This is a genomic window from Ignatzschineria sp. LJL83, from assembly GCF_054871845.1.
The window spans coordinates 173,015-223,136 of sequence record NZ_JBTXLY010000002.1 but is presented as its reverse complement, the minus strand read 5'-3'; the positions used below and the strand labels follow the sequence as shown (position 1 = coordinate 223,136).

40 protein-coding genes, 5 tRNA genes and 3 pseudogenes (1 of these 48 only partly in view) are annotated in these 50,122 nt (G+C 37.7%); 13 read left to right on the top strand and 35 right to left on the bottom strand.

Annotated features, from left to right (window positions below; all coding sequences use genetic code 11):
- Positions 1-112 (top strand): annotated as a pseudogene (locus ACYSN2_RS02830) (IS5/IS1182 family transposase); the annotation flags it as partial.
- 141 nt (positions 113-253) lie between these two features.
- Here ACYSN2_RS02830 and ACYSN2_RS02825 read toward each other — a convergent pair.
- The 16 genes and pseudogenes from ACYSN2_RS02825 to ACYSN2_RS02750 all read right to left on the bottom strand — a co-directional run bounded on the left by ACYSN2_RS02825 (position 254) and on the right by ACYSN2_RS02750 (position 18,007).
- Positions 254-742: a hypothetical protein gene (locus ACYSN2_RS02825; RefSeq protein WP_461748742.1), complete on the bottom strand. Its 489-nt coding sequence runs from the start codon at positions 740-742 to the stop codon at positions 254-256.
- A gap of 89 nt (positions 743-831) precedes the next feature.
- On the bottom strand, positions 832-1,245 hold the full coding sequence (locus tag ACYSN2_RS02820; protein WP_461748741.1) for a MarR family winged helix-turn-helix transcriptional regulator: 414 nt from the start codon (positions 1,243-1,245) through the stop codon (positions 832-834).
- A gap of 177 nt (positions 1,246-1,422) precedes the next feature.
- Positions 1,423-1,771: pseudogene (locus ACYSN2_RS02815) on the bottom strand (GNAT family protein).
- 71 nt (positions 1,772-1,842) lie between these two features.
- A complete protein-coding gene (locus ACYSN2_RS02810) occupies positions 1,843-2,697 on the bottom strand; it encodes a DMT family transporter (RefSeq protein WP_461748740.1) in 855 nt (284 codons plus the stop codon).
- 458 nt (positions 2,698-3,155) lie between these two features.
- On the bottom strand, positions 3,156-5,951 hold the full coding sequence (locus tag ACYSN2_RS02805; RefSeq protein ID WP_461748739.1) for a DEAD/DEAH box helicase: 2,796 nt from the start codon (positions 5,949-5,951) through the stop codon (positions 3,156-3,158).
- Positions 5,948-7,627 (bottom strand): site-specific DNA-methyltransferase, encoded by a 1,680-nt coding sequence (locus ACYSN2_RS02800; RefSeq protein ID WP_461748738.1) that lies wholly within the window; start codon positions 7,625-7,627, stop codon positions 5,948-5,950. The genes ACYSN2_RS02805 and ACYSN2_RS02800 overlap by 4 nt, the downstream gene beginning before the upstream one ends.
- Positions 7,628-9,400, bottom strand: coding sequence for an AIPR family protein (locus tag ACYSN2_RS02795; RefSeq protein ID WP_461748737.1), 1,773 nt, complete (start codon positions 9,398-9,400; stop codon positions 7,628-7,630).
- Positions 9,401-12,250, bottom strand: a complete 2,850-nt coding sequence (locus ACYSN2_RS02790; RefSeq protein ID WP_461748736.1) for an SNF2-related protein — start codon at positions 12,248-12,250, stop codon at positions 9,401-9,403.
- 539 nt (positions 12,251-12,789) lie between these two features.
- Positions 12,790-12,866, bottom strand: a tRNA-Met gene (locus ACYSN2_RS02785).
- A gap of 33 nt (positions 12,867-12,899) precedes the next feature.
- Positions 12,900-12,976: transfer RNA gene (locus tag ACYSN2_RS02780), tRNA-Met, on the bottom strand.
- Positions 12,977-13,009: 33 nt separating this feature from the next.
- Positions 13,010-13,086, bottom strand: a tRNA-Met gene (locus tag ACYSN2_RS02775).
- 33 nt (positions 13,087-13,119) lie between these two features.
- Positions 13,120-13,196, bottom strand: a tRNA-Met gene (locus ACYSN2_RS02770).
- A 135-nt stretch (positions 13,197-13,331) separates the two neighbouring features.
- The gene (locus ACYSN2_RS02765) at positions 13,332-13,457 is read right to left on the bottom strand and encodes a DUF2474 domain-containing protein (protein ID WP_461748735.1); all 126 of its coding nucleotides are present in this window, start codon (positions 13,455-13,457) and stop codon (positions 13,332-13,334) included.
- 73 nt (positions 13,458-13,530) lie between these two features.
- Positions 13,531-14,535: a cytochrome d ubiquinol oxidase subunit II gene (gene cydB / locus ACYSN2_RS02760; protein ID WP_461748734.1), complete on the bottom strand. Its 1,005-nt coding sequence runs from the start codon at positions 14,533-14,535 to the stop codon at positions 13,531-13,533.
- Between the two features lie 79 nt (positions 14,536-14,614).
- Positions 14,615-15,958 (bottom strand): cytochrome ubiquinol oxidase subunit I, encoded by a 1,344-nt coding sequence (locus tag ACYSN2_RS02755; RefSeq protein WP_461748733.1) that lies wholly within the window; start codon positions 15,956-15,958, stop codon positions 14,615-14,617.
- A 426-nt stretch (positions 15,959-16,384) separates the two neighbouring features.
- A complete protein-coding gene (locus ACYSN2_RS02750; protein WP_461748732.1) occupies positions 16,385-18,007 on the bottom strand; it encodes an aminotransferase-like domain-containing protein in 1,623 nt (540 codons plus the stop codon).
- Positions 18,008-18,346: 339 nt separating this feature from the next.
- Between ACYSN2_RS02750 and ACYSN2_RS02745 the strand changes: the two genes are divergently transcribed.
- Both ACYSN2_RS02745 and ACYSN2_RS02740 read left to right on the top strand, forming a co-directional pair.
- Entirely contained in the window at positions 18,347-19,105 is a 759-nt protein-coding gene (locus ACYSN2_RS02745; RefSeq protein ID WP_461748731.1) for a sulfite exporter TauE/SafE family protein, read from the top strand.
- 391 nt (positions 19,106-19,496) lie between these two features.
- Entirely contained in the window at positions 19,497-20,336 is an 840-nt protein-coding gene (locus tag ACYSN2_RS02740; RefSeq protein ID WP_461748730.1) for a restriction endonuclease, read from the top strand.
- A gap of 87 nt (positions 20,337-20,423) precedes the next feature.
- Here ACYSN2_RS02740 and ACYSN2_RS02735 read toward each other — a convergent pair whose 3' ends face one another.
- Positions 20,424-21,005 carry a HutD/Ves family protein gene (locus ACYSN2_RS02735; protein WP_461748729.1) on the bottom strand — a complete coding sequence of 194 codons (582 nt, stop codon included), beginning with the start codon at positions 21,003-21,005 and terminating at the stop codon, positions 20,424-20,426.
- A 434-nt stretch (positions 21,006-21,439) separates the two neighbouring features.
- Here ACYSN2_RS02735 and ACYSN2_RS02730 point away from each other — a divergent pair, with 434 nt between their 5' ends.
- From ACYSN2_RS02730 to ACYSN2_RS02715, 4 genes are all read left to right on the top strand, one after another.
- A complete protein-coding gene (locus ACYSN2_RS02730; RefSeq protein WP_461748728.1) occupies positions 21,440-22,339 on the top strand; it encodes a DMT family transporter in 900 nt (299 codons plus the stop codon).
- Positions 22,340-22,523: 184 nt separating this feature from the next.
- Positions 22,524-23,468, top strand: a complete 945-nt coding sequence (locus tag ACYSN2_RS02725) for an NUDIX hydrolase (protein ID WP_461748727.1) — start codon at positions 22,524-22,526, stop codon at positions 23,466-23,468.
- 107 nt (positions 23,469-23,575) lie between these two features.
- Positions 23,576-24,631 (top strand): HNH endonuclease, encoded by a 1,056-nt coding sequence (locus ACYSN2_RS02720; protein ID WP_461748726.1) that lies wholly within the window; start codon positions 23,576-23,578, stop codon positions 24,629-24,631.
- Between the two features lie 19 nt (positions 24,632-24,650).
- Positions 24,651-25,238 (top strand): class I SAM-dependent methyltransferase, encoded by a 588-nt coding sequence (locus ACYSN2_RS02715; protein ID WP_461748725.1) that lies wholly within the window; start codon positions 24,651-24,653, stop codon positions 25,236-25,238.
- Between the two features lie 106 nt (positions 25,239-25,344).
- Here ACYSN2_RS02715 and nadA read toward each other — a convergent pair whose 3' ends face one another.
- Positions 25,345-26,451 (bottom strand): quinolinate synthase NadA, encoded by a 1,107-nt coding sequence (nadA, locus tag ACYSN2_RS02710; RefSeq protein WP_461748724.1) that lies wholly within the window; start codon positions 26,449-26,451, stop codon positions 25,345-25,347.
- A gap of 398 nt (positions 26,452-26,849) precedes the next feature.
- Between nadA and nadC the strand changes: the two genes are divergently transcribed.
- The gene (gene nadC / locus ACYSN2_RS02705; protein ID WP_461748723.1) at positions 26,850-27,704 is read left to right on the top strand and encodes a carboxylating nicotinate-nucleotide diphosphorylase; all 855 of its coding nucleotides are present in this window, start codon (positions 26,850-26,852) and stop codon (positions 27,702-27,704) included.
- Positions 27,705-27,796: 92 nt separating this feature from the next.
- Here the strand turns inward: nadC and ACYSN2_RS02700 are convergent, their stop codons facing one another.
- Complete coding sequence (locus tag ACYSN2_RS02700) at positions 27,797-29,041, bottom strand: hypothetical protein (protein WP_461748722.1); 1,245 nt, start codon at positions 29,039-29,041, stop codon at positions 27,797-27,799.
- A gap of 682 nt (positions 29,042-29,723) precedes the next feature.
- Here ACYSN2_RS02700 and ACYSN2_RS02695 point away from each other — a divergent pair.
- The 3 genes from ACYSN2_RS02695 to ACYSN2_RS02685 all read left to right on the top strand — a co-directional run bounded on the left by ACYSN2_RS02695 (position 29,724) and on the right by ACYSN2_RS02685 (position 31,701).
- A tRNA-Lys gene (locus tag ACYSN2_RS02695) sits at positions 29,724-29,797 on the top strand.
- Positions 29,798-29,848: 51 nt separating this feature from the next.
- Positions 29,849-29,995: a hypothetical protein gene (locus ACYSN2_RS02690; RefSeq protein WP_461748721.1), complete on the top strand. Its 147-nt coding sequence runs from the start codon at positions 29,849-29,851 to the stop codon at positions 29,993-29,995.
- Positions 29,996-30,108: 113 nt separating this feature from the next.
- Positions 30,109-31,701, top strand: coding sequence for a slipin family protein (locus ACYSN2_RS02685; protein ID WP_461748720.1), 1,593 nt, complete (start codon positions 30,109-30,111; stop codon positions 31,699-31,701).
- Positions 31,702-31,902: 201 nt separating this feature from the next.
- Here the strand turns inward: ACYSN2_RS02685 and hisIE are convergent, their stop codons facing one another.
- The 10 genes and pseudogenes from hisIE to ACYSN2_RS02635 form a co-directional block, all read right to left on the bottom strand.
- A complete protein-coding gene (gene hisIE / locus ACYSN2_RS02680; protein WP_461748746.1) occupies positions 31,903-32,562 on the bottom strand; it encodes a bifunctional phosphoribosyl-AMP cyclohydrolase/phosphoribosyl-ATP diphosphatase HisIE in 660 nt (219 codons plus the stop codon).
- A pseudogene (gene hisF, locus ACYSN2_RS02675) lies at positions 32,563-33,324 on the bottom strand (imidazole glycerol phosphate synthase subunit HisF); the annotation flags it as partial. It lies immediately after the preceding gene.
- Positions 33,309-34,040 carry a 1-(5-phosphoribosyl)-5-[(5-phosphoribosylamino)methylideneamino]imidazole-4-carboxamide isomerase gene (gene hisA / locus ACYSN2_RS02670; protein ID WP_461748719.1) on the bottom strand — a complete coding sequence of 244 codons (732 nt, stop codon included), beginning with the start codon at positions 34,038-34,040 and terminating at the stop codon, positions 33,309-33,311. The gene hisA and the pseudogene hisF, both read right to left, overlap by 16 nt.
- Positions 34,041-34,233: 193 nt before the next feature.
- A complete protein-coding gene (hisB, locus tag ACYSN2_RS02665; RefSeq protein WP_461748718.1) occupies positions 34,234-35,337 on the bottom strand; it encodes a bifunctional histidinol-phosphatase/imidazoleglycerol-phosphate dehydratase HisB in 1,104 nt (367 codons plus the stop codon).
- Positions 35,338-35,420: 83 nt separating this feature from the next.
- A complete protein-coding gene (hisC, locus tag ACYSN2_RS02660) occupies positions 35,421-36,485 on the bottom strand; it encodes a histidinol-phosphate transaminase (RefSeq protein WP_461748717.1) in 1,065 nt (354 codons plus the stop codon).
- Between the two features lie 94 nt (positions 36,486-36,579).
- Entirely contained in the window at positions 36,580-37,875 is a 1,296-nt protein-coding gene (hisD, locus tag ACYSN2_RS02655) for a histidinol dehydrogenase (RefSeq protein ID WP_461748716.1), read from the bottom strand.
- A gap of 18 nt (positions 37,876-37,893) precedes the next feature.
- Complete coding sequence (hisG, locus tag ACYSN2_RS02650; protein WP_461748715.1) at positions 37,894-38,787, bottom strand: ATP phosphoribosyltransferase; 894 nt, start codon at positions 38,785-38,787, stop codon at positions 37,894-37,896.
- 326 nt (positions 38,788-39,113) lie between these two features.
- On the bottom strand, positions 39,114-39,953 hold the full coding sequence (locus tag ACYSN2_RS02645; protein ID WP_461748714.1) for a MetQ/NlpA family ABC transporter substrate-binding protein: 840 nt from the start codon (positions 39,951-39,953) through the stop codon (positions 39,114-39,116).
- A 185-nt stretch (positions 39,954-40,138) separates the two neighbouring features.
- Positions 40,139-40,933: a MetQ/NlpA family ABC transporter substrate-binding protein gene (locus tag ACYSN2_RS02640; protein ID WP_461748745.1), complete on the bottom strand. Its 795-nt coding sequence runs from the start codon at positions 40,931-40,933 to the stop codon at positions 40,139-40,141.
- Positions 40,934-41,455: 522 nt separating this feature from the next.
- Positions 41,456-42,160 (bottom strand): TIGR04211 family SH3 domain-containing protein, encoded by a 705-nt coding sequence (locus ACYSN2_RS02635; protein ID WP_461748713.1) that lies wholly within the window; start codon positions 42,158-42,160, stop codon positions 41,456-41,458.
- A 303-nt stretch (positions 42,161-42,463) separates the two neighbouring features.
- On the opposite strand from ACYSN2_RS02635, the gene ACYSN2_RS02630 reads away from it, so the two are divergent.
- Positions 42,464-43,183 (top strand): SDR family NAD(P)-dependent oxidoreductase, encoded by a 720-nt coding sequence (locus ACYSN2_RS02630; protein ID WP_461748712.1) that lies wholly within the window; start codon positions 42,464-42,466, stop codon positions 43,181-43,183.
- Between the two features lie 238 nt (positions 43,184-43,421).
- Here ACYSN2_RS02630 and ACYSN2_RS02625 read toward each other — a convergent pair whose 3' ends face one another.
- Positions 43,422-44,390: an NAD(P)-dependent oxidoreductase gene (locus ACYSN2_RS02625; protein WP_461748711.1), complete on the bottom strand. Its 969-nt coding sequence runs from the start codon at positions 44,388-44,390 to the stop codon at positions 43,422-43,424.
- A gap of 243 nt (positions 44,391-44,633) precedes the next feature.
- On the opposite strand from ACYSN2_RS02625, the gene ACYSN2_RS02620 reads away from it, so the two are divergent.
- Positions 44,634-44,945: a cupin domain-containing protein gene (locus ACYSN2_RS02620; RefSeq protein ID WP_461748710.1), complete on the top strand. Its 312-nt coding sequence runs from the start codon at positions 44,634-44,636 to the stop codon at positions 44,943-44,945.
- 116 nt (positions 44,946-45,061) lie between these two features.
- Here ACYSN2_RS02620 and ACYSN2_RS02615 read toward each other — a convergent pair whose 3' ends face one another.
- The 5 genes from ACYSN2_RS02615 to pstC form a co-directional block, all read right to left on the bottom strand.
- Positions 45,062-46,420: an APC family permease gene (locus ACYSN2_RS02615; RefSeq protein ID WP_461748709.1), complete on the bottom strand. Its 1,359-nt coding sequence runs from the start codon at positions 46,418-46,420 to the stop codon at positions 45,062-45,064.
- A 208-nt stretch (positions 46,421-46,628) separates the two neighbouring features.
- Positions 46,629-47,357: a phosphate signaling complex protein PhoU gene (gene phoU, locus ACYSN2_RS02610; protein WP_461748708.1), complete on the bottom strand. Its 729-nt coding sequence runs from the start codon at positions 47,355-47,357 to the stop codon at positions 46,629-46,631.
- 92 nt (positions 47,358-47,449) lie between these two features.
- Positions 47,450-48,289, bottom strand: coding sequence for a phosphate ABC transporter ATP-binding protein PstB (gene pstB / locus ACYSN2_RS02605; RefSeq protein WP_461748707.1), 840 nt, complete (start codon positions 48,287-48,289; stop codon positions 47,450-47,452).
- A gap of 262 nt (positions 48,290-48,551) precedes the next feature.
- Positions 48,552-49,433: a phosphate ABC transporter permease PstA gene (gene pstA, locus ACYSN2_RS02600; protein ID WP_461748744.1), complete on the bottom strand. Its 882-nt coding sequence runs from the start codon at positions 49,431-49,433 to the stop codon at positions 48,552-48,554.
- 35 nt (positions 49,434-49,468) lie between these two features.
- A protein-coding gene (pstC, locus tag ACYSN2_RS02595) for a phosphate ABC transporter permease PstC (RefSeq protein WP_461748706.1) crosses the window boundary here: on the bottom strand, positions 49,469-50,122 show its 3' portion. 282 nt of this gene lie beyond the right edge of the window; only the last 654 of its 936 coding nucleotides appear in the window; its start codon lies beyond the right edge, outside the window — the gene reads right to left on this strand; its stop codon occupies positions 49,469-49,471.

Genomic DNA, 50,122 nt, shown 5'->3' with positions numbered 1-50,122 from the left:
GTTTGCAACTTTAAAGCATTTCAGAGGTTTAGCAACACGATATGATAAGTTGAAAAATAGCTATATCAGTAATGTTGCTTTAGCCTGTGCTTATATTTGGTTGAAATTATGAATGTTCAACAGACCCAACTATAACTTTTTATATTTGCATTTGCTTACATTTGATATCGATAAGTTAGAAGTAAAACCACTAATGCTATTTTCTATCTCTATTATTCAATGGATTATTTCGTTTTTATATGCCTACTTCCTTTCATAACTCATCAGAATTCACTTCTAAATTAGAATAATCACATTCAGAAAACTGAATTCGAAATGAATGCAAAAGTTCTCCATTTTCATCCTGATAGCTATAGATATAACCCTTAAAATAATCTTTAGTTAAATCAGCTGCATCTTCTTCACAGAGAGAAAATTTAGCTTCCTCTCTCATTTGCTCTCCTACTTCACCAGAAAGCTCATCTTTAGTTGTATCCATGATTTTATAAATTAGCACTAAATGATTATCTCTAATTTTTGCATCTAGCAGAGTAGTAAATTCATCAACTTCTAGAGGAGTTACTTGTTTAAATTGCCTTAAAATATTACGCCTAACAAGTATATTTCCCACATCAATATTTTGAGCAGTATTTTCTTTAGGCTCTCTAGACATTGCAGAGCCGTTGTCTATCAGCATAAAAATGACAATTCCAAAAAAGGAAATAAACAATAACAAAATAAAGGCTTTAAAAAAATTAAGCATAAAAGCTCCTTTCGATAACATCATGTCGGTATATGCATCAATCCTAATAATTAAGAATATTTCAACAAAACCTACTTAAACCCTCCTCCCTAAAGTTTAAGTTTGCCCAACAAAGAAGATAACGTTGAAATCTCTTCATCTGTCAGAAATGCAAAAATCTCTCCTGAAACATGCTCAATAGTCTTTGTTGCTTCTTTTGTTAGCTCTTCGCCATTTTCTGTTAAAACAATCAAACTTTGTCTTGCATCTCGTGGATTTATATCCCTTTTAACTATTCCAGTTTTTTCTAAAGGCAATAATAAACGAGTAATACCCGACGGACTTAGCCCGACTTTATTGCCTAATGCGATACGACTAAGTTTATTTTCAGAGGCTTCTCTCAGATAATGCAGTACTATAAATTCAGTAAAGCTCACGCCATGCACGCTTAAAGCCAAATCTAGCTGTTTATTTATTTGAGTTTCAATATAGTTTTGTTGCAATAAAAATTTGACTGCATTCATATTCCACCTACTAATAAGTATATAAATTAATTGAGTAGTCAATGATCATACAAATACTAAGCAATCAATAAAACCTATATTACAATCATTTACACATACTTCAGTCGCTCTTTAAAACATCCTTTTCTCTTTACTCAAAGACAATGAATACATATTATTTATAAGATAATTTTTGGCTTATTGACCATATCTCATCGTCAAAATAGGATACGGATTTCCTTCTCCATCAGTTTCTGAACGCCCAACGATACTAAAGCCCATAGATTGATAGAAACCGATGGCTTGCGGATTCTGCTCATTCACATCTACTTCATCAATTTGTAGTTCATTTAAAGCCAAGAAGGATATCATTATCATCCATAGCCACCAATAGGTTTACATCCGGCATATATTGCTCTTTAATCAGTGGTTTTAAACGTTCAATATCCGATTCTGGTAAAAAATCATGTGTTGCACGTGCAGAGGATTCCCAAATTATAATAAGAGCATCATATTCCGATGGAGTAGCTGATTGAATTTTAATCATATTTTAACCTATGAGACTCTATGAGACTCTATGAGACTATTGGTCACTATGAGCGCTATATTTAGCAGTCATTATTTATTTTTAAACACTACTATTAAGCCTAATAAGATTGCACCCATCCCTATCAACCCCGCAAAAGGTAATTTATTACCTAGTAGTACATAATCGAGTATAGCTGTCACAATCGGTACTAAATAAAAAAGACTGGTTACATTTACGATATTTCCTTTATTTAATAATTTATAGAGCAACAGCTGCGCAACTACTGAGATCAATAGCCCTAAAAACAGAGCTGAAATAATAAGTTGCATATTTATACGGATTTCAAAATTTTCAAAAGGCAGAAGCATAACGCACACTAACAAGCTAATTGCATATTGGAGTGGCAAAACATCAATCGGAGCTTGCTTGTCATTTTTTTGCATAATTGCCCCAAAAGTCATACATAACAAAGCAGCCAATGCAAAAACAATACCCATAGGTGCAATAAAAGAGATTGATAAGCTTTTCCATACCAATAGAATTAAGCCACCTAAAGCTAGAAGCAAGCCAAAAACTCTCATTTTCTGCATTTTTCGCTCAATAATACAGAGCGTTAAGATTGGCTGGATTCCCATGATAGTGGCAATTAAACCCGGAGTAACACCATGGGACATAGCCTTGAAATAACAGATTGAATAGCCTGCTATCATTAAAAATCCGGTCAAAATAACCTGTTTACTTGTTCCTTGCTGAGGTAATAATTTTCTTCTAAATAAAGCGATTAAAAGCAAAACCGTTAGCGCTATGCCAAATCGAAGTATCAGTAAAGACATGGGAGAGGCATTATCTAATCCCCATTTTGTGAAGATCGCCGCTGAGCCCCATAGCAGGATAAAACTAGAAGTTGCACCTTGAGAAGCAAGTGAATGTTTATTTAACAGCATTATGAATATTCCAATTAATAGGTAATGCTCTATCACTAGAGTTACCAGAAAGTCATTGAATCATGAATTCAAAATAAAGTAGCAAAGTATAGAATATTTTCATATATGCCTATCAGATAAAATCTACTACTTGAAATATCTAATCCTTCTTACAAATAAATTATGGTTGAATTCAGCATTTATTCTCCTAGATTCAAACATCTATGACAAACCAAATTTTAAAAAATAGAAATTTAATAGATAAAAGTATAGCGATAAATGATTTCCAACCTAAAAAATAGGTAATAAAAAAGCCTACTAAAAAGTAGGCTTTTCCTGATTGGTGGACATAGGTGGTAAATCTCAGCTACTTACACCACTATATACTATATTATCTATTTGATTTATATACACTTCACTCGATATACCTAGATATTAAATTTCAAGCGATGGGGACAAAATGGGGACAGTTTTTATACTCAGTAAGTAAATCTTAAATAGTCATCTAGTTTTTTACTTTCGAGTACCTCATTGTGTGGGATCAATAAATAATGCCAAGGTTTAGTTGATACTGCCGAAGCATTTTTACACCATTCACTCCCAACTTGTGCTTTGATTATTACATCTTCTGAGGCCATCTCATTTTCTGCTTTTACTTCAGCAAGCAAATAATACTTGTCAGTTTCAACCACAAAATCTGGAACATATTCCGATTGATCCCCCTGAAAATTATAATAAATTTGAAACTGACCTTTTGCTGGCTTAAACCATTTCTCACTATCTCTTTCTAAAATAATTGCGAAACGCCTTTCTGGGTCAGAATCAAATTTCTGAAATACCATAAGACATTTAGAAAATTCCGTAAATAGCATTTTTTTAATAGATATGTCTTTCGTTGGCGTTACGCGAATATTTTGAGGAGGTATATCTTTCAAGGCCGTAAAACTAGGATGCTTTAACTCAACAAAACTTCGATTAATCACGACATCATAGCTCGATGCTTTTTCCCAATGATGGCTTTGCATCTGACCATGAATATTATTCGCTATGTTTTGATAATTTTGTTCGACAACCTGCATGACCTCATCATCAGTCAAATAAGTTTTAAAATAATCTACCATTTGATTAGACAAGTCATATAACAATTCCGATTGAGTAAAGTAATCAATATCATCGAAATCAATCAAAGCATAAACAATCCTATCCTGAGGACTCTTTTCATTTAAGACTTCATCGGCTTTAATACTAAAAATTTTATTGTCACTTAAATTTTGACCTATTAACTCACGTTCTTGCGGTTGAAGATGTAGACCTTGCATGTCTAACTGAAATAGATTAAAACCTGTTGTCACATCTTCAGAGGGTGTAACTGAAATACGAGGAATATCAATCGTATTTTTAATATATACTTCAGTAACCTGCTGAATGATTTTTAGTACTTCTTCTTCAGATAGAAGTTTTTTGTTACTTTGCTCTTCACAAAAGTCTAACTCTTGTACCATGCTTGAAGCACGTTCCTTCATTGCCTTAAATACATTTGCCGCCATTTGAGTTTGAACTTCATAACGAGTTAAATCTTCACTATGTTTCACTATGCCAATATTTTTAGATTGAGCTTGAATTTCTTTCTTCACTTGCTGAATTGTCTGAATTACATTTGGATCTGCCAAATCCAACCCCTTACTCGGTTTTTTTGCATCGACATTTTCATCAATTAACTCAAGTTCTTGTGAAATAACAACAGTTTCTTGAGTATCGGTTTTCTGACTATACCCAGTACCTAACAGCGCATCTAAACGAGATGTGCTAGTCACACTAATAACTTCTTGCTCTTCATTTTCAGGTTCAAGAATATATGTCTTTAATTTAAGAATAGAATCTTCTCGATTCGCCTCATCTACAATTTCTTGGAATCGATCATGTGCAACAATACTCAGGCGATCCACTTCTTCTATCCCTGTACGTTTCCCATAAGGCAAACGCAAACCACGCCCAATAGATTGTTCTACTAAAGTACGTGCATTGGCAGCGCGTAAAGGAATAATTGTATAAAGATTTGTTACATCCCATCCTTCTTTTAACATATTTACATGAATAACAATTTCTGTCGGTTCATTTGGATCTTCAACAGATAGTAAGCGTTGCGTGGTCTCTTCTTCTTTCGTGCTACTATCAACCTGAATAACTTTATCTTTATATTGACCTTTAAAGAACTCATCAGATTCAATACGCTCTTTTAACTGAGCTGCATGGATAGTATCACGTGCAATGATAAGTACAAACGGTTTAACTCTTGCTTGCCCCGTATTTTGTGCGTAGTTAATTAAATGTACCTTAGTCATTTGATGTAAGCGAATGCCATCTTTAAGCTTAATTTCTTCAATTTGTTCTGTGGTTAAGCCTTTGGGATCAAAGTTTCGCTGGGTAACCACCGCAGGCTCTTTGACAAAGCCATCCTCCATTGCTCGAGCTAATGGATAATCCATCACTACATTCTGAAATGCAATAGGGCCTTTAGTTGATTCAACAAATGGTGTCGCTGTTAATTCTAACCCTATCAATGGATTAAGCTCATTAATTGCTTTAATCCCTGCACTCGCACGGTAGCGATGTGATTCATCCATTAAAAGTACTAAATCATCTAAACCAGCTAAATGATTAAAATAGCTTTCGCCTAGCACTTCACGCATACGCTTGATACGAGGTTCTTTACCACCACGAACTTCACTATTAATTTTTGAAATATTAAATATATTAATCCTTACCTGTCCTAATAAACTCGCAGTTGCAGTATCACGACTATCGTAGTTGTCACCTGTAATAATCATCGGAGATTGAAAGTTAAACTGTACTAAATTTGCAAAAACATACTTAGGCGTATTCGGAGTAAAATCTGTGATTAATTTTTCATAAATTGTTAAGTTTGGTGCCAAGACAAAAAAATTATTAATCCCATAAGCTAAATGCAAATAGGCAATAAAAGCCCCCATCAAACGTGTTTTTCCTACACCTGTAGCTAAACTAAAACAGATACTTGGAAAATCTCTCTCAAAATCAACTAACGTAGGAAATACCGTTTGTAATTTTACTAATGTTTGCTCATTAATTTCCGCATCTCGTCCCTGTTTAGTCAGCAACTCTTTAGCATTTTGAATGGCTAAATCAAGCTTCTCTAAACTTTCAGCTTGAGGTGCACGTAAAGATAAGCGTGCCTTTAAATCTTTAACAACTTGAGCAACAGGATTACGCTGAGAATGTTGAATTGATACAGTCATATTTGATCTCCAAATAAATCACCTGTTAGCTGATCTGTTTCTTTTATATTTTTTGATTTCTTAACCATTTTAATACCTTCAATATCAGGCTTTGACATCGGTAAATTCTGAACATTCAAACTATAATCATCATGCCCCCATTCACAAGCCTTAATAATACTATTTGGTATTTTCTTTAATGTTAAATTACTAAATCTATCGATATTTTTAGAACGCCATGCACTAGCTATGATCAGTAAAGTGCGAGCATCCCCAACTTCCTCAGAAATAGCCTGCAACTGTTGATCTGTCAAAGTTTGTGTCGTCACATAAATAAAATCAGTTTCACTGCCGTGACCATGATTCCAGTACTCAGTTTCTGATGGTATATAGGCATAACCTTCAAGTTTGCACATTGCTTCAACAAGCATTTCCTGATTATATTCAGGATTAATCACCCAGTTATCCCATTGATCTTTTTTCATGAGACTTGGTGCAAGCTTGTAATAACGAAAACCACCTCCACCTTGCCAGCCTGTAGATTCGGTAACACCACCTTTGTCTTCACCATCAATAACTTTTTTCAAACGTGGAATTACATGGGTATGACAATGATCGCCTAGCTCAACCATAATCCAACGACGACCCATTTTATGTGCCACAGCACCAGTTGTTCCAGAACCAGCAAAGGAATCTAATACTAAATCGCCTTTGTTTGTTGCAATATGAATAATTCTTTCTAACAGCTCTTCAGGTTTAGGGCTATCAAATCCTTTCCCATCAAATAAGATATTGGAATGCCTTTTTGCTTGGTCATTAGTTGATACATCATCAGCATACCAAATCGTTTCAGGCGTCAAACCAGTATCACCACTCTCACTTAAAAATTTCTTTTGTCTTGGAACATTACTGCCATTAAGTCCAAAATAAATTCTATTGTCACTGATTAACTCTGCTAGCTTCTTTTGGGTAAATCGCCAACAATTTCCTGCTGGAGGATCTATAACTCTTCCACTAGGCGTAATTATTTGATAAAACTGTGATGCAGTACCATGCCCAGCTTGGGCAGTAATAGCAACTGATTGCCATACGCCTCTAGAATCTTCATCGGGATTTTTATATCTTTTTAATACTTCCTCGGTTAAACCAATAGGATTACGAGTTTTGTCAAAAATAAATTTATTTTTAGCAAATACTAAAACATAATCATGCTTAAAGGAAAAGGCCCGCCTATTCTCTCTACTTTTTCTTTTTTCCCAAATAATCGAACAAGAGAAATTATTTCTACCAAAAATTTCATCACACATTATTTTAAAATAATGAATTTCATTATCATCAAGTGTTACCCATAAACTTCCATCCTCACTTAATAAATTATAGATAATTTCAATGCGATCTCTCATTAAACCTAACCAAATCGAATGCTCAAGCCCATCATCATAATATTCAAATGCACTACCAGTGTTATAAGGAGGATCAATAAAAACGCATTTGACTTTACCTGCATATTCACGCTCTAAGGCCTTAAGTGCGAGCAAGTTGTCACCAAAAATTAATTTATTATCAAAGATATCATTTTCAGATATTTTAGTTTCTGCATGGTAAGATTTAGCAGGATCTTCCAATAAAATTCGTGGTTCTAAACGTGGTCGTTTGTCTTTACCAATCCAAGTGAGTTCAAGTTTTGTTTTGGTCATTTATACACCTTCCAAAGTAGTTTCAGTAGCCACCAACGCAGCCATCATTAATCCCTTAATTCTACGACAATCACTGAGATTAGTAAAAATACTCGATGCTCGTTTATCCCAAGTTTCAGTATTAATCACTTGCACTAATTTCTCCGCAATAACGTCAATTTGCTGAGAAATTTTCGTCTGTTCATCCGAAGATAAGAATGGGGTAGCTAAATTAAGCTGTGACTTAATTTGAATATACACAAGATGCAAAATCATAAATTTCCCCTCTTCCAATATAGATCTAGATGATAATTCTTGATTATCAATCAGATTATTCTCAGTTAAGGCTCTGTCTTTTATAATTTTTAATGTAATTTGCCCAACCTGCCCTAACTTCCACAACTCACTCGATCTCAAGCTATCATGAAATAAGTCGTCATAGGCATTTTTTAATGGGTCATCTTCTCGCCTACGTTTTTTTGATAACGGGCTTTTCAATAACTTATCAACACTACTATTTGCAGCAATAATAAAATTTGGGAAGTTTCCACCTGTATAGAAACACGCTAAATAACGAGCTACTTCTTTTAAAGTTAAAACCGTATCTGTTAATGCAATATTCTCTGAAGAACTTTTAATGATGTAGTTCAATCCTGAAATATTTAAAATTTCTGACCATCGTTGTTGTTTCTCATCCAATGATGAAAAATCCTTTAAATCAACATTATTTTGTAAATTACGGTACTCAGTAATTTTTTGTGAAACAGATGAATTTAAATCGTCTAACTTAATAAATGTTACCAAAACTTTTATATTCTTCCCTTGATAATATGACTCTTTCTTTGAAGCTATTGTACCAACAGTTTGGGCACCATTAATCACAGAAAGTCCTTTAACATCAAAAACTCCTTTTTTCCTATTTCTACTAACAGGTGGTTTTTCTCTAATGTCAGTACATAAAAAAGTGATACCATTATTGAAATAAAAGAAATTATTTGTGTCATTCAATAAAGTATATTCAATCTCTTTATTTACTTTCGTTGACCCCTTATATACACGAATATTTCGATCAACTAATTGTTCACCATATCTTCGACCTACCACACATAAATCCTTTGCATCCATCACTCCATAATAGGCAATATAAGGTTGTGTCTTTTTCCCAAAATTCTCTAACACAATATTAGACTCGTTAATTTCAACTTGATTCCTCTGCTGCAAAAATAAATTAATCATTTTTTGCAATCCAAAATCATGGAATTTTATATATTCAGGGCGGGTATCATCATTGTAATCTTTTTCAATATCTGCAAATTGTCTTGTTCTATCTTCATGTAATACATTCCCTGTATGTACCAATACGCCTTTAACTTGCACGTCTGGTTGATCTAATGCATGTTCAATTTGGCTTCTTAATTGAGATGAAATTGTAGCAAAACGCTCAAACCTCATATCAAGTAAGTCAATCACACCATTTTTTGTAAATTTAGTGACATCACCCAAATCTGGTTCTTGATTACCATTTTTTATGTATTTTGATTGTAGTAACCAAATTATATTATCTGAGTCTATAAAAATCGCATCAATTCCATTATCTTCACGACCATCTACAATGCTCTTGGCTGCTTGATGAATATCAGCATCAGCATATGCATGTAAAAAATATGCACACAATGCCTTAGTCAAAAAATTACTTTTTTTGGCACCTTCATTAGTACCTTCTCCAATGATTTCCCCTTGAAACTTCGACTCTAACTCATTACATAACAACTTAAGTTCATGTGGTTGGCTCATTTAAATAATTTCCCATTCAATTTCAAATAACTTTTTCACTTGAACTTGCTGTTCAAGTTGTCCCTCTAATTGACCAATTAACTCATTACGTTCCATATCAATTTCATCTTGGCGATCAAATAATTCCCGACGCAATTTGGTACGTTTCATCTCTAATTCACGCTGTGCCTTTTGCCAATTTAGCTTATCTTGTAATGAAGCTGCAATCGTCGCTGACTTTCTTGCTTCTTTAATCGCTTTATCCGTTTCCTTAATCTCAACTTCAAGTCCATTTTTTAAATCATCTGCCCAACCATCAAGCTTGATAATTTCCTGATCAAAAAAACCAAGGTTTCTTATATTCACATCTTCAAGAATTTTAGTTTTACGATCTTCCTGTTCTAAACAAATTTGTGAAGACAAAATAATTTTCTTAATATCAGCTTGAGATGCTATTGGCAATTTCAATAATTTTTCCGGATCATCATCTGTCAAAATCTCACCTGAATCAGTTATAGCACTCAACACAAGATGTTGTTCAAAACATCCAAGGCTTGATACTTCCAACAACTCAGCAATTAAAATGCCAGATTGACCAATGAATGACTTTAAACTCGATACCTGAAAACCATAAGACTCATAGTCAAATACAAGTTTCGTAGGTGTTAGAATCTGAGTTTTATAGCTATCCAATAACGTTTGTACAAAAGGATGATTTAAACGTATAACATGCTCATGTGTATTTGATTTTGCTAAATCATATCTACCAGCATTAAATAGAGTTCCATGTATAGTAATTTCATCATTTAGCCAAAATCCACTTTCATCAAATACAACATTTGCCTCATTACGATTAAACTCATCATTAAGAAGTGCTAATAAATATTGTTCATATTTTTGTCGAATTTGAATAGCATCAGATTTAATTCTATAAAGAACATTTTCATCAAAATGATTCATCAATAAATTACGGGTATTTAGCATCGCTTCATTAATTTCAGCTGAAAGTTCATTTTGCAAATTCTCAAAGCTTTGTGCTATTTCTACAGGTTCACGACACTCCTGATAAATTTCCGCGATGCGTTTTTCAAAGTCCACCCCAGAACCAATAGTGCCTAGAATTTCATCACTTGCCCCAAATACTCCATCAAAAAGTTGAAACTTTTCAGACAATAATTCATAAACACGAGAATCAGCTTCATTACTACGATCCACAAAATTCACAACCACAACATCATGCTTTTGTCCATACCGATGACAACGCCCAATACGTTGTTCAATACGTTGTGGATTCCAAGGCAAATCATAATTAATGATCAAGGAACAAAACTGTAGATTAATCCCTTCCGCGCCTGCTTCTGTAGCAATCATCACAGAACCTTGTTCTTTAAAATAATCAACTAATGCAGCACGTATATCAGCAGTCTTTGCACCTGTCACACGATCTGTCCCTTTATGACGCTCGACCCATTCTTTATATATTTTCTTCGCTTTAGCATCATTATTGGCACCATTAAATAAAACTAAGCCTTCAAAATAAGCTGTGTCTTTTAACAAATCAGTGAGATATTCTTGGGTTCGTCTAGATTCCGTAAAAATGATTGCTTTTTTTTCAGCCCCTAATTCTTGCAAACCTTCAAATGAAGTTTCCAAAGCTGTAAGTAAAGCCTGTCCTTTAGACTGTTGTTTAATATTTATAGCTAAAGTTTGAAACTCTTTAAGCTCTGATATTTCAAGTTCAATTACTTGCTTTTCTTGAACTGATAAAATCTCATCTTCTTCAACAAGCTCATCATAGTCATCTCCTGATTCTATCAAAGCTTCATAATCATCATCTAACTCATCTAGAATATTAGAGTCTTGATCTAGCAGCTTATTTTCTAAACGAGCAATCATTGTTGATAAAGCACCAGCAATAGCTTGAGTTGACGACGCAAGTAACTTCCACAATACAAGAGAAATCAACTGTCTTTGCCCTACTGGCAACGCCTGCAAAGTTGGTCGACGTAAATATTCAGCAATCAATTCTCTTAGCTGCTTCTCTTCTCTTGATGGGGTAAAGTCCTGTACAATTGCACGTCGTGCTGTATACGAAACAAAAGGTTGAACCTGCTGTCTCAGGGTTCGTTTGCACACTGCAGCCAACCTAGCTCGAAGTTGAGGAAGTGTTACATCCTTATCGCCCGTAATAAATTGACTTTTAAAGCTTTCTAAATCACCAAAAATTCGCTCATCTAAGATACTAACTAGACCATAAAGCTCTAATAATGAATTTTGTAACGGTGTTGCTGTCAGTAATACTTTATTGTGAACATGCTCTAAAGAATGCTTTATAATATTAGCAGTAACATTTTGTTTTTTATATACATTTCTTAAACGATGCGCCTCATCTATTACTACTAAATCCCAAGCAATGTTTTTAATATCATTGGCTTTCGATTTTGCAAATTGGTAAGAACAGATAATAATGTCATCTTGAATAAAAGGATTAATACCACCTTCTTTTTTAAGCTGATTATAAATCTTTGCTTCAAAAATCACAGCCTTTAAACCGAACTTATCATAAAGTTCTTGATACCATTGTTTGCGAAGATTGGCTGGTGTAATAATCAAAATACGTTTTTTTCTTTCAGCCCAAGTCTGAGCAATCACTAAACCTGCTTCAATTGTTTTTCCTAAACCTACTTCATCTGCGAGTAATACTCCTTGAGATAATGGATTTTTAAACGCGAATAAAGCAGCATCAACCTGATGAGGATTGAGATCAACACGTGCATCAACTAATATTGATGACAATGATTCAACTGAATTATGAGCTGACTGTTTTGTTAAAAACCATGAAAAATAAAGCTTTTGTTGGACAGATAACATAATATTATTTTATAAAAGGGAATGAAAACACAATATACTAACAGCCCTAATTATATTTTTCAGTACATACCGCACATATATTTAAAAACCTAATTAGACATGCTCTGCCAACCACTGATTTCAAATACTTTTTAACAAGTACCACTATATTGTCTAAATTTACTTGATTATCTCCCTTTCTGAATGATGTACTGACCCACTCCTGATACAACGCCAAATACTTCATTTTTAAATACAGAATCAATGCATCCGCCTTGATGCGATTAAACTACGAATCATTTTGGCGACGATAAACTGATGACTTGCTAGCTTTTCAGTAACTTTTTTAATTAATTTAATATCCTCAAATGACTGATTGGTAAGTCTTGCATGAGCAAAAATTTATTACATTGCGATGAATGAGCTAGTTAAATTTTTTATCATTATTTTTCTATAGCTCATTCAATTCTTGCGTAGTTTTCAGAAGTAAAAAACAAATGGGGATAAGCAAGCTTTAAGCAACAAAAACCCTTGCATTGCAAGGGTTTAGTAGTTTTCTATGGTGGACATAGGTAGATTCGAACTACCGACCCCAGCATTATGAGTGCTGTGCTCTAACCAACTGAGCTATATGTCCGTAAAATTTTCAAAGCAATTTCAAGCTTATATATGGTGGACATAGGTAGATTCGAACTACCGACCCCAGCATTATGAGTGCTGTGCTCTAACCAACTGAGCTATATGTCCGTAAAATTTTCAAAGCAATTTTAAACTTATATATGGTGGACATAGGTAGATTCGAACTACCGACCCCAGCATTATGAGTGCTGTGCTCTAACCAACTGAGCTATATGTCCGTAAAATTTTCAAAGCAATTTTAAGCTTGTATATGGTGGACATAGGTAGATTCGAACTACCGACCCCAGCATTATGAGTGCTGTGCTCTAACCAACTGAGCTATATGTCCTTACTAAGTGCAGAGAATTTTATAGTGTAACACGCTCACTGTCAACACTAGATTTCCATTTGCTTATCTATTGAGCGAATGCTCGAAAATATGCATTTTCCTAAGCTTAAAACAGATAGTTACAGATTCTTAAAATCAGCTTTTCAAACCTGCCATCGTCATAAATACGCGAATAATCGATGCTAATATCGTTAAAGATATGACGCCTGAACTCCAAAGTAGGATTAACCACCCTAATTGCTTCCATCCTGATTTCATCATATTGAGATTTTCCTCTGACTTTAAAAAGTGATTTTGAAGATATTCGTAAAATATAAGCCTTTGAATATCATTTCTAGTAACCTTCTCCGGCAATGACTTTTCCTCTGAAAACGAAATAGGTCCAAGTGAGATAAATTATAATGATAGGCAGCATGATGAGCGTTCCCACTAATCCAAACATCTGACTAGAAGCGTCTGAGGAGGCTATTTCTAGCGTGATGTTGGTCGGGATGACGTACGGGAGAAAGAGTGAGATATACCCAATCATGCCGCTTACCATTATAAAAATCGTTAGGAAAAACCCCATTTTTGCCGTAATAGGTTTTATCCAAAATCTAAAGAGCGTGATGTAAATCAGTAAAATCGAAACGGATGCCGTTAATAATCGAATATTGCTTTCAAAAAGCGGAATAGCGTTAGAGAAACTCATTACAACTGCCATAATGGTAAAGATCACTAATAATCCCGCAATCGTTTTTCGTTCAAAACTTGTGAGAATATTGGCTAATAGCGTTTTCCCTTTTAATCTTCCCCAAAATAGCCCAATGAGCGCATACATGAAGAGTAAACCAATGCCCGTTGCGATAGAAAATGGAGAAACCCAATCAAACTGATCGCCGGCAAATGAATAGATGCCGTTCATGTTTTTGAGAACAAATCCTTCCAAATATGCACCCGCCATCATTCCTTGCATGAGCGCTGCGCCATATGAACCGATGATAAACGCCAGTGTCCAAATCGTTTTATGTTTTGCCGGCGAATGAACACGAAATTCAAAAGCAACGCCGCGAAAGATCAAAGCAAATAGCATAATGACAATGGGAATGGTAAATGCCTCTAAAATAATGGCATACGCTAAGGGAAATGCGCCCATTAATGCCGCTCCACCGAGAATCAGCCATGTTTCATTGCCATCCCAAACCGGTGCAATCGTATCGATAAATTCATCTTGTAGCGATTCTTTTGGAATGAATGGCAACAAAATCCCAACGCCCAAATCAAATCCATCCGTCACGATATAGATCGTAATGCCAATCAAAATAATGATTGCCCAAAGAAGTGTTAAATCAAGATTCATATTTTTCTGTTTCCTTATTCATTACAAGCCTTGCTCATTTTCTTGTTCGCTATCTGCCCGTTCTTCTATGTTTTCAATACTATTTTTCTACCGATTTTATATTCTGAACATCAATGCCCTTTCGCATTAATCGCATCATATAGAGATATCCTGTGATAAAAACGCAACCATACACAATGACAAAACTGATCAAACTCACGCTCATATGCAATATTGAATGAGGAGAAACGGCATCTGCGGTGCGAAGTAAACCGTTCACAACCCAAGGCTGTCTTCCTACTTCCGTGACGAACCAACCCGCTAAAATCGCCACTAATCCCATCGGTCCCATGCAGATAATGAAGGAAAGCCATCTTTTATTGCTGTAAAACGTGCCTTTTTTCCGTTGATATAAACTAATAATTGCCGCTAATAACATCAATCCGCCAATGGCAACCATAATTCTGAATGACCAAAATACGACAGGAACATTCGGGCGATCTGCCTTCGAAACTTCATCTAATGCCGGCACTTGCTGTGTCAAACTATGAGTTAAAATCAAGCTTCCCAATACAGGAATCGAGATTTCAAAACGGTTTTTTTCCGCATCTTGATCCGGAATTGCAAAGAGAACAAGCGGTGTTGCACCCATTCCGTCATTCGTCCAATGCCCTTCCATTGCTGCGATTTTCATCGGTTGATGCTTTAAGGTATTTAAGCCATGAAGATCGCCGGCAAATATCTGCATCGGTATCGTAATCACTAAAAACCACATGGACATGGAAAACATTTTACGATACTCCGGCGCTTGGTCGCCTTTACGCAGATGCCACGCCGCAACTGATCCAACAAAGAGTGCCGTTGTGACAAATACCGCCAAGCCCATATGCACCAAACGGTAGAGAAACGAAGGATTAAAGACGACGGCAAACCAATCTATCGGCACAACCACAGAATCAATCACTTCATATCCCGCCGGCGTTTGCATCCAACTATTGGATGACAGAATCCAAAACATCGATAAAAACGTCCCTAAAGCCACCATACAAGTTGCGAAGAAGTGCGTTTTCTTCCCAACTCGATTCTCGCCAAAGAGCATTACGCCTAAGAATCCTGCTTCTAAAAAGAATGCCGTAACGACTTCATACGTTAAAAGTGGTCCTGTAATGCCACCGGCAAAGCGTGAAAATTCGCTCCAATGTGTCCCAAATTGAAATGCCATGACAACGCCGGAAACAACGCCCATTCCAAAGTTTACGGCAAAGATATTTCTCCAAAAATAGAAGATATTGCGATATTTCTCTTTTCCTGTTTTCAGCCAAAAGAAATGAATCACAGATAAATAGGACGCCAACCCAATCGTAATTGCCGGGAAAATAATATGAAACGAAATCGTAAAAGCAAACTGTATACGCGCCAAATCCAGCGCTTCAATCCCAAACATGGAAAGCTCCTCAATAGGTAACAAGCGATGCGTCATACTCTAACAATGCACTTGATACAAAAACAGGAGCAGTTACGGAGATTAAACTAGTACAGATTTTAGATAACAGAAATATGACAGTAGATAAGAAAACTGATTTGTGGCAGAAGGGAAAATTTGCGCTCTTTTAGCAATCATGCGCCGGCAGTCAAAATACCTTGCTTAAACTGATTTACGATATATCTAGAGAGATAAGCAAAGCTGATTTGTGGCGGGAGGGAAAGCGTGCACTCTTTTAATAATCTTGCGCCCGCAATCAAAATATCTTGTGTACTTCGAATTTTAACAATAGGCTATTGTTCTAACATTGCTGGCACGGGATATTGAGAAGTATGCAAGCATTCGACCCAGCGATGAATCTGCCTCTGTTTTACAACAGAATCTTTTTTAATTCAGCAGAAATAGATCGCTCTCTTCCCATAATTCTTCTATCAATTCGCCGAGTTGCTTCATGGCATTTTGATATTCATCATTCCATTTCATACCGTAATTCAGGCGAATATAGTGCCGGAAAGCTTGCGATGCCGAAAAAATGGGTCCTGGTGCAATGCTTATTTTCGCTAATAACGCTCGGCGATACAGCTCTAGCGCATCAACGCCGTGCGGAAGCTCAATCCAGAGAAAGTAACCGCCGGCAGGTTTTTTTACGCGAATATCTTCAGGAAAGTATTCTTCAATTGCCGTGAGCATTTTCGCTTGGGATTTTTGCAATTCCACGCGCAATCTCGCTAAATGGCGATCATAATGCCGGTGTTTTAAGTAATGACTTATGGCTAATTGCGCCGGAATGGAAGGCGAAATCGTGGACATTAATTTTAAGCGCTCAATCTTTGCGGCATATCGCCCTGCGGCAACCCAACCGATTCGAAATCCCGGCGCAAGGGATTTACAGAAAGAATCGCAATGAAGCACTAAACCTTCTTGATCGAGGGTTTTTAAGTAATCCGGCAATTCTGCTTCAAAATAGATTTCCGAATAGACATCATCAACAATAATCGGTACTTGATGCGTAACCACAAGATCATAAATCGCCGTTAAATCTGCTTTTGAAAGCGAACTGCCGGTGGGATTTTGATATTTTGTCATCAGAACAATCGCTTTAATATCGAAATTTTCGAGCGAATCTGCTAAATGTTCCACATTCATGCCTTTACTGAAATGCACCGGAATCTCAACGGCTTTGAGTTGTAAACGCTCTAAAATTTGTAATACGGCATAAAAACAAGGCGATTCAATGGCAACCGAATCCCCGGGATTTGTTACCGCTTGCAGAGAAAGGCTGAGCGCTTCCATGGCACCATTTGTAATAACTAGCTCTTCTCGACGAATCTTCAAACCATTTAAACGATACCGAAGTTCTATCTGCCGAACTAACTCCGCAGAACCGCCGGCAAGATCGGATACAAGTTCATGAGATCCACCTTTAAGTACCGTAAAAGATTTCATCATGCTATCGCCCAAATGCTCGATGGGAAATAGCTCTGGATTTGGAAATGCCGAGCCAAAAGGAATATTGCTCGGATCTTTATGGGTTTCTAAAATCGAAAAGATAAATTCACTGACCGCAATATTCTGCTCTTTTATGGGCTTTGCAATAATCGCACTAGAAGCTTCCGATAATGCGCCATAATGCTGTTCTGTTGCCGGCATATTTTTTAGTAATTCTTCCACGAAATCCATAGATTGCTGTGAAAATTTTGTTGCTGATTGATCTTGATAACTAAGTTCATGTGCAAGTTTATGCTCAGATTCATTTGCATTATTTGAAACATTGAAATCGAGTTCATTTTGATGCGTGCTAAAAATTGGATTGATATAGAACCCTGAACGCTCTTTCGCATAGATCACGCCTTGCGCTTCTAATAGAGAATAGGCTTGTTGTACCGTTGCCGGACTTACGCCGTACATTTGGCTCGCTTTTCGCAGAGAAGGAAGCTTTTCATTCGGCTCAAGAATCCCGTTATAAATCATCTCATTAATCTGATTAGCGATCTTTTCATAAAGCGTCATCTACATCTCCTAAGCGAATATCCACATATTCTCAATATGCCGGCATTATTCGCAGATAGCATTCATCTATGGAATATTTGTGTGCTCTTGATATCAACACAGTTTTAAATTTTTGTCTAAAAAATATCGCAAACGACTGTTTCTTGCTATAACTAGAAAGATTCTTCGGGATCCAACCAGATTCAACAAAATTGACAAGGGTTGTTTCATAATTAGCTTCAGGATTATTTTCATGTCAAAAGCCATAAGCTTCTGGATGAATAAAATAATTATCAGAAAGATTCCAAAACCGTTTCTAATACGTCTTTTCATACTTCTAACATTTCTATTCTTACCACAATGACCTATTCCACCATTTTCATCGCACTTCTCTTTGCCTTTGCAGCTCTTCTTCATGGTTTAACCGGCATTGGCTTTCCCATGATTACGACAACGGTTTTAGCCAATAGCTACTCCTTTGAACAAGCGATTATTATGGCGCTATTGCCATCTTTACTGATTAATCTCATTGTTTTCGCCAGCCAAAATGATCGGCCATTTCTTCAAGAGATGCGCTATTACTTCTCGCAATATTGGCTATTAGTGGTGGCAACGATTGTGGGCGGATATATCGGCGTGCAGTTACTGCTGATTTTGGATGTGATTTATCTCTACTTTCTCTTATCTGCGATCATTCTATTTTATGTGATTACCACCATGCTCGGTATTCGTTGGCGTGTGCCGGTGAATCATTTCACGCTCTTTCTCTTTGGTCTGCTTGCCGGCATTATTGGTAATGCGACAAATGCGATGGCGCCACTTTTGATGATTTACCTACTTTCAACGGATAAAAGCACGAAAGAGATTATCAAAGCCGGCAATCTTGCCTATCTTACCGGCAAAATCGTACAATTTGGCGTTCTAAAATCGGCCATTTTTGCGCTTCCACAAGCAGAAATTATACTGCTTGTCATTATTACGCTTCTATCGCTGATCTTTCTATTTATCGGAATTCACTTTCGAGCGAAAGTATCGAAAGTCTTTGTCACACGTTTAATCTTACTAATTTTGCTTGTATTAGGAATACGTGCCGGATTCAATGGCATCATGTTGTTGTAAATATCGCACTAACAAAACCCGCTCAATATCAGCGAAATACCATCTAAACACCACCTTAATATCAATGACTTCTATGATTTTTAGCTAAGAGATCTATCTCTATCTTTGACTAACTCCTTACCAATCTTTTACGAATTCCTTACTAATCCCTTGCCGATTTTGCACTAATTCTTCACTACTATATTTATCCTCTAATAATGGTATTCCATCTGTTTTCTCTTCAGGAAATACGCCATGCACTTTACAAACATGTGATCAAGTAACGGATTATCCCCCCAAATATGTAATAATCCCGCATCCATTTGTAAATTAGTGCTATTATAATCTTCCGAATGATTGATTTTAACGAGCTTTGCGCAGATAAATACAAAAATGTGATAAATAACAAATAATGAATTGCGCATTTACGATTTCTAAATATTTCTTTGGCTACTTTATTACGCCAATGATTACCATTTCAGCGCTTGCTCTAATGGGGCTGTCGCTTATTCACTCGGAAAATGTTTGGTTCTCATCATTAGGCTTTTTATATTTCATCATTTTGCTCGTCATTCCCTTTTTCAATATTAGCAAATGGCTCTATTTATCAGCCTCTGAAGCTTTTATGATCACGATGATTTGGGGCAGTTTTACGCTCTATCTATCGCTCTTTAATGTTGTACCTCAAATTTATCCTTTCATCATGGCGCTGTTGCCCATTATTCCGACCTTTAAAGCGATCGGCGATTATGTTCTGAATTTAGGGAGAAAACTGATCTCTTCTCCCATCATGAGAAGTATGAAAGGCGATTACCAAAAAGATCGGCAAGCACAGAAATATCAGTTAGCGGATATTGATAAAATGAGTGGCGAAGAGTTTGAACATTATGTGGCGAACCTGCTCTCTTACTATGATTTCAAAAAAATCCGAGTATCAAGCTACAGCAATGATAAAGGCTTAGATGTTTACGCTGAAAAAGATAAGATGCGCTACGGCTTACAATGTAAGCGCTGGGGGAAAAATGTCACTTTAGGCGCTGTTCAAGAGATTTATACGGCAAAAGATCTCTATGATTTAGATCGGATTATGGTCATTACCAACAGTGGTTTTACAAAAGCAGCTATTGAAGCGGCGATTAAACTTGATGTGATTTTAATCGACCGTAAACGATTAGGCGAAATGATTCATAACATTCAGCCGGCAAATGCTAGGTCAAAATCGGATGCGCTCCCTTTTCCAAAATCGTCTTAATAGTAGATAACTCAACAAAAACTCGGTAACAAAAAAGCCTTGATGATAGATCAAGGCTTCTCAATTCTGATTCAGAATGACTTCATATTAGTTCTTGAAGATTTCTGTTACTAGCATCGTAGTCGTTTCTTTCTCTTGACCGGTTACAACGATATCTACGCCATCACGCTCTTTGAAAAGTACAGAATCATATTCCGCTAATACTTCGACATCGCCTTCAAAAATCACTTGGCAACCATCGAATACCGTGATTAATGTGAAATCGCCTTTACGGTTATAGACTTCGCCTTTTTTCAAAGTAATGCATGATAACTCATGACTTACGGCATTATCACGGCTCATCACGTTGTAATCTAATACTGGGCCATCTGCGCTAATGACTTCTGCATTATCGCCGCCGTCAAATGTCACAACAGGACCTTGATATGCTAATGTTTTTTGCTCTGAACCTAATTTCAACTCAGCGCTTTTTCCTGAAAGGACGCTTAAGCTTCTTGAAACCCCAGGATAATGAGAAAACGTTCCTGGAAAAATAATCGCGGCAGCACTGACTCTCCACTCAAAATTTGAAAGATTAGAATCTAACGGCCAAATCACGATTTGACGGGTTGTTCCTAATCCATTTTTCCAAGGCTCTTCATTTAATTTGCTATATTTAATAACTTCCATAATGGTCTCAAGCTCACTTTTTATATAGATAGTAAAATTATCAAACTGTTGCAGAGTTCTCTGTTTTGAAAAGAAGTTTTAAAAAGTCTGATTACCCTTAAAAACCCTCTTTTCATCTGCAAATTCCCCTACAATGATATTGATTTTTCGAGCTTTTTGCAAAGAATATGCGACTTTTTCTCACGATCTGAGAGCTTTTATTTTCTGAAAAAAATTTACATAAAATAATTCAAAAGGATATATCCCTTTTGTCTGATGTTTCATTTCCAAAAGATTAATAAAAAATAGCATAACATTCTATTTTAACGTTGGTTTTAGCCTATTTTATGAATGATTCAATAAAACTTTACTAAACATAAAGGCTTTATTTGCAATCGTTCTTTGCTCGGTTAGAATAGAGCATCATTTTGATATCACCATTTTGCGAGAATCCCATGCAGCAAGAATTCAGAGGTCATCTTTTAGCCATTGCCACAATTTTACTCTGGGGAACGACTTTCGTATCCACCAAAGTATTGCTGCAACATGATCTCTCGCCGGTAGAAATTCTCTTTTCGCGTTTTTTAATGGGTTTTTGCTTCTTAATATTGCTCTTCCCGAAGCGATTAACCGGCACAACACTCGCTCAAGAAAAATATTTTGCCCTTGCCGGCTTATGCGGTATCACGCTCTATTACCTTTTTGAAAATAATGCGCTTATCTATACATTTGCGTCGAATGCGGCGCTAATTGCTTCCACTTCGCCGTTCTTTACGGTATTACTTGCGAAATTTTTCCTAAAAGAGGAAGTGATTCGCCCACAATTTTTTATCGGTATGATTCTCTCCTTTACCGGCGTTGGGTTCATGAGTTTTAGTAATGCATCTGAATTTTCCATTAATCTAAAAGGCGATTTTCTCGCGCTCTTAGCGGCGATTATCTGGTCCTTTTATTCGATCTTTTCAAAGAAAATTAGCACCTTCGGTTACAACACGATTCAAACCACAAGACGTACATTTTTCTACGGTTTACTCTTCATGCTTCCGATGTTGCCATTTTCCAATATCGATTTTCAAGTCAGCCATTACCTCAATCAAACCGTGATTTTAAACCTCATTTTCCTTGGCTTAGGCGCTTCTGCCATCTGCTTTGTCACATGGAATTTAGCGCTTCGTGCATTAGGTGCGATTAAAGCAAGCCTTTACATCAACTTAGTGCCGATGGTTACCGTTGTTTTCTCTGTGCTTATTCTTCATGAAAAAATCACATTGATGTCAGGGCTCGGCATTGCCCTTGTCTTATCGGGCTTATTTATCTCCCAATTTAAAAAATTCAAAAAAGTAACTTTTCATTAGCCTAATTTCCCTAACATAGACAGAAAAATGCTTATTGAATTCTGATGAGAGCTCAACAAGTGTTCAGAAAGCATTCCGCCAAGAAAATATGAGTGTTAAATCTTCTTCTGATGAATATCTATTAACGGCGCTTTCCCCTATAATAAGTTTTCTCTTTATTTAGGAATCCTGATCATTCATCCTTATGGACTTTATGGACAAATCTCCCACTCAATTGCAAGAAGAAGGCACCACAGAACTTGTGGCTGTGCTCATTGCCGTCACAAATTCTGAAGCGAAAGTTTTAACGGTTGATCACGGCGAAACGCTTCCTAATGGTCCTTTAACGCCGATTCATCGCTCGCTCCAAGCTGGCGTTCGTCAATGGGTAGAAACGCAAACCCATCAGCCAATGGGCTATGTGGAACAGCTCTACACGTTTGTCGATACCAATCGCCAAACAGCATCGGGTCACTATCTTATTTATATTAGCTATTTGGGATTAGTGCGAGAGGAAACGAAACCGCTTGAATTAACGGCAACTTGGCAAAATTGGTATGAGTATTTTCCATGGGAAGATCATCGAAAAGGCTATCCTGAATCTATTACTACAGAATTTATGCCGATCTTTCATGATTGGATCAATGCCGGAAAAACCACAGCTGAACAGAAATCCCGAGAACAGAGAGTGAATCTCTGCTGGGGCGTTGCGCCTTTTTCGTGGAATGAAGAATATGTGTTACAGCGCTATGAATTACTTTACGAAATGGGAATTTTGCCGGAATCTACGCACGATATTTCAAAACCTGCCCATCTTCATGCCGGAAAACCGATGAATCATGATCATCGCCGTGTTTTAGCATCGGCAATGGCGAGATTACGGGCAAAGATTAAATATCGCCCTGTGATTTTCGAGCTTATGCCACCGACTTTTACGCTCCTACAACTGCAACAGAGCATTGAAGCCCTTGCCGGCATTACCCTTCATAAACAGAACTTCAGACGTTTTATTACGCAACAAGAACTCATTGAAGAAACTGACAAAATGGATCATTCAGGGCCTGGAAGACCGGCAAAGCTCTATCAATTCAAGGAAGATATTCTCCTTGAGCGATCTCTTTCCGGCAGTAAGTTACCGATTTCACGGTAAAACCAAAACTTCAAACATTGACACAAGCTTTATGTGATATCCATTCCCCAAAAAATTTTAGATAGGTATACTGAAAGCCCTAATTTTTTTCTTTGGCAATTATTGGTATGAGCAATAAATTTCTTTCGAATGACAATACGTTAGAAACACAGTTTCGGTCTATCTATCTTCTCGGTGCAAATACGGCAACCTATAAGTTCTCGTTAGCGCAAGCATTATTGAGCTACCAAAACAGTGCTCAATCTTTCATATCCCTTGATGATTTAACTCCGAAATTTGCGAGCTATTTATTAGAGCATGTAAAAAGCGGAAAACGTCAAATCAGTGGCTCAGGAAGTGGCAAGCTTCTTAATTCGATGATGCTCTACGATAATGGCCAAATTACAGAAGATCAGATGCTAAATGTTGTACGCGCAGAAGGGTTTAAATATGTCTTAGATGCTTTTCATCGTTTACCCAATAAAATACAAGCAACTCCTTTTTTTCACAAAGGATTAGAAAATAAACAACAAGGATTAATCTTAACCGATGAATTATTTCATCTCTTTGAATCTCAAAATATCGATAATTTAAGCGAGGAGATAGAAGGTCGTTGGAACCTTGTAGAATCTGCTTGGAGCGAAGAGAACGAGATTGTCATTCAATATGATGTCGATACCGAAAAATTGTTTTATTTAAAGCCGGTATCCAATCAATCTTTTATGCATTCGCATTTACGAACAGATTTAACTTCTGTGCGAAAGCCTCTAAACGGCTATCAGAAAGGGAAATGTTTTTATTGCCATTGCCCTATTTCTATCATTTCCAATCAAGAAAATACCTGCGATGTGGATCATCTTATTCCAATGTCGATTCAATATCATTCCACTTACGATTTACAATTAAATGAAGCATGGAATTTAGTGCTCGCTTGTAAAGCATGTAATAGATGGGAATCAGGCGGGAAAGCAGGAAATATGCCGGTCTATCAATTTATACAATCATTATATAAACGGAATGAATATTTGATAGAAAGTGCACATCCCTTAAAGGAAAATATTATCCGAAGAACCGGAAAAACAGCGAATCAACGCAAAGATTTTCTACAAAAACGATTTGATTACGCATGCACAATTCGCAAAGCTTCATGGCAACCAAAAGAGATTCTAGGCACGAGCTTTTAATCAATCAGGATAATCAAAGATGACAAACACCAAAAATTACTACAATGAGCAGGCTTTAGAATTTGTTGAAAATACATTTAAGGTAGATATGACAAATGTCTATCAGCCTTTTTTAAAAGAGATTCCACACACTGGAAGAATTCTAGATATTGGCTGTGGTTCTGGTCGGGATTCGCTTTATTTTAAAGACTTAGGTTTTCATATTGAGGCATTTGATTACTCTGAAAACTTAGTCGCATTAGCAAAAGAAAAAACCGGTTTAGATATTCAGCATCGCAGTTTTTATGATTTAGAGGATATCGAAAAATATGAAGGAATTTGGGCATGCGCTTCTTTGCTCCATTGTGAACGTAGCCGTTTGGAAGAAGTCATACAAAAAATTATTCAAGCTTTAAAAATCAATGGGGTTTGTTATCTCTCATTTAAATATGGCAATCAAGATCGCATAAAAGATGGTCGTTCATTTACAGATTTAAACGAACAGCAAGCAGATAAGATTTTCACTTCATTTAAAAATATTCAACAAATAAAACAGTGGATCACAACAGATAACAGACCGGACAGAGAAGAAAGTTGGTTGAATATCATTATTAAAAGAATTGCTTAATCTTTATAGAATGACGATATTGTAGTATTCAAAGTATCCAATAGAACCTATTAAAATCCTGAAATATCGTCATATCTAGATACATTCCTATATATTTCGATCAGCGTTACGCCGGCCCAATATTCTGAAATGCCGTGAGCGTATTTTCACTCATTGGAATCATGGTTTCTTCTAAGTATTTGGCTCTATTTTCTGAAAAGTCTAACATGCGATTCATGCTGATTTTCGCAAGTTCACGTACAGAATCTGGCACATCAATTTCATTATTGCCGGTTTCAAGAACAGTAATAAGCTTATCCACCGTATTCATGGCCATCCATGGACAGAGCGCACAACTTTTACAAGTGGCACTTTCGCCGGCAGTTGGGGCGATGAGGAGCATTTTCTCCGGAACTGCTTGTTGCATTTTATAGAAAATGCCACGATCTGTTGCCACAATAAATTGCTCGGCTTCTGAATTTTTCGCAAACTGAATCAGCTGAGAAGTAGAACCCACAAAGTCTGCTTGTTTTACCACGGCTTCCGGCGATTCAGGATGGACTAATACTTCGGCATTGGGATGTTTTTGACGAAAAACCGTTAAACTATCGGCTTTAAATTCATCATGCACAATGCAATGCCCTTGCCAGATGATCATATCTGCACCGGTTTGCTCTTGGATATAATTTCCCAAATGGCGATCAGGCCCCCAAATGATCTTTTCCCCTTTCGCATGAAGGTATCGAACAATATCAATCCCGATTGCCGAAGTCACAACCCAATCTGCTCGCGCTTTCACTTCTGCGCTGGTATTGGCGTAGACCACTACTTTTCGATCAGGATATTGATCACAAAACTGAGAAAACTCCGTAACAGGACAGCCAATATCCAATGAACAAGTCGCTTCCAAATCGAGCAGTAATACCCGTTTTTCAGGGCTTAGGATCTTTGCGGTTTCGCCCATGAACTTCACGCCGGCAACGATTAACGTTTGTGAATCACAATCTCTACCAAAACGCGCCATTTCAAGAGAATCTGCCACGCATCCGTTTGTCGCTTCTGCAAGTGCTTGGATTTCAGGATCAGTGTAATAATGCGCAATTAAGGTTGCATCATTTTTCTCTAATAGCGCCTTAATGTCGGAAAGGGAATGCGCTGTAATCACTTCTAATTGCGCATTTTCGGCATTTTCCGTATTAGTTTTCTGAACCCTATTTTTCGCTTGAATATCCACTCATTTCCTCCTTGAAATGATCACGATTACTCACCGTTTTAACTAAATCGTTGCTGTTTAATTAATACAAAGAAAAGCCTGAATAACATTTAAATCATCTTCAAATCATTTTTAAAATCTTGTGACTAAAATGTATGACTAAATTCTTTATACTCATTAAGAGCATATCTGCCAATTTTACAAAAAACAATCAAATCTTATCTTTCTTCACGATTTCCTAAAATAACAACAAAATCCCGATAAAATAAACCATCATAAAATGAAATAGTTGCCGGAAATATCGCTCAATAATATGGTTTAGCAATCGAATCGGTATTGCCAAACTTTTTGTAAAAATATATGCTCATAGTGAGTATATAAACCCAATCTTGATCCTAAATAACCCCAAAAGGAATCTCATGAACGTCACAATGCCTTTGCCCGATCTTATCTTACGCCCTTTCGTTGAAGAAGCGCTTCGTGAGGATTTAGGTCGCCGAGGAGATCTCACTAGTATTGCGCTGATCGATGTCGATAAAACAGCAACGCTCTCGATCGTTTCTCGTGAAGAAGGCGTGATTGCCGGCATGGATTTAGCTCGCCTTGCATTTGCAAGCATCAGCCAAGAAATTACGTTTAAAGCGCTCGTGAAAGATGGCGATCCGATTTCTGCGGGAACGGTATTAGCAGAAGTTTCCGGCAATGCGCAATCACTCTTAACTGCTGAAAGAACGGCGTTAAACTACATGACACATTTAAGTGGTATTGCGTCAGAAGTGGCAAAAATCAAAGCGCAAATCAGCGATTATCCGGCAGAAATTACTTGCACACGCAAAACAATTCCGGGATTACGCATTCTGCAAAAATATGCCGTAAGAGTCGGCGGCGGCAGAAATCATCGCATGGGATTAGATGATGCGATTTTAATTAAAGATAATCATATTGCGATCTCCGGCGATATTGGAACCGCGATTCAGCGCGCTAAAAAGTTCGCCGGTCATCTAATTCCGGTTGAAGTAGAAGTCGATACGATTGAACAGCTCAAACTAGCACTCGCAGAAGGGATTAATCTCGTACTTCTCGATAATATGCCACCTGAAACCTTAAAAGAAGCCGTAGAACTTTGCAAAGGAAAATGCCAAACCGAAGCTTCCGGTGGAATATCCCCTGAAACAGTAAAAGCCGTTGCCGCAACCGGTGTTGATTTCATCGCTATGGGTTGGTTAACGCATAGTTCTAAATCTTTAGATATTGGGTTTGATTTTATTGATTAACCAATCATCCATTCTAAAACACGAAAAGCCCATTCAATCGAATGGGCTTTTTGCTTTGCGAGTTTCAAAATGATTACAAATCAATATAAAAACTACTGTTCTAAAAGATTTCCAAACAGATCCGTTTTACCTTCTTCAAATTGATAGGTTTCTCCATCAAATTCCCTCTTTGTTTTAAATGTACTTCTATATTTTCCAATATTTGGAATAGCTTCGTTTGGAATATGAGGAATTTCTCCAAAATCAGCAACTTCTAACTGTTTAATGAACAGCATCTTCAGAAAATTACTTTTAGTTACCTCTGAAAATCGACCTGTTCCTGGAAAAAGAATTTCTAAATAGAGATCATCCTGTAGTTCTTTAAAAAAAGAGAGGCTTGAGCGAGATTTAGGATTTACATCATGGATAAAAGTATTTTTAATCCATTTTCCTTTCGGAGATTGCGATAAAAAATCAGCTTGAATCACATCCAAGCTTCCAATATGGCGTTTAATTTTAATATAAGCACTTTGTAATCTACTAGGATCTGAAGAGAAGTGTGCCAGCATGTATCCATCTTTCGTTCCAGCTGAACGTTCATCGTAGAAAATATCTGGGCGATCCGTTAGCTTCAAGATTCTCTCTCTAAAAGGGTAATCAATCTTCATTTCTTCTTCTATATATTCTTCATATTGAATCCCATATTTACTTTTAAACTCTGCACTTGTCAGCGCGAGATCTTCTAAAGAGACTTCCTCTTCCAGTTCAATATTCTCGGCAATAGATCTAAAGCCGTTGTAATAATCAAGAAGTTGCCTGTTATTACCATTTGCATATCCCACAATGTAGATTTCACGAGCCTCATCATACTGTGCATAGAACAGATAAGGCTTAGTAAACCCTTCCCCAATGATGTAATTCCCAAATATGACCGTTTCATCTTGATAAAAAATAGAAGAAAAGGAATCTGTCATGAATGTTAAATCAATATCTTCTTTTTTAGCGGGTACTAGATAGAGCCAAGCTTCGGAAAAAATATTTCCAACACTGCCGTAGATTGGTCTATATTCCCGAAAGCGATACGCTCCGATCTCTTTGCCTGTACTCTTAGCAAGCTTTAAATTCGCAAATTCAACATCACGTTCTGAAGTCGATCCTGTAAATGTTAATGCTTGTAATGGCATTAACTTAATACTATATACATCATGAAATTGAAACGTTTCCCCTAAAAAATCACTTGTTTTCCGGCGTAAAACTTCTTGATGAAAAGGTGTTTTTTCTCTGTCCATTTGCGCATGATGACGATCGAAGCTTTCTTTATACGTTATAAATTCAGGATCAGATTTTTTAATCTTCACGAGATCAAAAATCGTCTGGCATGTTGCTTCTATACAATCTTTAAAATCTTTCTTTATAAACTGCAAAGTACCGTTACTCCCTTTTTTAATTCGATAAAAATTTGTATCAAAATAGAGCTCATAATTTCTATTTATTTTCGCAGTTTTAGTTTCGGGAAAATCATAATAGTTTGCGCTTAAACTCAAAATCTCTAAATAACGAATATCCTCTCGATCATTTTGATTAATAACAGCATAAGCTCCCTCTTCTATTTTTTCTGAAAAAATATAATAAACAGCTGCGATTAGAACAATTAGAAATAAAAAAAGCCGTATCCATACTTTTTTCGAAATCAATTTACAATATTTTAGAAAATGCATAAAACTCCAACTTAAATCCAGCTAGCAGTGAAGTAAACTATAATACAGCAAGTTACCTGTTATATTAAAAAGTTATCCTATTCAATTACTGATCTACAACAAAATACCTCATTATCAGAATCCTCCTTTACAGTGTCTTTGCTATAATCACCGCGGGAACCTTATTCGTCTAAATCTTATTGATTGAAGATATTGCAACGATTGAGATACATCTTTGGATGAAATCGTTCTAGTGCATGGCGAATAGAACGCCTTTGGCGGATTCTATTTTCAAAATGTATGCTTTGGATTGAGATGGGTGAATAACAATAAGGTTATCTCACTTGTTATTGCTTAATTGGATAGAGCACATTCTTTTTAAGAATGCGGTTGCAAGTTCGAGTCTTGCTAACAAACTACGTTACCCTCGTAAGAGTCGGGTCTCTCTTTAAAAGGATCCTCACTATAATGGCTTTGCCAAAAGGGCGAAAATCCCTACCAAAAACAGTTGGTGTTAAAAAACAAAAACTGCACTGCCGAAAGGCGAACTGGGTTGGGATGACTGAAACTGAGTTTGATGCCCGAAATTTAGCTCATAAATATCTCCTTTTATAAAGATTAGCTTGTGGAGTAATCTTCTTAAAACAGCTATTTCTGACCTATTTTTTGCGCTGATTACTTCGAATCAGGAACGAAAACCCGGTTTTTTTTATTAAAAGGATCAAAATATGTTCTCAAAAATCTATGTTAAAAAAAATGAAATCGCTCTGGAATTTAAAAAAGGGGAATTTCAAACCATTTTAACTGCCGGCAATCATTTCTCATTTGGCAAAAAAGAGTATGAGCTGATCGATTTATCGAACCGAGTAGAAGTGAATGCAGATTTGATGGAATATCTCCTGCGCTATCGTCAAGAGATCGTTGAAAAACAGATCACACTTTTAGAAACAAAAAGTAATGAAGTTGCCATCTTTTATAAAGATGGATTGCCTTGCGAATTGATTCTTCCAAATAGTAAAAAATATTATTGGACAGATTCTCTCACAGAACAATTTGCCATTAAAACCCTCAATGAATTCGATGCGTTATCACAAGAAGATTCTAAAGAGATCTTTACGGCCGTTAATCATCCGACATTTGTCATTGATTCTTCTTACTTCTATTTAGCGCATATTCAAAAAGGCTATTTGGGGCTTCTATATCTCCATAATAAGTTGGTCGATATCATTGCCGAAGATCAATATTACATTACGCCGTCAAATTCTGAAAAAATGCGTTTAGAGATTATTAATATTGAAACGTTCCCCATGACATTTGCGCTTTCTGCGGAGTTAGAGAATGCATTTCCGGATAAAATCCACGAATTTGCCATCAGCTTACGCACTAATCAAGACGAGATCGGGCTTCATTATGAAGATGGAAATCTATTGGGGATTTATCCGCCGAATACTCATAAACTATTCTTAAAAAACATTAAGAAACAGCAGATTAAAATCGTATCTTTCAATGAAGATCGTGTAGTTGATCCGGCGTTGATTAAAGATATTGAATTATCACAATCCAAAAATATTGCCGTGATGAATTTCCAAAAGGTATTTATTACAAGACCGGTTGCGCACAGCAAAATCCTGCTAGAAATTAATGGGAAAACGGCGCACGTTTTAGATGCCGGCACCTATGGTTTCTGGAACTTTGATAATAAAGTGCAACAACATATTATCGATATGCGTGTGCAATCTATGGAAGTTACTGGTCAAGAGATTTTGACCAAAGATAAAGTGAATCTTCGTATTAATCTCGTTGCGAACTGGCAATATGTAGATGCCTTAAAAGCCGTTGAATCTTTAGAAAACCCACAAGAATTCCTCTATAAAGAGCTTCAATTTGGACTTCGTGAAGCCATTGGTACAAGAACGTTAGATGAATTATTAGAAAACAAAACGGTCATTGATGAGTTTGTACAAAATTACATTAAAGATCGTGTTCCGCAATATGGCTTTAATATCGTATCTGTGGGTGTAAAAGATATTATTCTGCCGGGAGAGATGAAAGAGATTCTCGCAAGAGTGGTAGAAGCTGAAAAATCCGCACAAGCCAATGTCATCAAACGCCGAGAAGAAACATCCGCTACAAGATCCCTTCTCAATACGGCAAAAGTAATGGAAAACAATCCTGTTGCCCTTCGCTTAAAAGAGATGGAAACCTTAGAGAAAATCTCTGAAAAGATCGAACATCTCAACGTCGTTGGCGGATTAGATCAAGTCCTTCACGGCTTAGTCAACATTCAGCCACCGAAAAAGAAAGGAATTTTGAAGGATTAACATTTCAGTTTGCGGGCGCTCAATTGTAAAAAGCATGCAAACATTACTTCCCGCCGTGAATCAGCTTTAAATCTCACGATTGAGAATTCAAGAAAACATGTTTAAAAAATCAAAAAAAATAGACATATCATGAAGGCATGTCGATTTTTTCAGTTTATTTAACACTATTTTGTTGAAACTATTTTGAAATATTACTTCATATTACTTCGAATGACGCTCATTTAATTTTGCTAACACATCTTCCCAAGCGAGATCTTGATCGTGGAGTAATACCGTTGCATGATAGAGAAGATCTGCCATTTCAGATACAACTTCATCTTTATCATGAACCGTTGCCGCGAGTGCAACTTCAACACCCTCTTCTCCGACTTTTTGTGCAATGCGTTTGGTGCCTTTTGCGTATAAAGATGCCGTATAGGATGTATTTGGATCTTCATTTTTACGGGATTCGAGGAGCTTTTCTAAACGAGAGAAGAAAACCCACGGCGCTGTTTTTGAAGCGGCTTCAAAACAGCTTGTTGTGCCTAAATGACAGGTTGGTCCAATCGGTTTTGCCAAGATTAACAGCGTATCTTGATCGCAATCTAATGTGTAATCTACCACATTTAAGAAGTTTCCGGATTCTTCGCCTTTTGTCCATAAACGCTGTTTGGTTCTTGAGAAGAACGTTACCTTATTAGTCGAAATCGTCTTTTTCAACGCTTCTTCATCCATAAATCCGAGCATCAACACTTCTGCCGTCACATAATCTTGCACGATGACCGGCAATAAGTGATCCACTTTTTGCCAATTGACGGCATTTATAATGGTATTGGGATCTTTTGCGTCGTTTTCATCAGTAATGCTCGCTTCTGAAACCATAACTTCTATTCCTTCATTTTTTAAATAATTTTTGAGTGCCGTAATATTTATAATCTGCTTATGAAATGCCGATGCGCCTAAAGTGCCATCTACATTCGCAATCAAATAAGCATCACGGAAATGCTCCATTTTGCCGGCACCGCCGGAAGCGACTAACTTCACAGTGCATACTTCACGGACCTTTTTCAATTGCTCCAGATCATATCCATCACGAACACCATCTTGATTCATCATATTGAGTACGATTTCTCCGGCACCACGGCTTTGAACTTCTGCAACCCAATCAAGCGTGCGCCATTTCGTTTTCGCTGTCGTCGCTTCATCGCCTGTGAGCGTATAGACAAAGTAATCGCCAAGCGCTTCATCATAGTAAGAATCAATGCCGACAACGATTTTTTCACTACCGAAGGTTGCCACTAATTCATTAATAAAATGGGGGTTTGCCAATGCCGGAGAATTGATGGAAATCTTATCAACGCCATTATCAAAGAGCGCTTTCGCATCTTCAATGGTTTTAATACCGCCGGCAACACAGAGCGGAATCGTGATCGCATCTTTAATGGTTTTTACCCATGTTTTATCAACCACCGTGCCTTTGCTCGATGCTGTGATATCGTAAATCACTAATTCATCGGCGCCCTCTTTTGAGTAACGCTTGGCAAGTTCTAGTGCATCGCCCATATTTTCATGATTGCGAAATTGCGTGCCTTTCACAACTTCGCCATCTTTCACATCTAAACATGCAATTATTTTTGCCAACATGAGATTGCCTCCTTCGCACTAAATTTCCCTTCAAGTAAGGCCCTGCCAACGATCACGCCGGCAACGTTCGTTGGCTCAAGCGCTTCGATATCTTGAATGGAACCAATACCGCCAGAAGATTGGAAATCAATTTCTGGGAATTTCTCGCAAAGCTCACGATATAATGCAACGTTTGAACCCGTTAACATGCCATCTTTAGAGATATCCGTGCAGAGAACGTGCTTCAAGCCATAAGGCTGATATTGTGCGATTAAATCTTCAAGAGAGGTTTCGCTTGTTTCTTGCCAACCGCTTAATGCGACTTTTTTAACGCCATCTTCAATACGAATATCGAGTGCTAAAACGATTTTTTCTCCACCAAACTCTTTAAACCATTCGATCACTTCTAAAGGCTGTTTGACTGCCGTAGAACCCACAACTACACGATCTACACCAATATTAAGAAGATTGACAATATCTTCTCTCGTACGAATTCCACCACCTACTTGAATGGGTGCACCCACCGTTTCTACAATCTCGGCAATCACTTTTAACTGACGTGCTTTGGGGTCTTTTGCGCCATCTAAATCCACTAAATGCAGATACTTTGCGCCGGCATCTACATATTCTTTAAATTGTGCAATCGGAGAGTAATCAAACGTTGTTTGGCGCGCATAATCGCCTTGCTGTAGGCGAACAACTTCGCCGTTAATCAGGTCTAAAGCTGGGATAATCATGGAGATTCCTTCTTTCGAGATCGGTGTTTTTTGTTAATTTATATTTAAGTATCAGCAGATTTTCAAATAAATATGGCTGATTCATAGCGGGAGAGACTGCTTGCATTCATTTATGAATCTCTCGCCCGCAATCATTATTGGTTCCTAATTCTCAAGCATCTATCAGAACTAAATAGAGAATTAAAACGGAAAACTACAGCATGCCTTTTGAGCTTGGTAATACATCACTTTCTACTTTTACCGCTTGGCGCAATGTTCGGCCAAATACTTTAAAGAGCGATTCGATTTTATGATGGGTATTTTTACCTTCGGCTCTCAAGTGGAGCGTGGAAGCCATTGCGTATGCTAATGATCTAAAGAAATGTGGCACCATTTCTGTGCTGAATGTGCCGATCATTTCACGGTCAAACGTCGCTTTGAAATCAATATGCGCACGCCCTGAAAGATCTAAAGTACAGAACGCACAGCACTCATCCATCGGCAATACGAACTCAAACTCATTAAAGCCAAAACGGGCAATCCCACGTTTATCGCCTAATGCCGAGCGAAGCGCTTCACCAAGCGCAATGCCGGTATCTTCTACGGTGTGATGATCATCAATTTCTAAATCGCCATCCACCGCAACATTCATTCTAAAACCGCCATGCGTTGCGATTTGATCGAGCATGTGATTGAAAAATGGAATGCCGGTTTCGATATTATTGGCGCCTGTTTCATCAAGAAACAGTTCAATTTTAATATCGGTCTCTTTCGTTTTGCGTTCAACAACGGCAACACGAGGTTCTCTACCTTCTACAACAATCCCTTTATTGATTAATCGCTCCACAATCAGATCCCAGTTCATGTTATCGCGATCATAGAGAATGCCTTCGATTCCCATATTCTGCGCTAAACCTAAATCCGTTTCACGATCGCCAATCACATAGCTATTTGCAGGATTAAAGCGTTTTTCATCTAAATAAGTTTGTACCATCCCAACTTTCGGTTTACGGCATTCGCAATTATCTTCCGTGAAATGTGGGCAAAGTAGCACATCATCAAACACAACGCCTTGTGACTCAAACGTTTCCATCATGCGTTTTTGGGGAATATCGAACTGATCTTGCGGATTACTCGGCGTTCCTAAACCATCTTGATTCGAAACAATCACAAAACGGTAACCTGCTTTTTGCAGTTCCAATAATGCCGGAATCACTTTTGGTTCAAAGATAAGTTTTTCGAGTGAATCAATCTGAAAATCTGTTTTTGGTTCATCAATCAACGTTCCGTCACGATCGATAAATAATATGTTTTGCATGATATGCCCTTTTTCCTCTATGTTTTTATAATGCTTTTATTTTATTCGTTATTCTTTTCTGTGTATCTGCTTGTTTATCTGCTTTACGCTTCAAAACGCTTCAATGCGTCGATAAGTCTTGCGTGCTCTTCCGGCAATCCTACAGAAATTCTTAAGCAGTTTTGTAATCTTGCCGAGCTTTGCGCTCTCACAAAAATGCCTTCGCTCTTCAAATACTCATAGAGTTTTGTAGCATCCGTGCATTCTACGAGTAAGAAGTTCGATTCTGTTGGATAGATCTTCGTGATAAAGGCAAATTTCGCTAACGCTTCTTGCAGATCATTTCGATCTTGTAAAATGATGTGACGTTTCTCTTTCATCCAAGCAATATTTTCTGGCAATAGTGCAACTTCAGCAGTGGCAATGGTTGTGACTGCAAGCGGATAAGGATTAATGACTCGCTTTAAAACATCAATAATCGGTTTTGAAGCGACTGTAAAACCTAAGCGGATGCCGGCAAGTGCAAAGGCTTTCGAAAGCGTTCTCACTAATGCTAAGTTTGGAAATTCTTTTACTCTTTTCGCCAAAGATTCGATTTCACTAAACTCAATATACGCTTCATCTAATACGACAATGGCACGATCTTTTGTCGCTTCCAAGATGCGCTCAACTTCTTTAATAGGAATTGTATTGCCGGTTGGGTTATTGGGGCTGCATAAAAATACCATTTTTACGCCATCCAAATTTTGTAAAATTCCATCCGTATCTAATGCAAAATCCGCAAGAAGTGGCACTTGTACCGTTTCCACTTCTAAGAGATCGCAAGTGACCTGATACATGCCAAATGTCGGAGGACAATAGAGAAGCTTATCTTCTTTCGCTTCACAAAATGCTTTGATCAAGAGCTCAATGGAAGAATCGCCGCCTAATGTGACCAAGATTTCATCTTCATCGACGCCCAAATACTCGGCATAACGCTTTACCACGGTTAATGGCTGAGATTCAGGATAACGATTCATCGGCATATCAATCGTCATCGGTAAAAAATAGGGGTTTTCGTTGGCATTAAGATAGATTTCTTGCAAACGATCATCTCGAACTTCCGCAACATACGGCTCACAATTTCGAATTGCCTCACGGCAGAGTTTCTCAGCAATAGATGCAGACATAGCTTGTTCCTTTATCAATGTTCTTAATGTTGTCAATGTAATATCAGAATAGTGTCAATGTATCAGTCATCTGATGTAACAGGGATTATGCATCTTAGTTCGCATTTTCAATCGCAGCTAAACGAACGTCTACCGCTAATTTATGCGCATCTAACCACTCTTTTTCCGCTAATAGCGCAACCGTTGGCCCTAAGTTTAAGAAGCCCTCTTTCGTTAAGGTTTGTACGGTCATTCTCTTTGAGAAATCTGCCAATCCTAAACTAGAATATGTTTTTGCATAACCATAAGTTGGTAATACGTGATTCGTACCAGATGCGTAATCCCCCATTGATTCTGGCGAATATTCGCCTAAAAAGACAGAGCCTGCATGAGAAATACGCTCTAATAAATCTCTTGGCGCTTCTGTTTGAATGATTAAATGCTCCGGCGCATAGAGATTGCTTACCATGACCGCTTCATCTAAATCATTGACTAAAATGGATCGGCTATGACCTAATGCCACTTTCGCCGTTTCTGCTCTACCTAAAATCTGCAATTGTGCTGCGATAGATTCTTCCACTTTTTCGATCAAGCTTTCTGAGTCTGTTACTAAAATCACTTGGGAATCTTCGCCATGTTCTGCTTGTGAGAGAAGATCTGCCGAGATAAAGTCAGGATTTGCATCTTTATCTGCAATCACTAGCACTTCAGAAGGTCCTGCCGGCATATCAATTGCCGCACCGTTTGCCATTTGGCTTACTTGTCTTTTCGCTTCTGTGACAAAGCTATTGCCGGGACCAAAGATTTTATCCACTTTTTTCACAGATTCAGTGCCTAAACCTAAGGCGAAAATCGCCTGCGCACCGCCCATTTGGTAGATTGTATCAATGCCGCATAATTTTGCTGCATAGATAATTTCATCGGCAAGCTTTGGAGGACTTGCGAGCACAATCTCTTTACATCCCGCAATTTTTGCCGGCACTGCAAGCATTAATACCGTTGAAAATAGTGGCGCCGTGCCACCTGGAATATAAAGCCCTACGGATTCAATCGGTCTTGTGAGCACTTCACATACAACACCTTTCTCAGTTTCTACTTCAATCGGCGCCGGAATCTGCGCTTCATGAAATTTCGCGATATTGTTATATGCACGTTGAATTGCGGTTTTAAACTCTTCTGAAAGCGTGTTTTCAACGCGTTCAAATTCACTTTGTGGAAGCTTGAGAGAATCCACCGTGACTTTATCAAACTTCTCTGTGAGCGCAATGACAGCTTTGTCGCCATTTTTCTCAACATCTTCACGAATCGCTGTTACTGCCGCTTCAATTTTACCGGCAACTGCTTGCGCTGGGCGCTTCAATGCTTGCTTTTGCGCATCATTCGATAACGACTTCCAAATAATCTTTTCCATATTCTGATTCTGCCCTAATTATTCCATCATCTTTTCAATCGGTAATACTAAGATTGAGCTTGCGCCTTTTGCTTTCAACGCTTCCATTGTTTCCCAAAAGAGTGTTTCACTGCTGACAGCGTGAAGTGCAACACGTGTTTCGTCATTGGCAAGTGGTAAAATCGTTGGGTTTTCAGCACCCGGCAATAATGCACTAATCTCTTGCAAACGATCTTTAGGTGCGTGAAGCATGATGTATTTGGATTCATTGGCTTGAATCACACTTTGAATTCTTGGCATGATTTTTGCAATCAATGCTTGTTTCTCAGGATCTAACTCGGTTGCTGTTTGAATTAAACATGCTTTTGAGCGGAAGATCACTTCTACTTCTTTTAAACCATTGGCATCTAAAGTTGCGCCTGAAGAGACTAAGTCACAAATCCCATCAGCAAGCCCTGCTCTTGGTGCCACTTCTACGGAACCTTGTAACAGAGAGCTTTTAAAGTTAATCCCTTTTTCTACAAAGAAACGATTGAGTAAATTTGGGAAAGACGTCGCAACTCTTAATCCTTCAAAATCATTCACGCCTTTATAATCCACACTTTTTGGAAGTGCTAAAGATAAACGGCAACCACCAAATGGCAAGGTTTTAAGAGTTTTATAGAGAGAATCTGTAGATTTTTCGATCCCTAAAGCTACTTCTTCCAAAACGTTTTGCCCAACGATTCCTAAATCCACAACGCCATCAAATACTAATCCCGGAATATCGTCATCACGAACGCGCAAGATATCGATCGGCATATTTTCCACATGTGCAATCAACTTGTCTTTCGTCATGTTGATCTTTAAACCACTTTTTTCAAGTAGTTTTTGCGACTCTTCACTTAAACGCCCTGATTTTTGAATTGCGATTTTTAAGCGAGTGTTTTTCATAGTGTCTGCCTCTTTCATATTGTCTTCTTTATTCTGTTTTAGGTGGTTATCGATCTGAATCGATGAATATGATTGATGAATATTGATGGAATTCTTACGTAAAGAAATAACAGCTGTTGTGTAACTCGTAAAACCTTCTCTGTCTTACTGTGGTAGTACAATATTACAATCCATTCATGATTACAACTCTAAATAAGCTTTTTTTATAAAATGATAACAAAATAGGCAATCATCGCTGATTGCCTACTTCTCAAGAGAATAACCTATCTATTTAATATTTATAAAGATATTAATATATCTGTTTCAAGATATCCTCATACTCAATATTATTTCGCTTCTTCCCAAATTTGTGGATATTTATAACCTGCGAAACGTTCTGCAGCATATGCTTTGAATTCATCAGAGTTATAAGCATCTTTGACATCTTGTAACCAAGGTGCATTCAGATCACTTGTTTTAACCGCTGCCCAGTTGATGAATACAAAACCTGGATCTGCAAAGAGCGCATCTGAAAATGGAATATTGGAGCTTGCTGCGTAGTTTCCAGGAATGACCACAAAATCCACATCCGGACGAACTCGTGGCAATTGTGGCGCTTCAATCATCACAATTTCGATGTTGTAAGGATTCTCGGCAATATCATTTTTGGTAGCTTTAAGAGAATCTGTTCCTGGTTTTAACGTAATGATATTCGCATCTACTAATAATGCTAATGAACGAGAAAAGTTACTCGGATCATTCGGCATTGCAAATTTAGCGCCTTGCGCAATATTGCTCAGATCATCTTTTTTACCGCTATAAATCCCAAGTGGCCCTGTCGGAATTTGGAATACTTCTGTTAAATCCAATTCATTTAAAGTTTTAAAGGAATTTAAATATGGCAGATGTTGGAACGTATTAATTTCAAGCGAGCCATCTGCTAATGCACGATTTGGAAGCACGTAATCTGTAAATACCACCAATTCCACGTCATAGCCTTTCTTTGCTAATTGTGGCTGAATCGAATCCGTTACCATATCTGCAAAATCGCCCACCGTTGTACCGATACGAATCTTTTTAAGATCGGCAGAATCCGCCGCTTTTTTATCATCTGAATTACAAGCCGCTAAAATACTTGTTGCGCCCAGTAATGACACAAATGCGAGTTTTTTAAAAACACCTTTCATGGTCTATTTCCTTCCTTGTTGAATGTCCGTTTCATTTCAAAATGTAAATGAAAAATAAATGAAAACGTAAATGTAAAACATCCATATAAAATATGAATGTAAGATCTTTAGATCGCAACGAATCTAACGTTTTCTTAGATTCGTTGCAGATTCATTGCGCTTCCTGATGGATGATTGTGATTTTGCTACTTCGTTGCTTCCCAAGCTTCCGGTAATTGATAACCGGCAAAACGCTCATCGGTATATGCTTTGAATTCATCTGAGTTATAAGCATCTGTCACGTCTTTTAACCATTGGCTATCACGATCTTCGCTTCGAACCGCTGACCAGTTCACAAAGGTGAAATTTGGCTCTTTAAATGCCGCATTTTGCGGATCTAAACCGGCGCTGATAGCAAAGTTACCATTGATTGCCGAGAAATCTACATCTTGCAGAGATCTTGGTAATTGTGGCGCTTCTAACGTAATAATCTTAATTTCCATTGGGTTTTCGGCAATATCATTTTGTGATGCCGTTAATGGATTCACGTTATCTTTCAGTTTAATCCAACCTAAATGATCTAAAATCACTAACACACGCGCATAGTTTGAAGGATCATTCGGCGCTGAAACCGTCATGCCTTTATATGCGCCATCCAATGTTTTTGTTTTTCCGCCATATAAACCATAAGGCGCTGTCGGCACTTGGAACGCACCTTCAATAGGGAGATTATGTTGCGCTTTGAAGCTATCTAAATACGGTTTATGTTGGAAGATATTAATATCTAACGCACCTTCCGCAAGTGCTAAGTTTGGGCGCACGTAATCTGAGAAAATCACATGTTTTACGGTATAACCTTGATCTTCAAGCATTGGACCGATTTTCTCTGTGACCATTGTGCTAAAGTCCCCAACGGTTGTACCAAAGACAATCTCTTTTTTCTCTGTCACTTCTGCTTTTTTATCATCGTTAAAACACCCTGATAGTACGAAACCACTCATAAGTACCGCGCCGGCAAGAGCGAGTTTTTTAAGAGTGTGACGTTTTTTAACTTCTACTTTCATGATTCATCCTTATATTTTTATTGATTCTTTTACTGATATTTTCAATTGATATATCGATTGATTTTAGCGATTTAACTGATTTCCGCTAACCTCAACGTTCATCTTTTATGCTCTTTATTCTGTTTTTAAACTGATTTATCTGATCTTGATTAGCCCCTGAGTTTTAATGATTTCAATCTTTTCCGGCAATCCTTCATCCAAGATTTAGCATTTAGAATTTGACTAAGGTGTTTTTGACCTCAATTTTGAACTATTTAAAACCCAAGGGATATTCAAAACAAGAAAAAGCCCGCAACATCTGTGCGGGCTTTTAACGATTTTGGTATAGAGAATGTGAGGATATATCACGTTATACGATAGAACTTCTACTCTATATCACGCTTTAGCTGTTGTGCCCGCAAGCTGTTTCAAATCGGCAACGTCAATTAAAACGATTATAGGTTAGATTGTCAATCTTTTTTAGAAATCCCAACTACGCTTACGGCGAGTCTTCGCAAAAAGTCTTGGTAAAATCGCTGAACCTAAAATAATACCACCAAGTAAAATGAGCGCGCCGGCAGTCCATTCGCTACTACGATTCACAGCTTGTAAACGTGCATTTTCTTGTTTCAATGTGGTAATTTCTACTTTTTGGACATGATCACGTTTATTGAGTTCATCATTTTCTTGAGCTAACTCTATTTCATGAGCGTTCAATGTTCGAAGCTCGATGATTTCCGCTTTCAATGCTTCATTTTCAGCTACTAATACTTCTAGCTCAAAAGAGAGTTCAGATTTTTCATCATTCAAACGCTCTCTTACTTGATTCTGTTGTGCTTTAAGTTTCTCAATATCGGCTTCTAATGCACGATTTTCATTTAAAAGAGGTTCGTAACGTGTTTTTGCCTCTTCAATATAATTTCTAGCACTTGGCTCACTCATCACATAATTTTTATGCAACCAACCCTCTTTATTTCCCTCGTAACGAATATGAATATAACCATTACGTTCAGATATTTTCTCAATAGGTTCGCCAGCATTAATCATCTTAATAATACGATAATTATCGGTAGATCCTGAACGAACCGGCGCTTGTAATGCATCACTTACGTAGAGTTGCTCAGCCATCGTGAATGACAAACCTAAAAATAGTGCTGTAGTAAGTAAGCGCTTTGTACCTTTCATAACTCGATTCACCTATTGAATTTTAATAAACGGACGATTTTGCAAAAAATCATTATACATGAAAACAGATCAAAATTTTATGAGGTTTAAATTTCCTTAAAATGACATCAATATTCCAAAAATATCACCATGATTTCCTCATTTTATTGTGAATCAAAGAATGGCACTGTCTATTTTCGTAAAAAATCTTACAATAAACATTGTACAAATTACCTATTACCTCACTCTTTATATATATATTATTTCTATTAGAAACTTCTATTAGAAAAATAACTCACTACTATTTCAGGAAGGAGAAACCAGATGAAAGTATTCATTGTTACCGGCGCATCAAAAGGAATTGGTCATGCGCTAGCAACGATTTTAGAAGCGGAAGGTCATAAAGTGCTTCGTGTTGCGAGAAGTAACCCGAGCCATCTTCCGAACCTTATGGAGCTTGATTTAACCGATAAATCCGCCAATCAGAAAATTCTCACTTGGTTGAAACCGTATTTGACGATTGCAACGGAGATTACGCTGATTAACAATGCCGGCATGATTGGGCCGATTGAACAAATTGGCGAGCTTGATACGGCGCATTTACAACAAGCGATTGCCCTTAATATCACAAGCCCGATGACGCTCAGCAATGCATTTGTCGCGCTGACGCAAGCACTTCCTATTCGGAAAAATATTGTCAATATCTCTTCCGGCGCCGGCAGAAGTGTGTATTCCGGTTGGTCTGTTTACTGCACAACGAAAGCGGCGATTGATCAATTCTCTAAGGCGCTTCATCTTGAGCAATCGACAAAACCTTATCCGATCTTCGTGACAGCGCTTGCTCCCGGCGTGATCGATACTGATATGCAAGTGGAAATTCGAAGCAGTAATGCCACAAGCTTCCCCAATATTGATCGCTTTATTGAGCTAAAAGAGAATGATCAGCTTCTCTCTCCGCATCAATCTGCCACTATGATTTTGAATTATCTCCATTCTCCATTGATGGAAAGTGGTAATCCAATTGCTGATGTTCGAAATGTGTAGTTGGTGATTCCCCTATCTCACAGATACATCAATAAATTTCAAGAATCTCTAAGAAGCGAATATAAATCAAACTTAGTCAATGGATTTCACGTCTGACCGCTTATAAAATGGACGAATTTTTCGTGCATTCTATGTAAATGGAGAGCTTATAGATAATAATTTCCGAAAAGCCATTTTAAAACGCCGATTCTTAATAAATCGGCGTTGTTATTTCTTTCATGATATCGAAGAATTTTGACTAATAACTCACTGGATACTTTAAAGGTTTATTTTGAAGGAAATGAATCGCTTCATTAACCGCATCTAATGCCATTTCCATACGAGCTTCATATGTTGCATTGCCAGCATGTGGCATTAAAACAGTATTGGGAAGTTCTGCTAATGCTTGGCTTACTTCTGGTTCAAATTCATAGACATCAAGCGCTGCTCCGGCAATTTTTTTCTGCTGTAAAGCCGTCACTAAATCTGCTTCCTTCACTAAAGGGCCTCTTGCACAATTGATAAAATACGCCGAGGGATTCATCAAGCTAAACTCTTTAAGCGTAAACATATGCTGATTATCTGCGGTTAATTCACAATTTACCGTTAGGTAATCTGCAATTTTTAGCCCTTCTTCTAACGACACACGTTGAAGATTATATTGCTTTGCAAATTCATCAGATACGGCAATAGGATCGACATAATACATTTCCATATTAAAGCCGGAAAGCATTTGTGCTACAACTTTTCCGATGCGCCCCATTCCCACGATCACAAGCTTTTTGCCATATACTTGATGTCCACCGACATATCCCGTTACTTGCCAGCCTTTAAAAGCATGCGCTCGCATTAGTTCATTTCCTGCCAATATTTGACGAGAAAGTGATAATAGCAAGGTGACCGTTTCTTCGGCTGTGGAAGCGATTGAATCAATGGTCGGCGCATTTGTGATTTGTAAACCTTTCAGTTTTGCTGCTTGTAGGTCAATATTGCTATAACCATCTCCGACATTCGCAATGAGCTTCAAACTTGGAGAATTATTAATAATATTGGCGTTAATCGTGACATTAATCCCGCAAATAAGAACTGTTTTTTCTTGCAAACGCTCAATCAGTTCTGCATCTGTAAGTGCCGTTAAAGAATCCCAATAATCAAACTCGATGCCAGCTTGAGTTAACTGATCTAACGCTTCTTGTGGCAATTTACTCGCAATAAAAACTTGTGTCATCTTTATTCTCCTATCGATACATAGAAATACTAAAATGTATAAAAAAACACAATAGCAGTTATTAATTTACAAACAAACTATTCTAAAGGATATGGGTATTTATTCTTCATTAACCATTATGGTTATTTTCATTAATCAAATAGAGATATAAATAGATAAATCCTAAAATATGCAATTACAGCTTCTTAAATCGATTCCTATACAATCATGCCACACAATACCCAAAGGAGAACTACATCAAAAATGAAAATTATTACAAGTAAAAATTTTACAGCAGACAAAGCCTGGTCTGCTCTTAATATTGCAAATCTCAATGGTACAACCGTAAGGCTACATTGGACGGATAAGCCGTACAAGTGGCACGTTAATGATGGCGAAGAGGTTTTTGCGGTCATGGATGGCATTGTAGAAATGCATTACAAAGAAGACGGCTTAATTAAAACGGTCATTCTCAATACGGGAGATATCTTTTATGCCAGCATTGGTACTGAGCATGTTGCTCATCCTCAAGGCGAAGCTCGAGTATTGGTTATTGAAAAAGAAGGTTCTGTGTAGCTGTTTTCAACTTATTCAGATGATATTAAAAAGATATTCAAAAGATTAAAAAGGATAATGACTTTTTAATCATTGTCCTTTACTCAAAGCTCTTAATCTAGATATTTAGATATTTCCTAGATACTTTCTAATGCCGGCATGGTCGGCACGACTTTTTTAAATCCTTTTGTGAGAAATAGTAGGTATATAATCCCTATTGAGAACCAAATGAATCCTAATAAAAGCGAGTAGCTATCAAGGTTTATAAATAGCCAAATATCTAATACAGCACCGATCAGTGGCAGTAAAAATAGCAGAAAAATCGCTTTCAGACTTCGGTTTTTCTCTTTAAAAAAGAGCACCATTACAGAGATATTTACCATAATGAAAGCAATAAAAGCCCCAAAATTAATGATAGATGCCACTAATCCTAAACTCAAAAATGTTGCTGAAATAGAGATGATTCCTATTAATAGGATATTGAAAATGGGCGTTTTATATTTTGGATGTAACATTCCGAAAATACGATTGGGGAGCTGACCATCTCTGCCCATTGCAAAAAGAATACGAGAACCACTCGCTTGAGATGCCAGCGCAGATCCGACATTTCCTAATGCAAAAATCGTTAGGAAAATGGCATATAACAGATTCCCGCCCACTACTTTAATCACACTGCCGGAAGCCGCATCTAAATCTGGAAATGTTGTGTAATCTGGCCAGACTTGATACGCAAAATAAGAGACCGCAATAAAGATCACGCCACCAATAAACGTTACTAAGAAAATGGCTCTTGGAATCATTTTTTGGGGATTCTCCACTTCTTCTGCAAATGCCGTCACAGAATCAAATCCTAAGAAAGAGAAACAGAGAAGTGATGCGCCGGCAATAATATATTTCCAAGGATTTTCGACCTCAAAATGAATGATCGGATCCATATTCGCCAAAATGCCGGTGCCAACGCCGGAATGCACGGAATTGATAGACATCACGGTAAAGAGAATCGCAAATAAAATGGAGGCAACGACAATAATCAAGTTTGCGGTCACGGCAACCTTCACGCCTCGCAAGTTAATAACCGTCACAATTACTAATAACGTCATAATAAATACCCATTGAGGGATTACCGGAAAAGCATCGTGAAAGAAGATACCAAACAGCATGAAATTGACCATGGGAATAAAGAGATAATCCATCATAACGGCCCAACCCACTAAAAATCCGGCGTTAGGATGGATGACCTTTTGAACATAACTATACGCAGAACCTGTCATGGGATATCGCTTTGCTAGCACACTATAACTATATGCCGTAAATAGCATCACAATCATCGCCAAAATATAAGCTCCGACAATCATGCCTTGAGAAATACTTGATGCGATTCCAAAAGTACTGAAAACTGTTGTAAGCGCCATAAATGCCAGACCAAAAAGAACCACAGACCAAAGAGAGAGCGATTTTGTGAACTTATTGCGGTCTAAACTGCTATTTCTTTCCATGAAAGGTTCCTAAACGTATCAAAAAATAAATCTGGTCATATCAAAATATCAAGCACCTATCATATCCCATATTGCAATAACCGTTGAATCCATCAACGCCTAAAATTCATAAAAACTCGAGAATAAAAAAGTCCAAAGATTATGATGATCTTTGGACTTTTTGGTCTTATACGTTTTTTCTAAAGTTTTTTAGATTGAGAACAATCTTTTAGAGCGCTTTACGATCTCTATTTTCTAAGAGCTCTTGAAGCTTTTCATTCTTTTGAACGCGAATATCTACGCCTTTGACGAAGTAGATAATAAACTCACAAATATTTTGACAGCGATCGCCAATTCTCTCTAAAGAACGTGCACAGTTCATCGCCGTTAAAATAGACGGAATCGTGCGTGGATCTTCCATCATATAGGTCATGAGCTGACGAATAATGTTGTCATATTCGCTATCGATCTTGTCATCTTCAGGATAGATCGTCAGAACTGCTTCTAAATCCATTCTTGCGAAGGAATCGAGCACTTTTTCAAAGAACACCAAGCTACGATTGGCAAGAGATTCAAGGGATACCAAAATCGAAGAGTGATTCTCCGGCAATGGTGTAAATGCCATTTTTGCAATGTTTCTTGCGGTATCCGCAATACGCTCTAACTCGGCAATTGTTTTGATAATCACCACCAAAAGACGCAAATCGCTCGCCGTTGGCTGACGTTTGGCTATGATCATGATACAAAGCTCATTAATCTCAACTTCAAGCTCGTTAATGACTTCATCTCGTTCGATAATTTCCCGTGCTAGAACTTCATCTTGGTTCATCATCGCTTTAATCGAATCTCGTATTTGACGTTCCGTTAAACCGCCCATTTCAAGCACTTTACTCATGGATCTTTCAAGCTCAGCATTAAATTGTGCTGAAATATGACTATTGAAATCTAGCTTTTTCATACCAGGAATTCCTTTATTTTTATCATTATTCATTTATAGTTTTTAGAATATTTCTTTGAGAGCATTTCTTTGAAAATATCATCTAAAGAAGCTTAACCATAACGCCCTGTAATGTAATCTTCAGTCTGCTTATTGCTCGGCTTTGTGAAGATCGTATCGGTGTCATCAAACTCAATCAGATCGCCTAAATACATAAATGCCGTCTTATCCGAACAACGTGCTGCTTGTTGCATATTATGCGTGACCATCACGATGGTGTAATCTTCTTTGAGCTCGAAGATGAGCTCTTCAATTTTGCCGGTAGAAATCGGGTCAAGTGCTGAACATGGTTCATCCATGAGCAGAATTTCAGGGCGAATCGCAATCGCTCTGGCAATACTCAAACGTTGTTGCTGACCGCCGGAAAGATTTGTGCCGTGATCATGAAGTTTATCGCGAGTTTCCGTCCAAAGTGCCGCTTTTGTGAGCGCCCACTCTACCCTTGCATCCATATCCGCGCGGGATAAGTTTTCAAATAACTTCACGCCAAAAGCAATATTGTCATAAATCGACATGGGGAATGGCGTTGGTTTTTGGAAAACCATGCCGACATTCGCGCGAAGAAGTGCCACATCTTGCTTGGAAGTAAGGATATTTTCATTGTTGATGATGATCTCGCCTTCCGCACGTTGCTCAGGATAGAGTTCAAACATCTTATTAAACGTGCGAAGCAGTGTCGATTTACCGCAACCAGATGGACCGATAAATGCCGTCACTTGATTCTCTGGAATATCGAGCGTGATGTTGTGTAGCGCATGGAACTTTTGATAGTAAAAGTTTAAATCTTTTACGCTAATTTTTGCGTTATATGTTTTTTTGACTTCTGGCTGACGATTGGCAACTTGTGCAAATGCATCTTTTGATTCGATATTTTGGGTGTTATCTAAATTCATTCTATATTCCTACTTGAGTTTAGAAATTCTCTCGCGACATGAGGGAATAAATCTGGTGATAGCTTAATAAAACTTTGTAACAAGAAGATGACAAACCGAAGATTCAGGTTCTGGAATTCAGGCTCTAACGTTCTGATTCTAGGATTGTCATCTCCTTTTTCGATATGGAAGGAGATTGAAGGATATTGGTCAGAAAATCTATCGTTATTCTACGCTTTTCATGATCTTCTTATCCTTCTTATCTTCGCATTATTCCTTGTTACTAATCATGCTTACTATTGGATTTAAAGAATACTCGAACAATGATGTTGAGCGCTAAAATCGCCATGGTAATAAAGAATACGCCTGCCCAAGCAAGTGCTTGTAAGTTGCTGTCCGGCGTCATTGCGAAGTTATAGATGGTGACCGGCAAGCTTGCCATGGGTTCCATTACATTCGTGCTCCAGAATTGATTCGAAAGCGTTGTGAAGAGTAATGGTGCTGTTTCCCCTGAAATCCTTGCAACGGCTAATAAAATTCCTGTCATGATGCCTGAAAGCGATGATTTTAACGTAATGCGTAAAATGATCTTCCATTTTGGCGTGCCAAGGGCATATGCCGCTTCCCTTAAAGTGTTTGGCACAAGCAGAAGCATATTTTCTGTGGTACGAATCACAATCGGAATTTGAATGAGAGCTAGCGCAATAATGCCGGCAATTGCAGAGTAATGCCCCATTCTCACAACCACAACGGTATATACGAACAAACCAATCACAATCGATGGCGCTGAAAGGAGAATATCGTTAATAAAACGAATCACCGCTGAGAGCTTTCCAGCAGCGTTATATTCCGCTAAGTAAACGCCGGCAAGAATGCCGAGCGGCGTTCCGATCACCGTTGCCCAGAGGATTAAAATTCCACTTCCCACAATCGCATTAAGTAATCCACCGCCTTCGCTATTTGGCGGCGGTGTCATTTCTGTAAAGAATTGCAGAGAAATGCCGCCCATTCCTTTGGTGGCCGTTGTCCAGAGAATCCAAATGAGCCAGAAAAGTCCAAATGCCATTGCCGCAAGTGAGAGCGAAATTGCCACTTGGTTAATCATCTTCCGGCGATGCTGTTTCTTTCTTCTGCCGGCAATGATTGCCATTTTTTCAGCGTTCATCGTTGATTGAGATTGAGTCATATTAGAAGTCGTCATTATGCACGCCCCTGTTTCATAAATACTTTAGAGATCGCAAGTACGATAAAGGTAATAATAAAGAGCAATAATCCAAGCTCCATTAACGCTGCCGTATGAAGCTCACTAGAAGCTTCAGCAAATTCATTGGCAAGTGAAGAAGTAATACTATTTCCCGGAGCAAAGAGTGAGAAGCTATCAAATTGATAAGTATTTCCAATCACAAATGTCACTGCCATTGTTTCCCCAAGCGCGCGGCCCAGTCCAAGCATAACGCCGCCGAAAACCCCTTTTTTCGTATATGGCAAAATCACTTTCCAAATCACTTCCCAAGTGGTTGCACCTAAACCGTACGCTGATTCCTTCATGATTCTCGGCGTTCTTTCAAACACATCTCGCATCACAGAAGCGATATAAGGAATAATCATAATGGCTAAAATAATGCCGGCAGTTAAGATCCCGATTCCAAAAGCGTAGCCTGAAAAGAGCTCATCAAGAATCGGAATATTCTGACTAAATTCAATTAACGGTTTTTGGAAGTATTTCGCAAAAAGTGGTGCAAAGACAAACAATCCCCACATGCCGTAAACAATACTTGGAATTGCCGCTAATAATTCTATGGCAACCCCAATTGGGCGGCGAAGCCAAGGCGGTGACAGTTCTGTAAGGAAAAT

Bases quoted from the DNA above. Each gene is read 5' to 3' on its own strand.
- ACYSN2_RS02825 (WP_461748742.1), bottom strand. From the start codon at position 742: ATGCTTAATTTTTTTAAAGCCTTTATTTTGTTATTGTTTATTTCCTTT.
- ACYSN2_RS02820 (WP_461748741.1), bottom strand. From the start codon at position 1,245: ATGAATGCAGTCAAATTTTTATTGCAACAAAACTATATTGAAACTCAA.
- ACYSN2_RS02810 (WP_461748740.1), bottom strand. From the start codon at position 2,697: ATGCTGTTAAATAAACATTCACTTGCTTCTCAAGGTGCAACTTCTAGT.
- ACYSN2_RS02805 (WP_461748739.1), bottom strand. From the start codon at position 5,951: ATGACTGTATCAATTCAACATTCTCAGCGTAATCCTGTTGCTCAAGTT.
- ACYSN2_RS02800 (WP_461748738.1), bottom strand. From the start codon at position 7,627: ATGACCAAAACAAAACTTGAACTCACTTGGATTGGTAAAGACAAACGA.
- ACYSN2_RS02795 (WP_461748737.1), bottom strand. From the start codon at position 9,400: ATGAGCCAACCACATGAACTTAAGTTGTTATGTAATGAGTTAGAGTCG.
- ACYSN2_RS02790 (WP_461748736.1), bottom strand. From the start codon at position 12,250: ATGTTATCTGTCCAACAAAAGCTTTATTTTTCATGGTTTTTAACAAAA.
- ACYSN2_RS02765 (WP_461748735.1), bottom strand. From the start codon at position 13,457: ATGATGAAATCAGGATGGAAGCAATTAGGGTGGTTAATCCTACTTTGG.
- cydB (WP_461748734.1), bottom strand. From the start codon at position 14,535: ATGAATCTTGATTTAACACTTCTTTGGGCAATCATTATTTTGATTGGC.
- ACYSN2_RS02755 (WP_461748733.1), bottom strand. From the start codon at position 15,958: ATGTTTGGGATTGAAGCGCTGGATTTGGCGCGTATACAGTTTGCTTTT.
- ACYSN2_RS02750 (WP_461748732.1), bottom strand. From the start codon at position 18,007: ATGACGCTTTATGAAAAGATCGCTAATCAGATTAATGAGATGATTTAT.
- ACYSN2_RS02745 (WP_461748731.1), top strand. From the start codon at position 18,347: ATGACCTATTCCACCATTTTCATCGCACTTCTCTTTGCCTTTGCAGCT.
- ACYSN2_RS02740 (WP_461748730.1), top strand. From the start codon at position 19,497: ATGAATTGCGCATTTACGATTTCTAAATATTTCTTTGGCTACTTTATT.
- ACYSN2_RS02735 (WP_461748729.1), bottom strand. From the start codon at position 21,005: ATGGAAGTTATTAAATATAGCAAATTAAATGAAGAGCCTTGGAAAAAT.
- ACYSN2_RS02730 (WP_461748728.1), top strand. From the start codon at position 21,440: ATGCAGCAAGAATTCAGAGGTCATCTTTTAGCCATTGCCACAATTTTA.
- ACYSN2_RS02725 (WP_461748727.1), top strand. From the start codon at position 22,524: ATGGACTTTATGGACAAATCTCCCACTCAATTGCAAGAAGAAGGCACC.
- ACYSN2_RS02720 (WP_461748726.1), top strand. From the start codon at position 23,576: ATGAGCAATAAATTTCTTTCGAATGACAATACGTTAGAAACACAGTTT.
- ACYSN2_RS02715 (WP_461748725.1), top strand. From the start codon at position 24,651: ATGACAAACACCAAAAATTACTACAATGAGCAGGCTTTAGAATTTGTT.
- nadC (WP_461748723.1), top strand. From the start codon at position 26,850: ATGAACGTCACAATGCCTTTGCCCGATCTTATCTTACGCCCTTTCGTT.
- ACYSN2_RS02690 (WP_461748721.1), top strand. From the start codon at position 29,849: ATGGCTTTGCCAAAAGGGCGAAAATCCCTACCAAAAACAGTTGGTGTT.
- ACYSN2_RS02685 (WP_461748720.1), top strand. From the start codon at position 30,109: ATGTTCTCAAAAATCTATGTTAAAAAAAATGAAATCGCTCTGGAATTT.
- hisIE (WP_461748746.1), bottom strand. From the start codon at position 32,562: ATGGTTTCAGAAGCGAGCATTACTGATGAAAACGACGCAAAAGATCCC.
- hisA (WP_461748719.1), bottom strand. From the start codon at position 34,040: ATGATTATCCCAGCTTTAGACCTGATTAACGGCGAAGTTGTTCGCCTA.
- hisB (WP_461748718.1), bottom strand. From the start codon at position 35,337: ATGCAAAACATATTATTTATCGATCGTGACGGAACGTTGATTGATGAA.
- hisC (WP_461748717.1), bottom strand. From the start codon at position 36,485: ATGTCTGCATCTATTGCTGAGAAACTCTGCCGTGAGGCAATTCGAAAT.
- hisD (WP_461748716.1), bottom strand. From the start codon at position 37,875: ATGGAAAAGATTATTTGGAAGTCGTTATCGAATGATGCGCAAAAGCAA.
- hisG (WP_461748715.1), bottom strand. From the start codon at position 38,787: ATGAAAAACACTCGCTTAAAAATCGCAATTCAAAAATCAGGGCGTTTA.
- ACYSN2_RS02645 (WP_461748714.1), bottom strand. From the start codon at position 39,953: ATGAAAGGTGTTTTTAAAAAACTCGCATTTGTGTCATTACTGGGCGCA.
- ACYSN2_RS02640 (WP_461748745.1), bottom strand. From the start codon at position 40,933: ATGAGTGGTTTCGTACTATCAGGGTGTTTTAACGATGATAAAAAAGCA.
- ACYSN2_RS02635 (WP_461748713.1), bottom strand. From the start codon at position 42,160: ATGAAAGGTACAAAGCGCTTACTTACTACAGCACTATTTTTAGGTTTG.
- ACYSN2_RS02630 (WP_461748712.1), top strand. From the start codon at position 42,464: ATGAAAGTATTCATTGTTACCGGCGCATCAAAAGGAATTGGTCATGCG.
- ACYSN2_RS02625 (WP_461748711.1), bottom strand. From the start codon at position 44,390: ATGACACAAGTTTTTATTGCGAGTAAATTGCCACAAGAAGCGTTAGAT.
- ACYSN2_RS02620 (WP_461748710.1), top strand. From the start codon at position 44,634: ATGAAAATTATTACAAGTAAAAATTTTACAGCAGACAAAGCCTGGTCT.
- ACYSN2_RS02615 (WP_461748709.1), bottom strand. From the start codon at position 46,420: ATGGAAAGAAATAGCAGTTTAGACCGCAATAAGTTCACAAAATCGCTC.
- phoU (WP_461748708.1), bottom strand. From the start codon at position 47,357: ATGAAAAAGCTAGATTTCAATAGTCATATTTCAGCACAATTTAATGCT.
- pstB (WP_461748707.1), bottom strand. From the start codon at position 48,289: ATGAATTTAGATAACACCCAAAATATCGAATCAAAAGATGCATTTGCA.
- pstA (WP_461748744.1), bottom strand. From the start codon at position 49,433: ATGAACGCTGAAAAAATGGCAATCATTGCCGGCAGAAGAAAGAAACAG.